The 56,480-nt window shown below is 62.5% G+C and carries 54 protein-coding genes, 1 tRNA gene and 6 pseudogenes (2 of these 61 cut by a window edge); 18 read left to right on the forward strand and 43 right to left on the reverse strand.

The features are described from left to right. A protein-coding gene (locus QZ634_RS08430) for an EAL domain-containing protein (RefSeq protein ID WP_291987206.1) crosses the window boundary here: on the forward strand, positions 1–463 show its 3' portion. The gene continues 1,733 nt to the left of window position 1, outside the view; only the last 463 of its 2,196 coding nucleotides appear in the window; its start codon lies beyond the left edge, outside the window; it ends in the stop codon at positions 461–463. Between the two features lie 27 nt (positions 464–490). Here QZ634_RS08430 and QZ634_RS08435 read toward each other — a convergent pair whose 3' ends face one another. Then, entirely contained in the window at positions 491–2,899 is a 2,409-nt protein-coding gene (locus tag QZ634_RS08435) for a penicillin acylase family protein (protein WP_291987207.1), read from the reverse strand. Positions 2,900–3,817: 918 nt separating this feature from the next. Further along, positions 3,818–5,311 carry an AarF/UbiB family protein gene (locus QZ634_RS08440; protein ID WP_291987208.1) on the reverse strand — a complete coding sequence of 498 codons (1,494 nt, stop codon included), beginning with the start codon at positions 5,309–5,311 and terminating at the stop codon, positions 3,818–3,820. Here QZ634_RS08440 and QZ634_RS08445 point away from each other — a divergent pair. Together QZ634_RS08445 and QZ634_RS08450 are read left to right on the forward strand one after the other, a co-directional pair. Continuing rightward, positions 5,310–5,498: a hypothetical protein gene (locus tag QZ634_RS08445; protein WP_291987209.1), complete on the forward strand. Its 189-nt coding sequence runs from the start codon at positions 5,310–5,312 to the stop codon at positions 5,496–5,498. The two genes, QZ634_RS08440 and QZ634_RS08445, sit on opposite strands and share 2 nt — an antisense overlap. Continuing rightward, positions 5,495–5,866, forward strand: coding sequence for a VOC family protein (locus tag QZ634_RS08450; protein ID WP_291987210.1), 372 nt, complete (start codon positions 5,495–5,497; stop codon positions 5,864–5,866). Before QZ634_RS08445 ends, QZ634_RS08450 begins: the two co-directional genes overlap by 4 nt. A 114-nt stretch (positions 5,867–5,980) precedes the next feature. Here the strand turns inward: QZ634_RS08450 and QZ634_RS08455 are convergent, their stop codons facing one another. The 4 genes from QZ634_RS08455 to QZ634_RS08470 form a co-directional block, all read right to left on the reverse strand. Further along, a complete protein-coding gene (locus QZ634_RS08455) occupies positions 5,981–6,784 on the reverse strand; it encodes a 2OG-Fe(II) oxygenase (protein ID WP_291987211.1) in 804 nt (267 codons plus the stop codon). 206 nt (positions 6,785–6,990) lie between these two features. Beyond that, a complete protein-coding gene (locus QZ634_RS08460) occupies positions 6,991–8,142 on the reverse strand; it encodes a hypothetical protein (RefSeq protein WP_291987212.1) in 1,152 nt (383 codons plus the stop codon). A 108-nt stretch (positions 8,143–8,250) separates the two neighbouring features. Continuing rightward, positions 8,251–9,132 carry a mechanosensitive ion channel domain-containing protein gene (locus QZ634_RS08465; protein WP_291987213.1) on the reverse strand — a complete coding sequence of 294 codons (882 nt, stop codon included), beginning with the start codon at positions 9,130–9,132 and terminating at the stop codon, positions 8,251–8,253. A 148-nt stretch (positions 9,133–9,280) separates the two neighbouring features. Then, positions 9,281–10,411, reverse strand: a complete 1,131-nt coding sequence (locus QZ634_RS08470) for an aminotransferase class V-fold PLP-dependent enzyme (protein WP_291987214.1) — start codon at positions 10,409–10,411, stop codon at positions 9,281–9,283. Positions 10,412–10,760: 349 nt separating this feature from the next. On the opposite strand from QZ634_RS08470, the gene QZ634_RS08475 reads away from it, so the two are divergent. Beyond that, positions 10,761–11,729: a DUF808 domain-containing protein gene (locus tag QZ634_RS08475; protein WP_291987215.1), complete on the forward strand. Its 969-nt coding sequence runs from the start codon at positions 10,761–10,763 to the stop codon at positions 11,727–11,729. Positions 11,730–11,777: 48 nt separating this feature from the next. Here the strand turns inward: QZ634_RS08475 and QZ634_RS08480 are convergent, their stop codons facing one another. The 5 genes and pseudogenes from QZ634_RS08480 to QZ634_RS08500 all read right to left on the reverse strand — a co-directional run. Continuing rightward, entirely contained in the window at positions 11,778–12,221 is a 444-nt protein-coding gene (locus tag QZ634_RS08480; RefSeq protein ID WP_291987216.1) for a helix-turn-helix domain-containing protein, read from the reverse strand. Between the two features lie 10 nt (positions 12,222–12,231). After that, on the reverse strand, positions 12,232–12,585 hold the full coding sequence (locus tag QZ634_RS08485; RefSeq protein WP_291987217.1) for a hypothetical protein: 354 nt from the start codon (positions 12,583–12,585) through the stop codon (positions 12,232–12,234). Continuing rightward, positions 12,582–12,884 carry a hypothetical protein gene (locus QZ634_RS08490; protein ID WP_291987218.1) on the reverse strand — a complete coding sequence of 101 codons (303 nt, stop codon included), beginning with the start codon at positions 12,882–12,884 and terminating at the stop codon, positions 12,582–12,584. The genes QZ634_RS08485 and QZ634_RS08490 overlap by 4 nt, the downstream gene beginning before the upstream one ends. A gap of 127 nt (positions 12,885–13,011) precedes the next feature. Continuing rightward, a complete protein-coding gene (locus QZ634_RS08495) occupies positions 13,012–13,236 on the reverse strand; it encodes an AlpA family phage regulatory protein (protein ID WP_291987219.1) in 225 nt (74 codons plus the stop codon). Beyond that, positions 13,233–13,367 (reverse strand): annotated as a pseudogene (locus QZ634_RS08500) (HU family DNA-binding protein); the annotation flags it as partial. The pseudogene QZ634_RS08500 and the gene QZ634_RS08495, both read right to left, overlap by 4 nt. 636 nt (positions 13,368–14,003) lie before the next feature. Between QZ634_RS08500 and QZ634_RS08505 the strand changes: the two are divergent. The 6 genes from QZ634_RS08505 to QZ634_RS08530 all read left to right on the forward strand — a co-directional run bounded on the left by QZ634_RS08505 (position 14,004) and on the right by QZ634_RS08530 (position 25,412). After that, the gene (locus QZ634_RS08505; protein WP_291987222.1) at positions 14,004–14,480 is read left to right on the forward strand and encodes a hypothetical protein; all 477 of its coding nucleotides are present in this window, start codon (positions 14,004–14,006) and stop codon (positions 14,478–14,480) included. Between the two features lie 573 nt (positions 14,481–15,053). Next, a complete protein-coding gene (locus QZ634_RS08510; protein ID WP_291987223.1) occupies positions 15,054–15,383 on the forward strand; it encodes a hypothetical protein in 330 nt (109 codons plus the stop codon). Further along, on the forward strand, positions 15,376–15,582 hold the full coding sequence (locus QZ634_RS08515) for a hypothetical protein (RefSeq protein ID WP_291987225.1): 207 nt from the start codon (positions 15,376–15,378) through the stop codon (positions 15,580–15,582). The genes QZ634_RS08510 and QZ634_RS08515 overlap by 8 nt, the downstream gene beginning before the upstream one ends. Further along, on the forward strand, positions 15,573–17,717 hold the full coding sequence (locus QZ634_RS08520; protein WP_291987227.1) for a calcium-binding protein: 2,145 nt from the start codon (positions 15,573–15,575) through the stop codon (positions 17,715–17,717). Before QZ634_RS08515 ends, QZ634_RS08520 begins: the two co-directional genes overlap by 10 nt. Positions 17,718–18,247: 530 nt before the next feature. Further along, entirely contained in the window at positions 18,248–18,841 is a 594-nt protein-coding gene (locus QZ634_RS08525; RefSeq protein ID WP_291987229.1) for a DUF5625 family protein, read from the forward strand. 457 nt (positions 18,842–19,298) lie between these two features. Beyond that, positions 19,299–25,412: a calcium-binding protein gene (locus QZ634_RS08530; RefSeq protein ID WP_291987231.1), complete on the forward strand. Its 6,114-nt coding sequence runs from the start codon at positions 19,299–19,301 to the stop codon at positions 25,410–25,412. A 457-nt stretch (positions 25,413–25,869) separates the two neighbouring features. On the opposite strand, the gene QZ634_RS08535 is transcribed toward QZ634_RS08530, so the two are convergent. From QZ634_RS08535 to QZ634_RS08545, 3 genes are read right to left on the reverse strand one after another with little or no spacing between them, the layout of a single operon-like run. After that, positions 25,870–26,883 carry a tyrosine-type recombinase/integrase gene (locus tag QZ634_RS08535; protein WP_291985053.1) on the reverse strand — a complete coding sequence of 338 codons (1,014 nt, stop codon included), beginning with the start codon at positions 26,881–26,883 and terminating at the stop codon, positions 25,870–25,872. Further along, positions 26,876–27,853, reverse strand: coding sequence for a tyrosine-type recombinase/integrase (locus QZ634_RS08540; RefSeq protein ID WP_291985051.1), 978 nt, complete (start codon positions 27,851–27,853; stop codon positions 26,876–26,878). The genes QZ634_RS08535 and QZ634_RS08540 overlap by 8 nt, the downstream gene beginning before the upstream one ends. After that, on the reverse strand, positions 27,850–29,103 hold the full coding sequence (locus tag QZ634_RS08545; protein ID WP_291985049.1) for a site-specific integrase: 1,254 nt from the start codon (positions 29,101–29,103) through the stop codon (positions 27,850–27,852). The genes QZ634_RS08540 and QZ634_RS08545 overlap by 4 nt, the downstream gene beginning before the upstream one ends. Positions 29,104–29,172: 69 nt before the next feature. Here QZ634_RS08545 and QZ634_RS08550 point away from each other — a divergent pair. Further along, positions 29,173–30,335: pseudogene (locus QZ634_RS08550) on the forward strand (IS3 family transposase); the annotation flags it as partial. A 362-nt stretch (positions 30,336–30,697) separates the two neighbouring features. On the opposite strand, the gene QZ634_RS08555 reads toward QZ634_RS08550, so the two are convergent. From QZ634_RS08555 to QZ634_RS08585, 7 genes and pseudogenes are all read right to left on the reverse strand, one after another. Continuing rightward, a complete protein-coding gene (locus QZ634_RS08555; RefSeq protein WP_291987233.1) occupies positions 30,698–31,060 on the reverse strand; it encodes a hypothetical protein in 363 nt (120 codons plus the stop codon). 218 nt (positions 31,061–31,278) lie between these two features. After that, positions 31,279–32,441, reverse strand: a pseudogene (locus QZ634_RS08560) (IS3 family transposase); the annotation flags it as partial. Positions 32,442–32,453: 12 nt separating this feature from the next. Beyond that, positions 32,454–32,765 (reverse strand): DUF6516 family protein, encoded by a 312-nt coding sequence (locus tag QZ634_RS08565; RefSeq protein WP_291987235.1) that lies wholly within the window; start codon positions 32,763–32,765, stop codon positions 32,454–32,456. A gap of 340 nt (positions 32,766–33,105) precedes the next feature. After that, on the reverse strand, positions 33,106–33,501 hold the full coding sequence (locus tag QZ634_RS08570; RefSeq protein ID WP_291987237.1) for a hypothetical protein: 396 nt from the start codon (positions 33,499–33,501) through the stop codon (positions 33,106–33,108). Between the two features lie 33 nt (positions 33,502–33,534). Further along, positions 33,535–34,074, reverse strand: a complete 540-nt coding sequence (locus QZ634_RS08575) for an isochorismatase family protein (RefSeq protein WP_366145369.1) — start codon at positions 34,072–34,074, stop codon at positions 33,535–33,537. Positions 34,075–34,135: 61 nt separating this feature from the next. Next, the gene (locus tag QZ634_RS08580) at positions 34,136–34,615 is read right to left on the reverse strand and encodes a zinc-binding dehydrogenase (RefSeq protein WP_291987241.1); all 480 of its coding nucleotides are present in this window, start codon (positions 34,613–34,615) and stop codon (positions 34,136–34,138) included. Continuing rightward, positions 34,512–34,760: a hypothetical protein gene (locus QZ634_RS08585; RefSeq protein ID WP_291988118.1), complete on the reverse strand. Its 249-nt coding sequence runs from the start codon at positions 34,758–34,760 to the stop codon at positions 34,512–34,514. Before QZ634_RS08585 ends, QZ634_RS08580 begins: the two co-directional genes overlap by 104 nt. A gap of 62 nt (positions 34,761–34,822) precedes the next feature. On the opposite strand from QZ634_RS08585, the gene QZ634_RS08590 reads away from it, so the two are divergent. From QZ634_RS08590 to QZ634_RS08605, 4 genes and pseudogenes are all read left to right on the forward strand, one after another. Next, complete coding sequence (locus QZ634_RS08590) at positions 34,823–35,746, forward strand: LysR family transcriptional regulator (RefSeq protein WP_291987243.1); 924 nt, start codon at positions 34,823–34,825, stop codon at positions 35,744–35,746. Positions 35,747–36,251: 505 nt separating this feature from the next. Next, on the forward strand, positions 36,252–37,511 hold the full coding sequence (egtB, locus tag QZ634_RS08595) for an ergothioneine biosynthesis protein EgtB (protein ID WP_291987244.1): 1,260 nt from the start codon (positions 36,252–36,254) through the stop codon (positions 37,509–37,511). Positions 37,512–37,551: 40 nt separating this feature from the next. Next, a pseudogene (locus tag QZ634_RS08600) lies at positions 37,552–38,177 on the forward strand (glutathione S-transferase family protein). 119 nt (positions 38,178–38,296) lie between these two features. Continuing rightward, positions 38,297–38,587: a DUF1330 domain-containing protein gene (locus QZ634_RS08605; protein WP_291987246.1), complete on the forward strand. Its 291-nt coding sequence runs from the start codon at positions 38,297–38,299 to the stop codon at positions 38,585–38,587. Between the two features lie 34 nt (positions 38,588–38,621). Here QZ634_RS08605 and QZ634_RS08610 read toward each other — a convergent pair whose 3' ends face one another. The 5 genes and pseudogenes from QZ634_RS08610 to QZ634_RS08625 form a co-directional block, all read right to left on the reverse strand. Next, on the reverse strand, positions 38,622–38,984 hold the full coding sequence (locus QZ634_RS08610; protein ID WP_366145370.1) for a transposase: 363 nt from the start codon (positions 38,982–38,984) through the stop codon (positions 38,622–38,624). After that, positions 38,891–39,151 carry a hypothetical protein gene (locus QZ634_RS21535; RefSeq protein WP_366145383.1) on the reverse strand — a complete coding sequence of 87 codons (261 nt, stop codon included), beginning with the start codon at positions 39,149–39,151 and terminating at the stop codon, positions 38,891–38,893. The genes QZ634_RS08610 and QZ634_RS21535 overlap by 94 nt, the downstream gene beginning before the upstream one ends. A 162-nt stretch (positions 39,152–39,313) precedes the next feature. After that, positions 39,314–40,476 (reverse strand): annotated as a pseudogene (locus QZ634_RS08615) (IS3 family transposase); the annotation flags it as partial. A 217-nt stretch (positions 40,477–40,693) separates the two neighbouring features. Beyond that, on the reverse strand, positions 40,694–41,713 hold the full coding sequence (locus QZ634_RS08620; RefSeq protein ID WP_291987248.1) for a hypothetical protein: 1,020 nt from the start codon (positions 41,711–41,713) through the stop codon (positions 40,694–40,696). Further along, complete coding sequence (locus QZ634_RS08625) at positions 41,697–42,137, reverse strand: hypothetical protein (RefSeq protein WP_291987250.1); 441 nt, start codon at positions 42,135–42,137, stop codon at positions 41,697–41,699. The genes QZ634_RS08620 and QZ634_RS08625 overlap by 17 nt, the downstream gene beginning before the upstream one ends. Between QZ634_RS08625 and QZ634_RS08630 the strand changes: the two genes are divergently transcribed. Together QZ634_RS08630 and QZ634_RS08635 are read left to right on the forward strand one after the other, a co-directional pair. Next, positions 42,127–42,717: a hypothetical protein gene (locus QZ634_RS08630; RefSeq protein WP_291987252.1), complete on the forward strand. Its 591-nt coding sequence runs from the start codon at positions 42,127–42,129 to the stop codon at positions 42,715–42,717. The two genes, QZ634_RS08625 and QZ634_RS08630, sit on opposite strands and share 11 nt — an antisense overlap. 56 nt (positions 42,718–42,773) lie before the next feature. Further along, positions 42,774–42,890: pseudogene (locus tag QZ634_RS08635) on the forward strand (helix-turn-helix domain-containing protein); the annotation flags it as partial. Between the two features lie 94 nt (positions 42,891–42,984). Here QZ634_RS08635 and QZ634_RS08640 read toward each other — a convergent pair. The 3 genes from QZ634_RS08640 to QZ634_RS08650 all read right to left on the reverse strand — a co-directional run bounded on the left by QZ634_RS08640 (position 42,985) and on the right by QZ634_RS08650 (position 44,499). After that, on the reverse strand, positions 42,985–43,851 hold the full coding sequence (locus QZ634_RS08640; RefSeq protein ID WP_291987254.1) for a helix-hairpin-helix domain-containing protein: 867 nt from the start codon (positions 43,849–43,851) through the stop codon (positions 42,985–42,987). Further along, positions 43,752–44,312 carry a hypothetical protein gene (locus QZ634_RS08645; protein ID WP_291987256.1) on the reverse strand — a complete coding sequence of 187 codons (561 nt, stop codon included), beginning with the start codon at positions 44,310–44,312 and terminating at the stop codon, positions 43,752–43,754. The genes QZ634_RS08640 and QZ634_RS08645 overlap by 100 nt, the downstream gene beginning before the upstream one ends. A gap of 102 nt (positions 44,313–44,414) precedes the next feature. Further along, positions 44,415–44,499 (reverse strand) — tRNA-Leu (locus QZ634_RS08650). Positions 44,500–44,827: 328 nt separating this feature from the next. On the opposite strand from QZ634_RS08650, the gene QZ634_RS08655 reads away from it, so the two are divergent. Beyond that, positions 44,828–45,727, forward strand: coding sequence for a recombination-associated protein RdgC (locus QZ634_RS08655; RefSeq protein ID WP_291987258.1), 900 nt, complete (start codon positions 44,828–44,830; stop codon positions 45,725–45,727). Positions 45,728–46,064: 337 nt separating this feature from the next. Here QZ634_RS08655 and QZ634_RS08660 read toward each other — a convergent pair whose 3' ends face one another. From QZ634_RS08660 to QZ634_RS08725, 14 genes are all read right to left on the reverse strand, one after another. Next, entirely contained in the window at positions 46,065–46,529 is a 465-nt protein-coding gene (locus tag QZ634_RS08660) for a hypothetical protein (protein WP_291987260.1), read from the reverse strand. 195 nt (positions 46,530–46,724) lie between these two features. Then, positions 46,725–47,534, reverse strand: coding sequence for an endonuclease/exonuclease/phosphatase family protein (locus QZ634_RS08665; protein WP_291987262.1), 810 nt, complete (start codon positions 47,532–47,534; stop codon positions 46,725–46,727). A gap of 233 nt (positions 47,535–47,767) precedes the next feature. After that, positions 47,768–48,157, reverse strand: coding sequence for a DUF2237 domain-containing protein (locus QZ634_RS08670; protein ID WP_291987264.1), 390 nt, complete (start codon positions 48,155–48,157; stop codon positions 47,768–47,770). Next, complete coding sequence (gene iscX, locus QZ634_RS08675; protein WP_291987266.1) at positions 48,154–48,348, reverse strand: Fe-S cluster assembly protein IscX; 195 nt, start codon at positions 48,346–48,348, stop codon at positions 48,154–48,156. Before iscX ends, QZ634_RS08670 begins: the two co-directional genes overlap by 4 nt. Then, the gene (gene fdx, locus QZ634_RS08680) at positions 48,345–48,686 is read right to left on the reverse strand and encodes an ISC system 2Fe-2S type ferredoxin (RefSeq protein WP_043563709.1); all 342 of its coding nucleotides are present in this window, start codon (positions 48,684–48,686) and stop codon (positions 48,345–48,347) included. Before fdx ends, iscX begins: the two co-directional genes overlap by 4 nt. Beyond that, a complete protein-coding gene (gene hscA / locus QZ634_RS08685; RefSeq protein ID WP_291987268.1) occupies positions 48,683–50,584 on the reverse strand; it encodes a Fe-S protein assembly chaperone HscA in 1,902 nt (633 codons plus the stop codon). The genes fdx and hscA overlap by 4 nt, the downstream gene beginning before the upstream one ends. 121 nt (positions 50,585–50,705) lie before the next feature. Further along, positions 50,706–51,233, reverse strand: coding sequence for a Fe-S protein assembly co-chaperone HscB (hscB, locus tag QZ634_RS08690; RefSeq protein WP_291987270.1), 528 nt, complete (start codon positions 51,231–51,233; stop codon positions 50,706–50,708). A gap of 95 nt (positions 51,234–51,328) precedes the next feature. Beyond that, a complete protein-coding gene (gene iscA / locus QZ634_RS08695) occupies positions 51,329–51,652 on the reverse strand; it encodes an iron-sulfur cluster assembly protein IscA (RefSeq protein ID WP_291987271.1) in 324 nt (107 codons plus the stop codon). Positions 51,653–51,704: 52 nt separating this feature from the next. Further along, entirely contained in the window at positions 51,705–52,100 is a 396-nt protein-coding gene (iscU, locus tag QZ634_RS08700; protein WP_043563715.1) for a Fe-S cluster assembly scaffold IscU, read from the reverse strand. Positions 52,101–52,131: 31 nt separating this feature from the next. Then, positions 52,132–53,343, reverse strand: a complete 1,212-nt coding sequence (locus tag QZ634_RS08705) for an IscS subfamily cysteine desulfurase (RefSeq protein WP_291987273.1) — start codon at positions 53,341–53,343, stop codon at positions 52,132–52,134. 113 nt (positions 53,344–53,456) lie between these two features. Continuing rightward, entirely contained in the window at positions 53,457–54,614 is a 1,158-nt protein-coding gene (locus QZ634_RS08710; protein WP_291987275.1) for a cysteine desulfurase family protein, read from the reverse strand. 30 nt (positions 54,615–54,644) lie between these two features. After that, complete coding sequence (iscR, locus tag QZ634_RS08715; protein ID WP_043563721.1) at positions 54,645–55,136, reverse strand: Fe-S cluster assembly transcriptional regulator IscR; 492 nt, start codon at positions 55,134–55,136, stop codon at positions 54,645–54,647. 79 nt (positions 55,137–55,215) lie between these two features. Then, the gene (cysE, locus tag QZ634_RS08720) at positions 55,216–55,968 is read right to left on the reverse strand and encodes a serine O-acetyltransferase (RefSeq protein ID WP_291987277.1); all 753 of its coding nucleotides are present in this window, start codon (positions 55,966–55,968) and stop codon (positions 55,216–55,218) included. 45 nt (positions 55,969–56,013) lie between these two features. Beyond that, positions 56,014–56,480 carry the 3' portion of an RNA methyltransferase gene (locus QZ634_RS08725; protein WP_291987279.1) on the reverse strand. 355 nt of this gene lie beyond the right edge of the window, so the window shows 467 of its 822 coding nt (coding positions 356–822); its start codon lies beyond the right edge, outside the window — the gene reads right to left on this strand; it ends in the stop codon at positions 56,014–56,016.

Genomic DNA, 56,480 nt, shown 5'->3' on the forward strand with positions numbered 1-56,480 from the left:
GCGCCGTCTCGAAGCCCACGCCGTCCCGCCTGATGCGCTCGATGTCGAGATCACCGAGAATCTGTTGATGAAGGACGCCGAGAAAAATATCGACATGGTCAAGCAACTGCGCAACAGTGGCCTGCGAATTTCGATCGACGACTTCGGCACCCGCTATTCCTCACTCAACTACCTGCGCCGCTTCCCGATCAACAGCATCAAGATCGACCAGTCGTTTGTCCGTGACCTGAACGCCGGCAACAGCAACTCGACGTCGATCATTCACGCGATTTCCTGCATCGCCCGCAGCTTCGGCTTGCGCATCCTCGCCGAAGGCGTCGAAACCGAAGCGCAGCGGCAGTTGCTCAGCGGCCTGGCGTGCGACGACATGCAGGGCTACCTCTTCAGCCAGCCGCTGCCGGCCGCCGAATTCGAAGCCTTCCTGACCAGCAGCGCCTTCCCGTCGCGCACGACCGTCAACTAGCCCACCGGCAACCCCCGCGAGCGCAAATCATGGGCTGGCCTGCGGCACGAGTGTCAACTCATGCTGCGTCGCTTGCGGCAGAAACGGCGTCGCTTCGCCTTTCACCCACGCTTCATGCCCGGCCAGGTAGTAGGGAGAAAGCGGGTGCCCACTCTGCCCCCCGGGCATATGAAGGATCGCGCGCTCTTCATGGCCGGGAGAAACGACCATGCGTTCCGAGGATCCGAACGAAGGCGCCGCGACTCGCGGCATGTTGGCGTCGCCATCGATGGCTTGGACCGGCGCGTCGAGGAAACTGCCGACAAACGGGATGAAGCGACTCAGCGGGTGCTCGATAGCCGCCATGTTACGCGCGCCCCAGGTGAGTTCCGCAAGCCGCTCTTTGTTGTCCGCCCCCAGGGAACGCAATGTCGTCTTCAAGACCTCGCGCTCGAAGTCGCTCCACGAAGCGAACGGTGCCGGCAGGAGGTGCGCGGGCTTTTTCTGGATCACCTCCCAGAGCACGCCCTCCCACTGGTTCGAGAGCGAGCCGATCTTGAGGTCGGGCTGTGCTGCATAGGCGGCCGACAGCCAGGCCGTGAACAGCGTGTCACGCAGCATGTAGCGATAGGCCCTGACGACGCGATAGGCCACCGAGTCACGACGCGCACGCAAGGCTTCTTCGGATTTCAATCGAACCAGCAATGCCTTCCCCACGTCGTCCTGCCGAACGCTTTCGTCGGCCAGCAACTGTTCCAGATGAGCCTTCCAGCGTTCCAGAAACAAGCCGCGATCGTCAAGCGCAATGGCCAGTAGATCGTGCTCGTCAAAGGACTCGCGGGCGAACAAGCCGTCGCGAATCTGTCTGGCGCGCGCTCCCAGGTCATAGCCGCCATCACCGATACGCCTGAGCATCTCGCCCGAGGCGACGCGGTTGTTCGCCGTCCATAAGCGGCCGTCAGACGGGTTCAGGAGCAGCGGATATTCATCCTCGGCCAGGTAGCCCTGCCACGAACACGATCCGTCGGCGAAGCTGACCGGCTCGTCGCCGTCACATCCGACGCGCCTGGGAATGGCGCCGATGATCGTCCAGGCCAGATTGCCGCCACTGTCGACGAGCAGGATGTTTTGCGACGGCAGGCGCGCCCTGTTGGCAACGCGTATCGCGTCGGCGACGTTCTCCGTTGTCTCCAGGGCAAGAATTCCGAAGTTGATCGCCTGCGTGACGTCGTGGGCCAGCCATTTGAAAACAAACTTCCGGCCATCAGCGCCGGTCTCGGCGACCGGTCCCCAAATCGTCTTTTCAATGGCCAGACGCCGCGCCGGCGCACCTTTGACGTCGATCGTCTCGACAACCGTTTCCAGCGGGTATTCGCCGTTCGGCGTCAGGTAGCTTCCCGGGCGCGCCTGCTCGAGAATGATCACGTCACTGAAGTCGCCATAGCTGTTGGTGTAACCCCAGGCGACCTTGCCGTTGCTGCCGACGACGACAAGTGGCGCACCAGGCAAGGACACGCCGCTGACCTGATGCCGGTAGCGACCGCCCGATGGCTCGTCTTCACCATAGCGAATCTGCATCCGAAACCAGATGTTTGGCACGCGCAGCTTCAAGTGCATGTCATTCTGCAGAATCGCCGACCCGTTGTCGCTCAGGTCACCCGAGACGGCCCAGCTATTGCTCCCCGGGAATACCGGCTCCAGACGGTCGCTGTTTTTCAGCGGCAGTTCCAGCTTTGCCGACCAGTTCGCCAGGCTCGACTCCTCTGGAATCGCAGGCGGCAACAGCGGCTTGCCCCATAGGGGCGCGTCCCATTCCGAGCCCTTGGCACGCAGGAAGGCGTAGAGCGATTGGGGAACGCGTTCTTTCACGTTCATCCGGGTCAGCTCCTTTTCCGGCGTCGATGGCTGCAGCACCAGATACATCGAGTACGCCACCAGGATGCTGTCCTCGGCCGTCCAGGCGACGGGTTCGGCGTGCAGCAGCCAGTATTCGAAGGGCCTGGCAGCGAGACCGTGCAAGCCCGCGTTTACGCCGTCCACATAGGCGTGCAGAATCGCCGACTGGTCTTCGGCAAGCTGGCCCGCAATGGCGCGGGCACGCGCACGCAACTGGTGAATACGAACGCGCTGGTCGGACTCCAGCGCCGCGCCGCCGAGCAGGGCCGACAACTCGCCGGCCGCCTGACGGCGCATCAAATCCATCTGGAAGAAGCGCTCCTGCGCATGCACGAAACCCATCGCCCTGGCCACGGCCGTGCGACTGATCGCCGAAATGGTCACCATGCCGACTTCGTCCCGCGTGACGCTGACCTCCTCGCCCAACCCGGCAATCGCCACTACGCCATCGAGGGCCGGCAGGCTGGCGCGCAGTTGCCAGTACGCCCAGGACAGCAACACTGCCACCACAAGGGCCGAGAGCACCGCCAGGCGAGCCGCCCACTTCCAGAGTTTTTGCATGGAACGGGGTTCTTGAGTTCGATCGATTGCCCAGTCTAGCGGTGTGCTGCATTCTTGATGAGACTTTTGGCGACTGCTGAAAGCAGGGCGAAAACCCTGTGCTGGCCGAAATTCGCAGGGTCCATGCCGGGGGCGGCTCTCGTCGCCACCCCTGGCGCTCATGCCCCACCACATACCGTCATTGCGAGGAGGCGTAGCCGACGCGGCAATCCAGTTCCATTCTCTGACTACGGGTGCGCCACGTCAGCCCGGCGAAAAACAAGACCTCGGGATTGCCACGTCGGCGACGCCTCCTCGCAATGACGTGCGGGCTACTGTCCCTCGACGCTGCGAACAAGTGTGCCGTCAGGCCTACCTGGCACCCGCCGCAGCAGATTTGCTCCGTGCACCATTCCCGATGTCGTTGAGAGCCAGGCGGCCGGGCGGTTCGACGCCAGCGCGGGAATCCGGCCGCGTGGCGGATGAAACGACCTGCACGCTGCCCGCGTCCGATACCGGCGTCGCACACGGTCCCTGCAGCGACTCACTGGCGGGCGTTCTGCCGTTCCTTTGCGGGCAAACCGCTGTCTGTTTCACCGGTTGGCAGCGCCGATCGGAGAACTCAATCCGGCCATCGACCTCGCACCTGAACAGCGAACCGGCGACAGCCGGCTGGCAGATCTGCAAACCGAGAAGAACCACAAGCATGCTCTGCAATTTCATCGCCAACTCCCTCGTCCGTGTCCGACCAATGCGGCAATCTTTGCACGGCGCAGGTATTGACTTGGTGTCGAAAGTCACAGGCAGGCGGCGATCTCCAGCTGCGGGCGAATCCAGCCTCTGCCAGGACGAGGGAAGCAGCAGCGCACCGGCTTGCTCCACCTTGCACGTCTCGCGGTCTTTGCGCGCCCGCTCGCGGCCCCAATGAAACGATTTCGATCACCGCCCCAGTGCGCCACCACGGCCGCCGCGATCGCCCGCCAGGAAACGTAGCGTGGTCGCCGGCAGGTCGGCCCAGAGACCGACCAGGTCGGCAGTCGACAGATGGGCACCGACAGCACGAGAGTCGGCCCAGGCCCATGGGCGCCACATGAGGCCCCGCAGAAACTGGGCAGCGCCGTGGCGGACGAGCACGCCATCCATCTCCGTCTGCCCGGAAACATCGGCGACCACACCCGACAGCGTCAACAGGGCCTTGCGAAAGAGCGCGATCTCTTCCGGAAAACGAACGGCCGAGGTCGCTGCCAGACTATCCATAAGCGACGTCATCCAGTCGAAGCCGGGAAAGCGGCCACAACGCACCTGCGCAATCGCTGCGTTGACCGCGACCTGCACGCGGGCTTCGTAGCCAGGCTGGCCCAGCGCGGCGATTGCCCTGCACACGCGCGTCTCGTTGAGCGTCACGGCGCCCAGAACGAGTTGCACGACCGCCTCGCACTGTGCCTTGGTCAGCCGTGTGGTGAGTGCCCAGTCGATGATCGCCAGGCGTCCATCTGCGGTGGCCAACAGGTTGCCGGCGTGTGGGTCGGCATGAAACATCGCCCCCGCCTCGCCATTGCCCCAGAAGGGCTGGGCCAGCAAGGCCCTGATGACCCGCTCGGCACGCTGGCTCATTTCCCCGGCGGGCAGGTCCTGGTGGGTCACCTTGCAGCCATCGACCCTTTCCATCGCCGTGACCAGCGGCGTGCAGAAGGGAAACAGCCGCGGGATGAGGATATCCGCTGAACCCGCGTAGAGATCGGCAGCCTGCCGCAGATGTTCCTGTTCCTGGTCCAGGCGAACTTCGTTGGCCAGCAGACGGGCGACCATTTCCAGCGTATTGCCGTAGTCGAGCACCGGCAGTCCGTGGTGAGCGCAGCGTTCTTCCAGAAATGTCCCGAGCAGCGGCCAGATGGCCAGTTCTTCCTCCAGCCTGTCCTGCACCCCGGGGCGCAGAAGCTTGAAGACGCCCCGCTGCGGCGCTTCGCCTTTCGCCTGGCGCCAGACGAAAGGCACGACGACGGCGACACTACCCTCGGCGATCGTCTCCTGCCCCAGCTGCAGACCGGCGACAGTGCCCACCTCGCGATCGAGCAGCGAACGCAGTGCAGCCAGCGAATCGGTCGGCGCCAGTGTTTCGAGTTCCTGCAAACGCGCGCGCAAATCGGCCGACAGGCGCCGGTCATGGGCCACCACCTGCCCCAGCTTGTGCAGGGTCGGGCAGAGACGAAACAGGCTGAGCACGCGCCGCTCGCGGCTGGCGGCAGTCGGCAGCGCAAGCTGTGCGGCAAGAATGGCTTGCTGACGCAGCGGGGAGAGGCGTTGCAGGAAGAACGACAAGCCGTCCGCGACCAATGGACGATACTGCGCGTAGGTCGCCGGCAACAATTCGGTGAGCTGCAGCAGCATTTCCAGCGGGCCGCTGTGCTGCTCGATTTTCGAGTGGAGGATCATGATGAAGATGGCCAGCGCACTGGCGAAACGGGAGGCTGATGAGCAGGGCGATGAGCCCATTGTAGACCGGATGGAGCAGCGCGTAAGCGGGCGCGCCGGCAGCGCGCTGTTCGCTATCATCACCGGGCATTTTCCGCTACTGTATCCAGCTCGTAAAACCAACCCCAGCAAGGAGTTACCAACATGATCGGATACGTGACCGTCGGTGTAAGCAACATGGACAAGGCGAAGGCGTTCTACAGCGAGCTGCTCGCCGACCTGGGCGCCAAGGTGTTGATGGACATGGGCCGCATCGCCTTCATCGGCAGCACGATGGACGCCCCGATGCTGAGCGTCTGCATCCCCTACGATGAAAACGACCCCAGCCCGGGCAACGGCAACATGATCGCCATCAATCCCGGCTCCAAGGAAAAAGTGGACCAGTTGTACCTCAAGGCGATCGCCCTGGGTGCCAGCTCCGAAGGCGAGCCCGGACAGCGCGTTACCGATGTGTTCTACGGCGCCTATATTCGCGACCCGGACGGCAACAAGATCGCTTTCTACGAGTTCGGCTAAGTCCGGGAACGCAGGCCGGTAAACTCCAGTCCTGCTCGATCACTCGTCGCCAAATCCGGGCCACCACTCCCCAGCCACCGTCATTGCGAGGAGCCGGGATACGGCGTCGGATGATCAGCCCTTCTTCCTTGTCCATTTGTCGAGGTAGTACCTGACGCTCAGACGATCCCTCGGCCGTGGCTTGTAATGCGTCTTGTCCCGCTCGATTTCATCGTAGATATTGCTCGACGAGGTGTAGTAGTAGAGAGCGACCGACCTCCTGGTGATGTGTTCGGGCGTGCGCAGCGGCTCCGGATGACCGTGATTGCTGTCCTCGTCGGTGTTGAAGATGACACACCGATTGTAAACAGGCGAGACTCTCTTCAGGCAGGCCGTCATCTTCTGGTCCCAGAGCTCCAGGTTTCCGCCGTACTCCTCGTGCCAGTTCTTGTTCAGATAAATGATGACGTTGATTCGGCGCACCAAATGCAGCTTCTTGTTGATTCTGAAGTCGGCGTGTACGCCGAGCAAGCCGCCGGTCTTGGTTTCGTGCAGCCCGCCACCATCGAAATAGGGGTCAGGGATGAGACCGTCTATGGTGGTCAGGTTTTCGAGGAACTGCAGCATGGCCGCCGAGTTGAAAGCGGCAAATATGTTTCTGAGAGTGGGATTGCACCGATTCGGGTTGATCTGCCGCTTGTGTAATCCCTTGTAGCCCCGCTCATAGAGCTTTTCGTCATTGGTCCGTTCAGCCGGGAAATTGGCGTGAATGCTGTCAATCACGTCGGCCGGCAAGAAATTATCGATCACTACATGGGGAAATGGCCCGGCCGCGGTATAAGTGGCAGTCAGTTGGCGACCGAAGGCGCTCGCTTCGTCAAGGTTGAAATCCAGTTCCCTGCCGAGGGTGATTGGCAGTGCTGCTACTGTAGAACTCATCGCCGCTCCAGAAGTCGATTGCAGATCGCCTGACTGCTCGCCATACGCGTCGTGGCATGCAGGACGAGTGCGTGGCAGCCGTTGACGGCCGAGCCATGCGGGCGCGTGTCGTCACACCAGCGGAAGAAGTATACGTGAGCGGGGGTTCGCCGGCCGCATCGCTTTCCACCCGGACTCCCGACCGCCACCCTCAGCGTGCCGCCCTGCTACGCGCCTTCATTCAGCGCGAGCCTGACCGCAGCGACGATGCGCCGCCGGCCGCGCGCGCGGCTGACGAGATTGGCCTCCTCGCCGGTGGAATCCAGCCATTCGACGAGGCGCGTCAGCGCATGACGCGTCGTCGTTGCGTCGCGGCAGTTGGCCAGGAAGACCATCTGGATCTTCTGCACCTTGTCGGCCACGTAGACGCCAAAGGGCGCGGCGACGATGGTCGCGTCGGGAAAGCCCAGTTGCCGCATGGCCTGCGACTCGCTGACCGTCTTCAGACAGGCGACCAGATGCACGGGGCCGGCCAGCGACGGTGCCTCGCCGCTGGCGTCGTAGCTGTGATCCTTGAGAAAGGGTTGGCCGACCAGTTCGCGCGCGGCGGCGACACCAAAGGCGGCGGGCAGGCCGTGCACGATGGTGAGCAGGGATTCGTCCGCCAGCGGCCAGTCCCAGCCGCCGGCAACGGACGACAGAGGGCTCGCGCCCAGGTCGCGCAGTGCTTCGCCCAGCGCTTCTTCCATGGCCTGCTTGCGGGTGCCGAAATCGAGCCGGCTCCAGTCGAGGGCGGTGCCGTAGGCAAAACGCCCCTTGCGCGCTTCGCGGCCGCCCAGCTTGACCAGGCTGGCGACGGCCTCGCGCAGGGCTTCGAGACTGCGCGCGACGACATCGTCGGCGTTGCGCGCCTCCGGCGAGGTCGGGTTGAGTGTCTGGAAGTAGTCCTGGAAGATCGTGTCGGCCTTCGTCTCGGCGGCCGATTTTCTGGCCGGGAACGTCACCTCGAGCACGCGAACGACCTTCAGCCTGGCCGGGCCGTTGTTCCAGACTTCCTGAAACTCGGCATGGCAGATACCGATCTCGCCACTTTTCGGTGCCCAGCCGGCTTCGCCCGTATATAGGGCCAGGACGATGTCGGCCTTGCGCACTTCTTCGAGCGAGCGGTTCCAGGCGGTATCGAGGTCGCCCTGCGACTGATCGGGCGCGTTGTCCGATATCCAGACCTCGAACAGCGCTTCACCGAGCAGCGGCTCGTCGCGCAGCCTGTCGTGCAGGCGCTTGCGCACGACGGTCATGCTTACTTGCTGCTCGCCGTCGGCGACCAGCGAGGAGCACCGGCTGGAAATCATGATGCGGATTTTCTTGAAATCGGCCATCGCGTTGCCCTCAATAAGCGCTGCACGCTACCTGCCGTGACGGTTGTCGGCCCGCCGGCACGCTGGCGTCGTCAGCAGTGCGGTGCCGCGACCAGCCGCCAACAACGCTCAGTTGGCCGCGCCGTGCTGATGAATGTGCACATCCCGCTGCGGAAAGGGGATGTTCAGCCCGGCGGCGTCAAAGCGTTTCTTGACCTGTTCGTGCAGATGAAAATGAACCGCCCAGTAGTCGCCTGAATTGACCCACGGGCGAACCACGAAATTGACGCTGCTGTCGCCGAGCGCGACGACTTCGATGGTCGGCGCGGGCTCCTTGAGGATGCGCTCGTCGCTGGCGACCAGCTCGTTGAGCACCCTGCGGACCTGGTCGAGATCGTCGCCATAGCTGCAACCGACGATCATGTCCAGCCGCCGGGTATCGTTGGCCGAGTAGTTGATGATCGTTCCGGCCATGATCTGGCTGTTGGGAACGAGGATTTTCTTGTTGTCAGGCGAGTGAATGATGGTCGTCAGAATCTGCACTTCCTTGACGGTCCCGGCGACCCCGGCGGCTTCGATGAAGTCACCGACCTTGTAGGGGCGGAAGGCGACGATCAGGACACCGGATGCGAAGTTGGACAGCGAGCCTTGCAGCGCGAGGCCAACCGCCAGGCCAGCCGCGCCGAGAACGGCGAGCAGCGACGTCGTCTGCACGCCAAGAGCGCCAATGGCGGCGATGATCACCACCACCAGCAACACGGCGCCAAGCATGTTGCAGAGAAACTTCTCGAGCGTATCCTCCATGCCCGTCTTCTGGAAAGCCTTGCGCGCGAAGTTGGTCACCGCCTTGGCCAGCCATCGGCCGACGAGAAAGATCAGAATCGAAGCGATCACTTTCAGGCCGATCGACGTCCCCTGCTCGGTCACCAGAACAATCAGCTGGTCGACGTTGCTGTAATCAATGACTTGCGCAGCGGCTTTCTCGACCGCTGCGACCGCGTTTTTTTCCATGTCCGCTTCCTCCGTTCCTTCGAGTTCAAACGACTGGGTTGGCCATCGCCTGCTGCAGTTCCCCGCCTTGCCACCGGCAACGGGGGAAAAGGGCTGAATCTTGCCCGCCCCTGCGCTCAGCGGCTCAGCGGCTCAGCGGCTCAGCGGCTCAGCGGCTCAGCGCATCGAGCGCGGCGGCCAGGCTGTTCACGGTGCGCTCCGGGTCATGCAATTTATCGAGGCCGAACAGACCGATGCGGAAACTGCGGAAATCGGCCGGCTCGTCGCATTGCATGGGCACACCGGCGGCGGCCTGCACGCCGATGGCGACGAACTTCTTGCCGGACTGGATATCCGCGTCATCGGTGTAGCTGACGACGACGCCTGGCGCCTGGAATCCTTCGCCGGCGACACTCTTGAAGCCCTTGCTGGTGAGCAACTCGCGAACCCGGCGGCCGAGTTCCTGCTGCTCCTTGCAGACAAGCTCGAAGCCGTAGCTTTCGGTTTCCAGCATCACGTCACGCAAGACCGCCAGGGCGTCGGTGGGCATCGTCGCGTGGTAGGCATGAGCGCCTTTCTCGTAGGCCTCCATGATCTGCAGCCATTTCTTGAGGTCGCAGGCAAAGCTGCTGCTGCTGGTTTCGTCGATGCGCGCACGCGCGCGCTCGCCAAGGGCGACCAGCGCGCAGCACGGCGAGCCACTCCAGCCTTTCTGTGGTGCGCTGATCAGCACGTCGACGTCGTTGGCGACCATGTCGACCCAGACGGTCCCGGACGCCACGCAATCGAGGACGAAGAGTCCATCGACGGCGCGGACGGCGGCGCCGACCGCGCGCAGGTAGTCGTCGGGGAGAATCAGGCCCGAGGCGGTTTCGACGTGCGGCGCGAAGACGATCTCCGGCCTTTCGGCGTGGATGCTGGCGACGACGTCTTCGAGCGGCGGCGGGACAAATGCCGCCTGCGGCTGCTCGTCAACCGGGCGGGCGACCATGGCCACGCTCTCCGAGGCGATCCGCCCCATGTCGAGGATTTGCGTCCAGCGGAAGCTGAACCAGCCGTTGCGGATGATCAGGCACTTCCTGTCGGTGGCAAACTGACGGGCGACCGCTTCCATACCGAAGGTACCGCTTCCCGGAACGACGATCGCGGCCTTGGCGTTGTAGACCGTCTTGACGATCCTCGAGATGTCTTTCATCACGCCCTGGAAACGCCGCGACATATGGTTGAGGGCGCGGTCGGTATACACCACCGAGTACTCGAGCAGACCATCGGGATCGGGTTGAGGAAGGAGTGCGGGCACGATTGTCTCCATTGGGTGATTCGGCGAGCCGAGTTCAGCGGGTGCACGGGAAGTCCGTGCGGCACAAGGCGTGCAGGATAACGCCAAGTCCGGACGCTGCGCTAGTCGGGGCGGGCGCAGCACCTGGCTCTGCCGTGCTTGCCGGCGGCGTGTCGAAACGGACAACCGCTGGCCACCGTCGGCCAGGGTTCCGCGGCTCGGGCGACCGCGCCCTGTCGCGCAAGACGCTGGACAGCCGTTACACTTCCACCCCTTGAGCAGAAGGCCGCGTCGCGCGGGCCGGGCATGATGCACGGCACGGCTGGCTGCCAGAGGCGTGCCAGCTCTCACCAGACACTGGAGACCCCCAATGGCCGGAGCCAGCCTGCTTGCCCTGATCGATGACATTGCCACGGTACTCGACGACGTCGCGCTGATGACCAAGGTGGCGGCCAAGAAAACCGCCGGCGTGCTCGGCGACGACCTGGCACTGAACGCGCAGCAGGTGTCCGGCGTACGCGCCGAACGCGAACTGCCGGTGGTCTGGGCGGTCGCCGTCGGCTCGTTCAAGAACAAGCTGATCCTCGTGCCCGCGGCGTTGGCGATCAGCCGCTTCGCGCCGTGGGCGGTGACGCCGCTACTGATGATGGGCGGCCTCTATCTCTGCCTCGAAGGTGTCGAGAAGATTGCGCACAGGTGGCTGCACGGCAAGAGCGACAGCGAGGATGGCGCGCACCACGGCGAAGAGCTGGCGACAGTGGAAGGCGAAAGCGTCGATCTGGCAACCATGGAAGCCGCCAAGATCAAGGGCGCGATCCGCACCGACTTCGTGCTCTCCGCAGAGATCGTCGTCATCGCGCTGGGCACCGTCGCCGGCGCGTCGTTCGCGACGCAGGTGGCCGTTCTTTCGGGAATCGGCGTCCTGATGACGGTCGGCGTCTACGGCATCGTCGCCGGCATCGTCAAGATGGACGACCTCGGGCTGTACCTGCTGAAGAGGAGCGATGCGCTGGCGAAAGCAGTCGGCCAGGGCCTCGTGCTCGCCGCGCCGCGCCTGATGAAGGCGCTGACCGTGATCGGTACGGCGGCAATGTTCATGGTCGGGGGCAGCATCCTCAGCCACGGCATTCCGCCCGTCCATCACTTCATCGAAAATGCAGCTGAAATCGCCGACGCCGTGAGCCGCGTCGGTGGAGTGCTCAAGGCCTTGACCTCACTGTCGCTGGAAATGCTGGTCGGCGCCGCTGGCGGCAGCCTGGCATTGCTCGCCGTACGGGCTTTTGCGGTGATCCGCGGCGCCGTCCGGCGGCCACCGAAGAAACGACAGCCGCTGGAATGACATCGCCAAGGCCGCGGGCAACTGCCGGGAACACGCCCGGCCAGGCGCCTAGGCCGCAATCCGCCAGCCGACTTCGGTTTCTTCGAAGATCTGACGCACTTCGTCCTTCTGACGATCGGTCTCGTTCCACTGGGCAATCAGCTCGGTCACGCGGGTGGTGCCGTGGATATGCTCGAGGTACATCAGCCGCAGCATGCGCTCGGCAGCAATGGTTGGCCGGCGCTTGCCGCGCTCCCAGAGCGACGCACTCTGCTCGTCGACGCCGAGGCAGTCGCCGAGTCGCTTCTGCGACATCCCCATTTCGACGCGCAGGAAGCGGATCTCGACGCCGGTCAGGCGCCGCTTGTAATCGACCAGATGGCGACCGATGGTCCGGTGCAAGCCATCGATGTCGTAAATTTCGAGGCACGGACCCAGCCCGTCGACATTCTCGTAGCTGAAACCGCTCGCCAGCCAGATGTTTTTCAGACCGCAGTCTTCATACTTCAGCATGTCGCCCATCTCAGCCCTCGACAACCGTGGCCACCACGGCCAACTCGCCACCCGCGCCACCATTGCCACCCTCGCCGCCTTCCTGGGCGTCGCCAAGCTTGAAGATCACGCCAACCGTCAAACGAGCACCCGCGTGAAACCAGCTCAGATTACACCGCCAATCGTCCCCCGCATCCTTGTGCAGCGGCTCGCTGACCAGGCCATTCTTCAAGGTTTCCAGCACCTGCCGGCGGCCGATGTAACGATGCTTCATGCGCGCCTCTGCCTGCTCGCTGAACACCAGGCGGCGCTGGCCGTTACCGACTTCCTTGACCCACTCCATGGCCTGCCGGGGGGTTGGTTTGATGCCGGAGAGCTTGCTCATGACGATCCACCGTGGGTCGCAGTTGGCGACGGTATCGAATTCTTGTGGTGCCAGGAAGGGAATCGCACATTGACACCAAGCAACTGTTTTAACTGCACTTTCTCATAGTTGTTCTTGTGCATGACTGCAAACATGCCCCCATCAAACCAACGCTGTCCGCGTCCTGCGGAGGAGGCCGCCTGATCAACGCGAGCAAGTTGCTCTGGGTTGATTTCTGACAGCACGGACTGCCCCGAGTAGGCCACTTCCCTATCCGTGCCGCTGGTGCCGTGCAAACTTGGCCCGGCGTCTTGGTACATGCCCAACTTCTACGCCAGAGCACAGCACACGCGGATCTCGGCACACCGCTGCAGCGGATTATGGTTGGTGGGCAGATCAGCCGCGTTCACCCGAGCCGGCAAGGGCAGCCTCGGCCCAAAGGCGATGCTAGCACATCGCCCGATCGTTCGGGAGACAGGTCACCGACGCCGGCCGACTCACCCGGATCTGTTCGCTGATCCACGTCTGCACCTCAGGCTCGACCCATCCGGACGCACGCCCGAGCCTGATCTGTCTTGAAAATTCGCCCCGCTTGATCTTGTCGTCGATCGACGATCGGCCAAGCCCTACCATGCACTTGACGTGGGGAAGGCGTATCAAGCGTTGATTCATGACATCACCTCACGTTCCGTCTGATAGACCAGACTGAGCTTCTCGCCGGTTTCCGGGTTCTTGCTTTCGCGAGCCGCGCGCGGCGCTGCATTGAAGGTGCCAAAGCCCAGCAGTGTCACCGAATCGCCATTGGTATTGGCGGCGGCGTCGAACCGGATAGATTTGGCGGCAATAGTTGGCGGCGAAATTTGGTCGCGATGAATGTACGCCAACACAGTCGGAGCGACGACAATCAGCGTCCGGTACTTGCGGCGAAGCGGACATTCAGAAAGCGGCGCCCTGCGTCCGGTCGTCGGCCAAAGCGGCCGTTGGCGCCACATGGCGCGGACGGCCGGTATGGATCCTTTATCGGCCGTCGGGAAAGGAATAGCGCCGAGCAACCCTGCCACCCGCGCGGACGGTCGGCGCCACTGACAGAGACGGAAAAGGCCAACCACTGAACGCAGAAGCAGCATCCGCGACAAGAGTCGGGAGCAGTGGGAAAAACGACAACGTTGCCGGTTCTTGCGATGGGTGACCGACAATGGTAGTCCATGCTCGGTTACCCGGGGTGGCCTCAAGGTTCAGCACCTGATCGCCGCCACCTCCGACACCTTCCGAGCGGGCCTTCCAAAAGATCTATGCGATTGCCCTGGCATTGCCACTTCGCCAGAAAAGGAGCTGTCATAATCTTGAAGCTGAGCCCGGATGCGGAATGTACCCCGGGTGCACGACGGCTGCGGGTGAACCGGTAACGCTTGGCGGGACGATAGAGAGAAGCGAATAGCATGGCATTCAAGAACGAGAAGATATCGGAGCAGGACCTGGAGTGGGTGTCGAAGCTGGTCAATTACGAGAGCATCCGTGCGATTTCCCAGTGGGTGCACCAGTTCAGCAATCTGTCTTGGTGGACGGCTGACCGGGAGAACAATGCCTTCTTGCTTCAACTCGGCGGCGGGGGTAATCCCAACGACGTGGGGCGCATGGCCTACGCGGTATTGATTCTCGATGGACAAGTCATCGTGTTCAATCTTGTTGACCGCAGAGGGGGTAACAGTACCGTTGGTATGGAATTGACCATGGAAGTCCATAAGTTAATCGTCCCGCCAGCACTTGAGCAGCGACGCGAGGAAATCAAGCGGCTGTTGCGCGAAGCGCTTAACGAAGACGCCTATTGGAACCCTTTTGCCGACGGCGGCACTGTGGCGAATCCCAACACCGTCGCGCGCAAGAACCTCAAGTACTTCAACGTCGAGTTCAAGTAATCAGGGACGATCATGGCGTTCACCTACGAAGAGGCATCTGCCCTGATCGGTACCGAAGGCTATATCGACGTCGAGGGCCTCCGCCGTCTGGTCAGCAAAACCTCGGCGATTCCGTGACGGATGTGCGAATGCCGTCGTGATGAGGGAGGGCAAGCGAAAGCCTGTTCCCTACTTCCCTCTACCCGGAGGACGAATGGGGTCGACGCACGCGATGTTGGTGGGCACGGAAGTTGACGGTGATCAATATCCTCCGCGCTTTCGTCGAATAGGATCCGGTGGTCGCATGCGAAGTGCGTAAGCACAGGCTCGCTTCTCGGATGCTCCTAATGGCGTGAGTCGCGAGCGGGCTGGCGGTTAAGGGCCGTGCGGCTTGGTGCAGAGTAACCACAAGGATCCACAGGCGGCGAAAGCACCCGTGATGGCGATTCGGGCGATTTGAGTAACAACCGCGGTCAATGTTCCATATGCGATGAATGTCGTCGGCAAGTGTTTCTCCAGAGGAAGGCCGCCTTCCAGAGCGGTTACAGCCGACTTCGTTGGCTTCTCGAAACATGAGGGAAGGAACCTGTTGCAATGTTGGAACTGACACCGGATGTGCTGCTCGACGCCACCTTCGGCGAGGATGCCAACACCATCTGGCACCACAACGATCCACAGGTTCTGTCGATCTTGAAGAAGATCCTTCTCAACCTGATTCGCCAAGATACAACTAACAAAACAACGAGTAGCTTGCGCCTGAAGCGCAAAGGTGCCGAGTGGGATGGCGAAGTGCGTATGGAAATTGGGCCTCATGCCTCGATGACGCCGACGACATTCGAGCTCAGAAGCACCGGAGTCGAGATGCCCAAGGTATTCTATACACATTACTCCGATTATGTCTTTCCTAGAGGGCCTCATGACTGAATATCTTACCTATGTGGGTATTGGTATTGCGGCAAGCCTGATTTGTTTTGCGATTTACATCGCGTTTAAGTATCGCGGTAATGAAGAAAAATTTAATCGGCACAGAGCGCGCAACTTGAGTGCCTGGCGTATTCTACAAATATGTGGAGTGGTCATGATTGTTGTTCTTGGGTTTATGCAGATCAGGGGATGGAAATGACAGATCGCGTAGAAATCACTGTCGCAGTTATTTCTGGTGCGGTTGGCACAACGGATGGCGCCCTCAGTTTAACGAACTCCGATCCATCAAGCCTCACGATAGTCTCAACAACTGGCCAGATTATTGCGAATGTGGCGGGGATTTTCCCTATAGGCGCCTATGTGACCGCCCCAGGTGCTGCACTTGTAACGCTCTACAAGGTAACCGTGGACGTCCAAGAGCAGTACAAAGTGGAGGTTGGCGACTTGCTTAATATCGCTGGCAATGGCCTCTCATTTGCCGGCGGCGCTCTTGCGGTCGCTGGTGTTGGTGCTGCGATCACGTTGCCACTTGCCGCGGGTGGTATCGCAGTGGCTGTATTGGGTATGGTGGCCAATCAGAATGCGTGGGTTGTTAATGACGTTGGCACTGCATGGCATGGATCTACCGCTTTAAGCTATGGAAACGTATCCCCGACCACTAACACCTCCTTCCTCTCCTCCCAAACCGCCGCCCCTCTCCGCGTTGACCCTCTCATCCTCGACCTCGACAACGACGGCCTCGAAACCATCGGCATCAACACCAGCAACCCCATCCTCTTCGATCACAACGGCAACGGTGTCAGGACCGCCACCGGTTGGGTCAAGAGCGACGACGCCTTCCTCGTCCTCGATCGCAACGGCAACGGCAGCATCGACAACGGCCGCGAGCTGTTCGGCGATAGCACCCCGCTGAGCGCCGGCGGCGTTGCCGCCGACGGCTTCGCCGCGCTCGCCCAGGAAGACACGAACGGCGACGGCAAGGTCGACAGCCTCGACGCCCGCTTCGCCAGTCTGCGCCTCTGGCGCGACCTCAACCAAGACGGTGTCAGCCAGGCCGGTGAAGTGTTCACCCTCTCCTCGCAAGGCATCATCGCCCTCAACCTCGCCAAGACCGCCAATAGCCAGATCCTCGCCAACGGCAACCAGATCGCCGACCTCGGCGGCTACGTGCGCAGCGACGGCAGCACCGGCACGCTCGGCGAGGTGACCGCCCAACTGGGCGACATCAATCTCGCCAACAACCCCTTCTACAGCCAGTTCACCGACCCCATCCCGCTCAGCGAACAAGCCCGCAACCTGCCGGACATGCAAGGCGCTGGCCTTGTCCGCAGCCTGCGCGAAGCCGCCAGCCTGCAAACCGCCGCGGGCAGCGCACTCGCCAACCAGCTCGCCGCCTACGCCGCTGAAACCACCCGCAGCGGCCAGCTTGCCCGGCTCGACGCCCTGCTCAAAGCCTGGGCGGATACCAGCAGCATGGCCACCACGGCGACGGGCGCCTTTGCTGGCGTCAACCTCACCGTGAACTTCGCCGGCGTCACCACCGGCAGTCCGGCCTGGCAAGCCTGGCTCGACAAGCTCAGCGTGCTCGAACGCTTCAACGGCCAGACCTTCCTCCCCGTTCCCGCCGCTGGAACCACCCTGACCATCGACGTCTTCAACACCCGCGAAGCGCTGCTTGATGCCTCCTACGCCGCCCTGAAAGCGTCGGTCTATGGCGGGCTGCTCCTGCAGACCCGGCTCAAGCCCTACCTCGACGACATCACGCTAACCGTCGATGAGAATGGTCTCAAAGTCGATTTCAGCACTATGGAAAGCCGGCTCGACGCCGCCTACCAAGCCGACTCGCCGAACGCCTTCATTGATCGGCTCGAATTGATCAAGCACGCGGGGCGAAGTCTGGAGCCGATGGGGTGGCGCGGAGAGCAGAAGCTCGCCACCTGGATTTCGGATGCCGGGGCCACCGGCACCTGGGCAACGATTCGTGGCGCTATGGGTGCCGAATTCACGACGACACCAGCAGCCGGCGACGACATCTATCTCGGTACCAGCGGCAACGATGCCGTCAATGGCTCAGGGGGCAATGATTACCTCCTTGGGGCCGGTGGCAGCGACACCCTGAACGGGGGTGACGGCGCGGACCGCTTGTTCGGCGGTGACGGCAACGATACGCTCTACGGCAACGGCGGCAACGACATCCTGGACGGCGGCAGCGGCAACGATTATCTAAACGGTGGTAGCGGCAACGACAGCTACATCTTCCGGCGTGGCAGCGGTTACGACACGATATTCAACTCTGACGGCCCCACCGGACGCAGTGATACGCTGCTTGTTTGATGGCGCGAGGCTGGCCGATGTCTGGCTGTAGACGAGGTTCCGACTTCGTTTGCTTGGTGCGAATGACGGCGGGCGACGATTCGAGTCGGCGCGGATGCGGGAATTCCCCGAATATAGCGTACGGGCCGCCCTTTTCTCGACCTCGACTTCGAAGCCAGTGTGGCCTTTGCCGTGAACGTCGCGTACGCGGTTCACGAAACTCGCTGCTCCCCGCTGGGGGAGAAGGAGAGGCGATGAGAGAAACGGCTACCTCTGTCATAATTTGGATGTGTCCCGTGCCCTGACCGTTTGGGAGAGGTTCCGTGATCAAGAAGCAGACTCTGCTAATGCCCCTGTTGGCAACAGCAATCAAGGTCGGTGCGCACGCCCAGGAGACGCAGCTGCAAGCGGTGCCAGGCTGGTGCGCGGGGCTGCCAACGCCGGTCAATCGAAGCTCAAGATCGAAGACCTGGATCTGGCTTTTTTGCTACCTGTGCCCGCCATCTTTTGGAGCGTGCGCCACACGGTGACAACTTTTGGAGAGTAGTGGCATGGATAGACAAGGTGCATCCAGATTATCGTCGATTGTCGATATGACGATCACGTTGGTTGGGTCTGTGGCAAAAAAATGGCAAACTATTTCGATGATTGGGATGGTTGCGTTCCTCTCGGCTTGTGTGGACGAGTCATTATTGCCTACTCCGCCACTAACATGGCCTCTTGATATGCAGAAGTCTGGTGACAAGATTGACGCCAAATTTCGGGTGGTGGATCACAGAGAATACTCGTTAGGGCTTGAGTTTGGTTTTATGAATGATAACCAAGAGGATCGAGAACGTGTGAGAAAGCTGGTTGGCGACGATGGTCAATTTATCAACGGTGATCCTGGAGTGCCAACTCCCCTGAGAGTAAAGATACTTGAAATCCGTGAGTCGGGTGACAAGCCGTTCTTTGAACAAGAACTTCAGATTTCGAGGCTCAGGTCATGGACTGGGAACACGTTCGTCAAACATATTGCCTATGTTAGGTTAAATCCTGGTAACTATCGAGTGCGTGTCGAAAGCCTAAAGGATGTCGCCGAACTTGCCGGGATGCCCCTCTTTTTTAGTATAGGGTTCTATCCTAAATCCACTGCTATAAAGTAGCGTTAAATAAGGATTTAACATGCCATCAGTGACTATCAACATTGCGGGGCGAGACACGCCACTGAGCAATGGCGGCGTCTCCGAAGTGGGCCACATGTGGTATTCCTTAACAGATAACAGTGGAACTGCTTCCAGCTATGGGTTCTCGCCTGTCGAAGGCGCGGCCGGACTTGATCGAGTACATGGCCCGGGTCAGGTAAATGCGCATGGAAAGGATGATGACTTTTATATCAGTCGCGATTACACGCGAACGATAGAAATCACTCAGGCGCAGTATGATGCCATGAAGACTTTCGGGGAAAATCCAAGCGAGTTCGGGTTCAGTATTGCCTACGACGGGCTAAATAATAGCTGCATCGACTTTACCTGGAAAGCCATGCAGCGTGGCGGGTTAAATCCCGTAGGTTTTGAGGGGCAACTTTGGCCCACGTGGAATGGCGATAATGTTGCCGATATCGTGGATGCGTCGAATGGGCTGTTTCATGGGTTGGGTTCGCCTTTTGCTCGAAGTCTCTCTTTCGGATACATAGGCGTCGCTGCCAACTCCACCTATCTCGCCTCACGCACCGCCGCCCCGCTCCGCGTCGACCCTCTCATCCTAGACCTTGACAACGACGGCCTCGAAACCATCGGCATCAACACCGGCAACCCCATCCTCTTCGACCACAACGGCAACGGTGTCAGGACCGCCACCGGTTGGGTGAAGGGCGACGATGCCTTCCTCGTCCTCGATCGCAACGGCAACGGCAGCATCGACAACGGCCGCGAACTGTTCGGCGATAGCACCCCGCTGAGCGCCGGCGGCGTTGCCGCCGACGGCTTCGCCGCGCTCGCCCAGGAAGACACGAACGGCGACGGCAAGGTCGACAGCCTCGACGCCCGCTTCGCCAGTCTGCGCCTCTGGCGCGACCTTAACCAAGACGGTGTCAGCCAGGCCGGTGAACTGTTCACCCTCTCCTCGCAAGGCATCATCGCCCTCAACCTCGCCAAGACCGCCAATAGCCAGATCCTCGCCAACGGCAACCAGATCGCCGACCTCGGCGGCTACGTGCGCAGCGACGGCAGCACCGGCACGCTCGGCGAGGTGACCGCCCAACTGGGCGACATCAATCTCGCCAACAACCCCTTCTACAGCCAGTTCACCGACCCCATCCCGCTCAGCGAACAAGCCCGCAACCTGCCGGACATGCAAGGCGCTGGCCTCGTCCGCAGCCTGCGCGAAGCCGCCAGCCTGCAAACCGTTGCGGGCAGCGCACTCGCCAGCCAGCTCGCCGCCTACGCCGCAGAAACCACCCGCAGCGGCCAACTCGCCCGACTCGATGATCTGCTCAAGGCCTGGGGTGACACCAGCAGCATGGCCACCACCGCAACCGGGGCCTTTGCTGGCGTCAACCTCACCGTTAACTTCGCCGGCGTTACCACCGGCAGTCCGGCCTGGCAAGCCTGGCTCGACAAGCTCAGCGTCCTCGAACGCTTCAACGGCCAGACCTTCCTCCCGGTACCCGCCGCCGGAACCACCCTGACCATCGACTTCTTCAACACCCGCGAAGCGCTGCTTGATGCCTCTTACGTCGCCCTGAAAGCGTCGGTCTATGGCGGGCTGCTCCTGCAGACGCGGCTCAAGCCCTACCTCGACGACATCACGCTAACCGTCGATGAGAATGGTCTCAAAGTCGATTTCAGCACTATGGAAAGCCGGCTCGACGCCGCCTACCAAGCCGACTCGCCGAACGCCTTCATTGATCGGCTCGAATTGATCAAGCACGCGGGGCGAAGTCTGGAGCCGATGGGGTGGCGCGGAGAGCAGAAGCTCGCCACCTGGATCTCGGCTGCTGAGGCGAGCGGCACCTGGGCAACGACTCGTGCCGCAATAGGTGCCGAATTCACGACGACACCAGCAGCCGGCGACGACATCTATCTCGGTACCAGCGGCAACGATATCGTCAATGGCTCAGGGGGCAATGATTATCTCCTTGGGGCGGGTGGCAACGACAACCTGAAGGGTGGCACCGGTGACGACACCCTGGACGGGGGCAGCGGCAACGACACCCTCAATGGGGGTTCCGGCAACGCCAACGACGGTCTGGGCAATGACACCTACCTCTTCGGTCGCGGTGACGGCAACGATACCATCTACGACCAGGACGTCACGGCCGGCAACATGGACACCATCCGTTTCAAGGATGGCGTCTTGCCAAGTGACGTCACCCTGAGCCGGCCGGCCTCGGGGTCCGAGGACCTGTTGCTGTCGATCAACGGCACGACCGACAGCCTGCGGGTCTTCGCCTGGTTCGGGAGCGTCAGCAATCGCGTCGAGCGGGTCGAGTTTGCCGACGGCAGCGTGTGGGACACGACTGTCTTGATCAAGGCGCCGATCCAGGGCACCTCCGGTGCGGACTACCTAGTGGGCCGGGACGACCTGGCCGACACCATCATGGGCAACGCGGGCAACGACATCCTGATCGGCGGTGGCGGCAACGACAGGCTCGAGGGCGGAGCCGGCAACGACACCCTGAAAGGGGGCACGGGCAACGACACCCTGGACGGGGGCAGCGGCAACGACACCCTCAATGGGGGTTCCGGCAACGCCAACGACGGTCTGGGCAATGACACCTACCTCTTCGGTCGCGGTGACGGCAACGACACCATCTACGACCAGGACGTCACGGCCGGCAACATGGACACCATCCGTTTCAAGGATGGCGTCTTGCCAAGTGACGTCACCCTGAGCCGGCCGGCCTCGGGGTCCGAGGACCTGTTGCTGTCGATCAACGGCACGACCGACAGCCTGCGGGTCTTCGCCTGGTTCGGGAGCGTCAGCAATCGCGTCGAGCGGGTCGAGTTTGCCGACGGCAGCGTGTGGGACACGACTGTCTTGATCAAGGCGCCGATCCAGGGCACCTCCGGTGCGGACTACCTGGTGGGCCGGGACGACCTGGCCGACACCATCATGGGCAACGCGGGCAACGACATCCTGATCGGCGGTGGCGGCAACGACAGGCTTGAGGGCGGAGCCGGCAACGACACCCTGAAAGGGGGCACGGGCAACGACACCCTGGACGGGGGCAGCGGCAACGACACCCTCAATGGAGGTTCCGGCAACGCCAACGACGGTCTGGGCAACGACACCTACCTCTTCGGTCGCGGTGACGGCAACGACACCATCTACGACCAGGACGTCACGGCCGGCAACATGGACACCATCCGTTTCAAGGATGGCGTCTTGCCAAGTGACGTCACCCTGAGCCGGCCGGCATCGGGGTCCGAAGACCTGTTGCTGTCGATCAACGGCACGACCGACAGCCTGCGGGTCTTCGCCTGGTTCGGGAGCGTCAGCAATCGCGTCGAGCGGGTCGAGTTCGCGGACGGCAGCGTGTGGGACACGACTGTCTTGATCAAGGCGCCGATCCAGGGCACCTCCGGTGCGGACTACCTGGTGGGCCGGGACGACCTGGCCGACACCATCATGGGCAACGCGGGCAACGACATCCTGATCGGCGGTGGCGGCAACGACAGGCTTGAGGGCGGAGCCGGCAACGACACCCTGAAAGGGGGCACGGGCAACGACACCCTGGACGGGGGCAGCGGCAACGACACCCTCAATGGGGGTTCCGGCAACGCCAACGACGGTCTGGGCAACGACACCTACCTCTTCGGTCGCGGTGACGGCAACGACACCATCTACGACCAGGACGTCACGGCCGGCAACATGGACACCATCCGTTTCAAGGATGGCGTCTTGCCAAGTGACGTCACCCTGAGCCGGCCGGCCTCGGGGTCCGAGGACCTGTTGCTGTCGATCAACGGCACGACCGACAGCCTGCGGGTCTTCGCCTGGTTCGGGAGCGTCAGCAATCGCGTCGAGCGGGTCGAGTTTGCCGACGGCAGCGTGTGGGACACGACTGTCTTGATCAAGGCGCCGATCCAGGGCACCTCCGGTGCGGACTACCTGGTGGGCCGGGACGACCTGGCCGACACCATCATGGGCAACGCGGGCAACGACATCCTGATCGGCGGTGGCGGCAACGACAGGCTCGAGGGCGGAGCCGGCAACGACACCCTGAAAGGGGGCACGGGCAACGACACCCTGGACGGGGGCAGCGGCAAGGACACCCTCAATGGAGGTTCCGGCAACGCCAACGACGGTCTGGGCAACGACACCTACCTCTTCGGTCGCGGTGACGGCAACGACACCATCTACGACCAGGACGTCACGGCCGGCAACATGGACACCATCCGTTTCAAGGATGGCGTCTTGCCAAGTGACGTCACCCTGAGCCGGCCGGCCTCGGGGTCCGAGGACCTGTTGCTGTCGATCAACGGCACGACCGACAGCCTGCGGGTCTTCGCCTGGTTCGGGAGCGTCAGCAATCGCGTCGAGCGGGTCGAGTTCGCGGACGGCAGCGTGTGGGACACGACTGTCTTGATCAAGGCGCCGATCCAGGGCACCTCCGGTGCGGACTACCTGGTGGGCCGGGACGACCTGGCCGACACCATCATGGGCAACGCGGGCAACGACATCCTGATCGGCGGTGGCGGCAACGACAGGCTCGAGGGCGGAGCCGGCAACGACACGATCAACGGCGGCAGCGGCGAAGACACCGCCTCCTACATCGATGCCCCTTCCGGAGTAACCGTCAGTCTTGCCACTGGCGCAGCGCAGGCGACCGGCGGTGCCGGCACCGACACCCTGATCGGCATCGAGAACCTCACCGGCAGCAGCCACAACGACAGCCTCACCGGCAACAGCGCCGCCAACCTCCTCGACGGCGGTGCCGGAGCCGATACCCTGATCGGCGGCGACGGCTCCGACACCTACTACGTCGACAACGTCGGCGATCTGGTCATTGAAACCAACGCTGTCCTGGCGACTGGTGGCGACGATACCGTCTACAGCAGCCTCGCCGCCTACACCCTGACCGCCAACGTCGAGACCCTGCGCCTCGTGGCCACCGGCGCTGCCGACGGTAGTGGCAACAGCCTCAACAACACGCTCTACGCGGGGGCGGGCAACAACGTGCTAGACGGCGGAGCGGGTATGGACACGGTTTCCTACTCCCTTGCCGCCGCCGCAGTCACTGTCAGCCTCGCCAGCAGCGCGGCCCAGGCCACCGGCGGTTCCGGGTCCGACACCCTGGTCAACATCGAGAATCTCGTCGGCAGCGCGTATGCCGACCGCCTCACCGGCGATGGCCTCGCCAATCGGTTGAACGGCGGCGCCGGTAACGATACGCTCAACGGTGGTGCCGGTGCCGACACCCTGATTGGCGGCGACGGTTCGGACATCTACTACGTCGATAACGTCGGTGACAGCGTCGTCGAACTCGCCGACGAGGGCAACGACATCATCTACAGCAGCATCGCCTGGACCCTCGGCGAGCACATCGAGCGTCTCTACCTGACCGGGAGCGCCACCACCACGGCCACCGGTAACGCGCTGGCCAACACGCTCTACGGGCACGCCAACAGTGCCGCCAATGTGCTCACCGGGGGCTTGGGTAACGACGTCTATTACCTCGGTGCGGGCGACAGCGCCGTCGAAGACGAGGACGGGGGCACGGATAGCGTCTATACCTACGCCGACTACACTCTGGCCGACAACGTCGAGCATCTGTATCTCAATGTCACCACCGCGGCCACCCTGACCGGCAACACGCTGGCCAACAGCCTGCGCGGCAACGCCGGCGACGATACGCTCGTCGGCCTCAGTGGCAACGACACGCTCAATGGGGGGTTGGGTGCCGACACGATGATCGGGGGGCTGGGCAACGACAGCTACTACGTCGACAACGCCGCCGACAGCGTCGTCGAGGAACTCAACGAGGGCAACGACATCATCTACTGCAGCGTCTCCTGGACCCTCGGCGAGCACGTCGAGCGTCTCTACCTGACCGGGAGCGCCGCCACTACGGCCACCGGTAACGCGCTGGCCAACACGCTCTACGGTCACGCCAACACTGCCGCCAATGTGCTCGCCGGGGGCTTGGGCAACGACGTCTACTACCTTGGTGCAGGGGACAGCGCCGTCGAAGACGAAGGCGGAGGCATCGACAGCGTCTATACCTACGCCGACTACACACTGGCCGCCAATGTCGAGCATCTGTATCTCAATGTCGCCACCGCCGCCACCCTGACCGGCAACACGCTGGCCAACAGCCTGCGCGGCAACGCCGGCGACGACACGCTCATCGGCCTCTCCGGCAACGACACGCTCAATGGCGGCTTGGGCAACGACACGTTGACCGGTGGTGACGGCAAAGACATCATTCGCTTCGATAGCCTGCTCAACGCGCTCACGAATGTCGACACGATCACCGACTACAACGTCGCCGACGACACGATTCACTTGGAAAATGCCATCTTCACCGCACTGACGACGACTGGCATGCTGGCGGCCGAGTCGTTCCGGCGAGGTGCCGTCGCGGTCGATGCGGACGACTACGTGATCTACGACGACGTCACTGGAGCGCTGTACTACGACGCTGATGGCAACGGTGTGGCGGCGGCAGTGCAATTCGCTGCCCTTATTGGTGCGCCAACCTTGACCCATGCAGATTTCCTGGTGACCTGATCCGCAACCTCGCTGGCGTCGCGGACGCTTCTCTCCCCAGAAAGCAAGCCGATCCTAATGGGCCACCAGACAAAATGTCTCTGCCGTCGCGTTGGCACCGGCGACGAACGCTGCCCAGCGTTCTGAGCAATGGCCCGAGCCAAACCTGACCAGAGATGCGGCCAAGAGGTAGGTCCGGTAAAGGATTCATTGCGGCCGTCCAGGCCATGTGCCGTCTACGGCCGCTTTGGCCGAGAACTGGACCGACAGCGAACAGAGCCGGGCGGCGGGTTCCGGATCAGTTAGCCGACGTTCACGCCGGGCGTTTTTTCGCCGCCCTTACGTCTCTTCCTGGCCGTTATGAACATCTATCCATAACGGCCATTATGCATAGTTCCCAGTTATGACCAGTTGCGGTGCGGGCCGCGGCATCGCACGAGCACAGGGTCGGTGTACGATACCTGCGGCCTGCGCATAATTACAGGGTCTTCAGGAACTCGAGCAACGAGTTGGGTGCCTTGTAGCGCCTGATCGCGGCGTCTGGTTCCTGCAGTCTCCCCAGGGCCTGCTCCTTCATCGCGAGGTCAGCTTCGACGTATAGGTGAGTTGTCGTCGGGCTCTCGTGCCCCAGCCACAGCGCGATGACGCTGATGTCTACGCCGGACTGCAAGAGGTGCATTGCCGTCGTGTGGCGGATGAGGTGCGGGGAGACCCGACGCTTGGCAAGCTGCGGCTGCGCTACAGTCGCGGCCTTGACGGCGAGTGTGAGGCGCTGGGTGACGTTGCCACGCGTCATGGCGTGGCCATCGCGGTTGGGCAACAGCGCCGATGTTGGTTGCAGCTGCGGGTTTAGTCGCAGCCACGCCCGAATCTGCTTCACCGTCGATCGCCACAGCGGTACCGTGCGCTGCTTGCGCCCTTTGCCATGCAGTTGCACGCACGCTGCACCGTCAAGCACCACGTCGGCCAGCGTCACGCCGATGATCTCGGAGACCCGGGCGCCGGTGTTGTAGAGCATCCTGATGAGTAGGTGGTCGCGCTGGCTTGTCCAGGACTCGTCCGGCTTGCCGATGATCGCCAGCATCTCCTCGCGCGTCAGGAAGCCCAACATCGGCCGCTCGAAACGCTTCATCGGCACGGCTAGCGCCATCTCGACGGCATGCAAGGCGCTCATGTCGCGCCGACCGGCGAACTTCAGGAACGCGCGCAGCGCCGCCAGCCGGGCATTGCGGCTCCTCACCGCATTGCCGCGCTCGCACTCGAGGTGGTCGAGGAAGGCCAAGATCAGCCCCGGCGTGATCTCCTCGAGCCGGATCTCGGTAGGCTGCTTGCGCAGCCGCACCTGGGCGAAGTTCAGAAACAGCAAGAAGGCATCGCGATACGCGGCAACTGTGCGTGGGCTCATCGCCCGCTGCTGCTGCAAGTGCTCGGCGAAGAACGCCTGTACCAGGGCCGCGAAGCTGGGCGCCTGGACTGAATCGGGCTTAACCATCGTCGTCCTCCTCGGCTTCGTACGGATCGACGAAGTGCTCGAAGCGCCTGCTCACCACTTGCAGGAGTTCGGGCGTGCCCGTGAGGTACCAGTACGTGTTGGAGACCTTGGCGTGGCCCATGTAGGTCGACAACGCCAGCATGTGCTCGTGCACGTTCTCGCCCTGCTCATGCCAGCGCAACAGGCGGCGCACCGCAAAGCTGTGGCGCAGATCGTGGATGCGCGCCGCACCGTGGCCGCCGCGGGAGACCCAGCCCAGTTTCCGGCGCAGCTGATCGAAGATGCGGTGTGCCTGCCGATCACTGAGCGCCCGGCCGAGACGGCGGCCGCGGGTGGCGATGAAGAACCGCCCTTCAGGATCGGCAGGCACATACTTCGTCCGCTCACCGCGGTAAGCGCACAGGGCGGCCACTGCACTGGGGTGCAGCGGCACCAGCCGCGACTTGCCGAACTTGCTGCAGCGGACGGTCAGCAAGCCGACCTTGAGGTCGACATCCGCGTTGACCAGTGCCAGGGCTTCGGAGATGCGCAGACCTGTACAGGCGATCAGCCCGAACAACGTCCGCATGACGGCACTACGCAGTGGCGGCCCGACCTGCCCGGCCGCTTCGAGCAACGCCTCGACCTCCTCGTCGCGGAAGATGTGTGGGGTCAGCCGGCCCGGGACCGGCCCGAAGGTCGCCTCATCGGGCACCTCGGTGGCCGGCTCGAACTGCTGCAGCCAGCGCGTAAACGGCCTGAGCAGACGTAAAGCGCGAGTCGCCGTACCCCGATCACCTTGGCCACCCTTGGCCTGACGCGCCCAGGAAGCCATTAACTCGACGGTGAGCGGCCCGCGGTGACCGGCTGCCTCGGCATAGCGCGCGAACCGGCCGAGCGCTTGACCCATGTAATGAAGTTCGAACCCGAGGCGACGCCGCTCGGCCAGGTACTCCGCGATCCGCTCGGGAAGGGATATGCGCGCGCTCATGCTGCGCTCCCGGGCCAGGGCAACGCCACTTCAGCCAAGGCAACGCGATCGGTCTTCGCGTAGATGAGAGAGGTGTTCAGCGAGCGGTGGCGCAGCACGTCGGCGACTTCCTTGATCGAGCCGCCGCTGTTGACCAGCCGACAGGCCAAGGTGTGGCGCAGCGCGTGTGCCCGGCCATGCGGGATACCGGCACGGCTGAAGGCGTCGCGGATCACCCGCCGGATGGCATGAACGCTCACCGGCGCATCGTGCGGTGCTATGCAGCGTACGAACAGGGATCGGTTGCTGGTAGCCGGTCGCTCATGCCGCAGGTAGGCCTCCAGCGCCTTGCCCGTGAGTACCGGCAGCGGCAGGACATCCTGGCGGCGAGACTTCGTCCGCCTCAGCGTGAGCGTGCCGTGCGGCCAGTCGATGTCGTCCAACTGCAGCCGGTTGATCTCGATACAACGAAGGCCCAGATCAAGCGCCAAGCGGACGACCGCATAGCCGCGCTTGGGCGAGCGCAGCGTCTGGCTGAATGAGCTCAGGACACGGCCGACCTCATCGGGCTGCAGCGCTTGCGGCAGCGACGCATGAGCCCAGTTGGCGGGCGAGGCGATGACGCCCAGCAGCGTTTGCACCGGATCGCCGCAAGTGGAGCGCCAGCGCAGATAGTCACGCACGGCGGCGTTGATGGTCACCGCGTTGCTGATCGTGTTGCGCAGCTCCAACTGCTCGCCGACGAAGCGGCGGATGTCCTCCGGCCGCAGCTTGCGCAGATCCAGAGGGCGGCCTGCGAATTTGTGCACCAGTAGCCGCTCGATGATCCGCAGTCGGACGGAACGGGTGCCGCTCGCCAGCCCGCGGGTATCGAGCATGTAAGCGTCGTAGTGACTCAGTTCTTCGGCGATCGGACCCGACGCCGTCGGCAAGTCAGCGATCACGCCGCGCTGGCGAAGGATGGCCAGCAGGGGCATCAAGGCAGCATGTGCCTCGCGCGGATGCCGCATCACCGGCGCTCTGCAACCACAGTGTGGCAGGTGCTCCTGGAGAAATTGATCGATGCGGCTCTCGTCGAGCTTGGCCACCGGCAATCGGCACAGCGACATCCAGTGAGCGAAGTGTGAGACGGCGTTCAGACATCGCTGGCTTGTGCTGGATGCGTAGCGGCCGCGCTCCAGTCGTTCGCGGTAGGCCGGCACATACGCGGCCAGCGGACCATTGAGCAACCAGCCTCGCAGCGTCAGATGCAAGGAGGGGATCTTGGGCATGGTAATTATAGTGGTCCCTGGAAATCAGACAGTGGTTTAAGCTGTGCTCCATCATAGGAGCGAGAAGCGATGAGTGAAGCCACGACGCGGAAGGTACATACGCCGGAGTTCAAGGCCAAGGTTGGTCTGGAGGCGGTACGCGGGGTAAAGACGATCAACGAGATTGGGCGGGAATACGGCGTGCATCCTGTGCAGGTGGGGCAATGGAAGAAGGCCATCCAGGAGAATGCCAAGACGCTGTTTGAAGGCAAGCGCGGCCCCAAGCCGGCGGCGGCGCACCGGGAGCCGGAGCTGTTGTACAGCGAGATCGGCAAGTTGAAGATGGAACTGGACTGGCTCAAAAAAAAGTCTGGGATCAGCCTGCCGTGATACGGCATGGGTGGATCGACCCAGGCGAGCCCGTCGCGGTGGTGCAGCAATGCGCTCTGGCAGGCTTATGCCGAGCCACGGTCTACGCGCAGCGCCGGCCGCCGGTGGTCGATGCCAACGATCTCGTCCACAGTCGGCTGATTGATGAGGAGTACACCCGGCGCCCGTTTTACGGTACGCGCCGGATGGTGATTTTCCTTGAGAAGGTGGGGCACACGGTCAATCGCAAACGCGTGCAACGGCTGATGCGACTGATGGGGCTGTCGGGCATGGCGCCGGGGCCGAACACCAGCCGTCCGCGCCCTGAGCACGCGGTCTATCCCTATCTGCTGCGCGGCGTTCCCGTGGTCAGACCCAACCAGGTGTGGAGCATTGACATCACCTACATCCGGCTGGCCCACGGCTTCGCCTACCTGGTCGCCGTGATCGACTGGTATAGCCGCAAGGTGCTCAGCTGGCGGATCAGCAACAGCATGGAATCGGTGTTCTGTGTCGATTGCCTGGAGGAGGCCCTGCGTAGCCACGGCAAGCCAGAAATCTTCAACAGCGATCAAGGCGCGCAGTTCACCAGTGAAGCCTTCACCGGGGTGCTGAAACGGGAAGGCGTCGTGATCAGCATGGATGGGCGGGGGCGCGTGTTCGACAACATTTTCGTCGAGCGCCTCTGGCGCAGCGTCAAGTACGAGGACGTGTATCTAAAGGGCTATGCCACGATGGGCGAATTGATGCTTGGCCTGACCGAGTATTTCGCCTTCTACAACGCTGAGCGTCCGCACCAGTCGCTGGGCAACACGGCACCCGCCGTCGTCTATCGGAACGGCATAGGTGGCGGGGCGTTGATCCTCGACAAGTTTGGCGGCGCGGGTGGGGCATCGCCTGTTCCGCTACGCTCCACAGGCGATGCCCCACCCGCAAAAGCAAAGTCAACGACAGCATCAAAAGCAGAGTCAAAGGCAACACCGGGGCAGCGCCGTCCAGCTGCTAGCGAAGTCAAATGCACAACTTAAACTGAGTTGATATTTGTCTTGACTAAGGGGACCACTTTAAATCTCCTATCCGGAAGAGGAGTTACCGTGCTGCTCCTGCGCCGGACTTATGTCCAGCCCAAGGCTCGTCAACGCTTCAGATTAGGAGCAAGGACAGGCCGATTCAGCCATTGCGGTGGGCCAACTGTTCATAACTGGGAACTATGCATAATGGCCGTAACCCGCCCGGCGCCAAATGCTCAGGCTGCCGTAGCCATGTGCATATTGACATGGATGTCACAAAACGGACAGCGCAAGGCGCCGGCCTCGGTGCGCTCGATCAGCCCCAATGTAACGAGTTCTGCTGCATCCTCGTGCACACGTTTCACGTCACGCCCAAGACGGCGTGCAAGTTCGCGAACCCCGACCGTGCCGCCGTCGTGCTGCAAGGCCTGCACGATGGCCCAGCGCCGTTGGGTCAACCTTCCAAAGAAGGCTGCCGGCGTTTCGAAGTTCAGGGTCTCTCCCTGATAGGTCGAGGCTGTCGCTGCCGCCTGTCCAGCCTGGCGCAGGGCCGCTCGCCAGTCTGAACCTAGCGTGATTGCCAGTCTGCGTTTGCTCATCGCGTTCTCCGTTTATCCACTTCCTTGATGAAGTCTAAAGTGGTCCCCTTAGTCAAGACAAATATCAACTCAGTTTAAGTTGTGCATTTGACTTCGCTAGCAGCTGGACGGCGCTGCCCCGGTGTTGCCTTTGACTCTGCTTTTGATGCTGTCGTTGACTTTGCTTTTGCGGGTGGGGCATCGCCTGTGGAGCGTAGCGGAACAGGCGATGCCCCACCCGCGCCGCCAAACTTGTCGAGGATCAACGCCCCGCCACCTATGCCGTTCCGATAGACGACGGCGGGTGCCGTGTTGCCCAGCGACTGGTGCGGACGCTCAGCGTTGTAGAAGGCGAAATACTCGGTCAGGCCAAGCATCAATTCGCCCATCGTGGCATAGCCCTTTAGATACACGTCCTCGTACTTGACGCTGCGCCAGAGGCGCTCGACGAAAATGTTGTCGAACACGCGCCCCCGCCCATCCATGCTGATCACGACGCCTTCCCGTTTCAGCACCCCGGTGAAGGCTTCACTGGTGAACTGCGCGCCTTGATCGCTGTTGAAGATTTCTGGCTTGCCGTGGCTACGCAGGGCCTCCTCCAGGCAATCGACACAGAACACCGATTCCATGCTGTTGCTGATCCGCCAGCTGAGCACCTTGCGGCTATACCAGTCGATCACGGCGACCAGGTAGGCGAAGCCGTGGGCCAGCCGGATGTAGGTGATGTCAATGCTCCACACCTGGTTGGGTCTGACCACGGGAACGCCGCGCAGCAGATAGGGATAGACCGCGTGCTCAGGGCGCGGACGGCTGGTGTTCGGCCCCGGCGCCATGCCCGACAGCCCCATCAGTCGCATCAGCCGTTGCACGCGTTTGCGATTGACCGTGTGCCCCACCTTCTCAAGGAAAATCACCATCCGGCGCGTACCGTAAAACGGGCGCCGGGTGTACTCCTCATCAATCAGCCGACTGTGGACGAGATCGTTGGCATCGACCACCGGCGGCCGGCGCTGCGCGTAGACCGTGGCTCGGCATAAGCCTGCCAGAGCGCATTGCTGCACCACCGCGACGGGCTCGCCTGGGTCGATCCACCCATGCCGTATCACGGCAGGCTGATCCCAGACTTTTTTTTGAGCCAGTCCAGTTCCATCTTCAACTTGCCGATCTCGCTGTACAACAGCTCCGGCTCCCGGTGCGCCGCCGCCGGCTTGGGGCCGCGCTTGCCTTCAAACAGCGTCTTGGCATTCTCCTGGATGGCCTTCTTCCATTGCCCCACCTGCACAGGATGCACGCCGTATTCCCGCCCAATCTCGTTGATCGTCTTTACCCCGCGTACCGCCTCCAGACCAACCTTGGCCTTGAACTCCGGCGTATGTACCTTCCGCGTCGTGGCTTCACTCATCGCTTCTCGCTCCTATGATGGAGCACAGCTTAAACCACTGTCTGATTTCCAGGGACCACTATAGTCCTCGATCAACTGATCGATCGTAGAGAAGCGATAGGGAAACTCATTGCCGTCAAGATGGCAGTGATCGCCCTTGCCTCTCTCGTTGTCAAAGCCGACGACACGGGCTCCATCGACGACATACACGAGCCGGTACTTGAAGCCATGCGCCGTTGGCGGCACGGGTACAGGCAGGCGCCAAACAACCATCTGAATGATGCTATCGTCTTCGGAGACATCCTTGAATTCAGTGATGAGGGTTGCCTTCATGTTGGCGATCATGACATCGCCAAATGTTCGTTGTCAATCTTGACAACATCTAGTCTCCATTACATCTCAGCGTTGAGTGGTGACTATGAGCGAATTGCCGCTAATCAAACGTCCACGTCAGTGGACGGAGGAACGGCAGTTCATGGCCGGGAGGGTTAGTTCGCAGGAGTGCCAGTAGGCGGCCGTTGGCCTCAACAACGTTTTTGGCAACGGCAACTTTGGACCGCAACGCTCACAGGGTGGTCCCGGCCACGAGCTGTCGGCAGAGAAGGTCTGCTTCCTGGCAACTCGCTATTTCTTCAGCGCTTGAGCCGATGCGGCTATCTGAACGAGGGAGAGAAGCGCCAGCCATCTATGCGTTGGGAATCCATCGCCTGACGGCGTCTGCCGAGTCGGTCGGTCCGGTGTTGAAGCACAGCTTGGCTGTACCCGCTCGTTCATGAACGACGTTGATGAGCTTCTCGAACAGCGACGTGTTCTTAGCGATCAGCCTCACTCCCGCGCCGACGAGAACGCAGTCGTAGGACTGGCTTTCGAAGCGCTGGCGCAAGACTGTCTCGGCCGTCTCCCCGAAGTCGACCAGACACAGCTCAGCAGCGTAGCCGAGACCATTCAGCGCGGCGACGTCCTTGTCGAGGCCGGCCTGCACCCTCTCCGCCGTCATGCCGGGAAACGCGGCGTAGGCGGGATCGGAATAGTTGATGAGCGTCGGCTGCAGACCAATCAAGAGGACGGTGGGCTTTGGCATGGCGATCTCCACAGAAGGCGACAGTGAACGGTCTTAGGTTAGCAACGGAAACGCAACCGCACCCGCAGGCGTCGCCCAGTTCTTCACCAGCTCGGCAACAATCGCATTGGTGCTCGTCAGGCGAACGCCGGCGCGCTCCATTCGGCGATAGGACATCTCCTCGGCGATCGCGTTCGAGGATCCGCAGGCATCGCAGACGACCTGGACGTCGAAGCCTTCTTCGACCGCGCTGATGGCCGGCGCAACCATGCAGACGTCGGTGGTCACCCCTGCCATCACCAAATTCCTGCGGCCGGTGGCGCGGCAGGCCTCGGCAAAAGCCGGGTCGTTCCAGGCGTTGACGACGCCGACGCGCTTGATCCGCGCCGCAAATGCTTCAGGGAGAGCCTGCTGCAGCTCGGGCATCAGCGGTCCCTGCACGTCGATGTTCGTCTCCTGGCTTGACGTTAGGACGACTGGCATCTGGGTACCGGCGGCGAAGCGCGCCAGGATCATGACGTTGCGCTGCAGCAGCGCAAGTGGCGTCGAGCTCGCCCAGGTGTTGGTGCCGACCTGATGGTCGATCAGGATCACGGCTGTGTCGTTGAGATTGAAGCGTTGCATGAAGTCTCCTTGAGTTGGACAGGTTGCAGAGTCAGGCCGTACCGATGGCAAGCACGGTCTTGCCGAGGCTCTTGCCGGCTTCGCCTGCGGCGTGTAGCGACGCGATTTCCTCGAGCGGGCGCCATTGCGCCACATCGAGCGGCACGAGGCGGCCGCCCTCGATCAACGCGTCGATCTCGGCCAGCACCGCACCGCGCGGCTTGGTGAAGACAAAGCGGCCTGAAGCGCTCTTCGCGCGCGCCTTCGCTGCGTCGGGCGGTTGGGCAATCGAGACGAGCAAACCGCTGCGGTCCAGAACGGACCAAGATCGCGTCTGTGTCTCACCACCGACCAAGTCGAACACGAGATCGAACGCGCCGGCGTCCTCGAACCGCTCCGCGCGGTAATCAAGCGTACGGTCGGCGCCGTCATCGGTACGGCCGCGGCTTGTTCGAACGACAACGACCCCGGCTTGATGGCGAGCTGGGCGGCATCGATGAGCACGTACTCGGCGTGCGACCCGTCGCGCCACTGCGGATCTTCCATTCGATGGCGTTGACGCCGCTGGCGACCACCCGTACGAGAAGGTCGCAGGGACGGGCGAGCACCGGCATGTCGGTCTCAATGATGCGCAGGGCATCGGCCGGTCCGAACGATTGAATGCGGGCTGCCTTCATGACGTGTCCTTGAAAGAGTAATTATGGTAGGACGTTTCAGTTTATGACACCATAGGTAGTAGATGGAACGACCCGTTGCAATATCCGCAACCCCGGACATCGCCTTGTCCGACCTGCGGCTTCTTCTCCAGGCTGTCGAGCTGGGCAGCCTCGCGGCGCTGGCGCGCGCGTCGGCGCAATCGAAGGCGTCGGTGACGCGCCGGCTTCAGCGGCTCGAATCAGCCATCGGTCAGCGACTGTTGCACCGGGGTGCAGGCCGCTTCGCTCTGACCGAGGAAGGACGCGATCTGCTGTTGAAGGTGTCGGCGCCGGTGGCGACGATCGAGGAAGCGCTCAACGGGCTGGTCGACGTGACCCGGGCGATCGAAGGCAGACTTCGCATCGCCGCGCCGACGACCTTCGGCCGTAGCGTCATCGCACCGATGCTGCCAGAGTTCATGGAGCGTCACCCAGCGGTGACGATCGAGCTGGATCTATCGAGCCGACGCGTCGACCTGCTCGCTGACGAAGCCGACGTCGCAATCCGCGTCGGCGACCCGGGAAGCGACACGCTGGCGGCACGGCGGCTCGCACGCGACCGCGTGCTGTTGTGTGCGTCGCCGAACTACCTCCGCGCACGGGCGCCGCTGCGCACGCTGCATGATCTGGCGCGTCATGACCTTCTCGACTTTCGCCATGCGCTTGTGAACGGTAGCACCGAGCTGTTCGATGCAGCGGGCAAGCGGCAGCGCATCCGTCCCACCAGGCTGGCGCTCTGGTCGAACGATCCCGAGGTGCTCGCAACGGCTGCGCGCCAGGGTGCCGGCGTTGCCTTGGTCCCGGACACATTCGTGCGTGACGACCTCGAGGCTGGCCGATTGGTCGAAGTGGTGCCAGGAGCCGGCCTGCCGGCGCAGGACATCAACGCCCTCTACGTTCCCGGCAGACGCTACTCGCCGAAGATCCGGAATTTTCTTGACTATGTTGTCGAGCGTCTGGGCGTTTGAATCGCGCGCTCGAATCTTTGTCCAGTGATGGCGGCTTGCGCTCGCTGCTTGCGAACAAATCGCTCACCGGCGATACGTTCCAACAGCGCGATCGTTGCCAGTGTCCGCTTGCGGTCGTCTCGACTCGACGTTGCAGTGACCGGTTAGGGTCGAAAGGGTGAGTAGCGTTCTCCAGTAAGCGGTCACCCGGAGTCGCCGGCCCCGATTTTTTCCGCGAGCCCGGTCGAACGGCGGCAATGCGCAGCACAGCCGACGTTCAAGGCGCATGCCCCCAATGACCGCAGTGGCCGACGAGCAGCCCGTCACCCGTGGCCGCCGAATGTCCGCTCGAAGCGACAAAGCGTACGGACGGCGGCCCAGCGACCGGTGACGGCCGTTGTTCGGCACCCCGTGCGGGGCAGGGATTCCGCTTTTGTGCTGTAATGAATCGAGAACCTCCACGTCCGACATGCGAGCAGGCCACGCGCGTTGCGCATGTTGTGGCCATACTTGGGAGACTTGCCCGATGCCCCCGTCAGCGCCATCCACAACGGCAGCATATTCCGCAGGTTATTCGCTGCGCGAGCGCCTCGCGCGGCGCTACCGCGAAGTCCGCGCGCATAGCCTGGCGCTGGCCGCACCGCTGTCACCCGAAGACCAGTGCATTCAGTCGATGCCTGACGCCAGCCCGACGAAGTGGCATCTCGCGCATAGCAGCTGGTTCTTTGAAGCCATCGTCCTGCAGCGATTTGCGGTCGGCTACAGGCCGTTCGACAAGCGCTTCGCGCATCTCTTCAACTCCTACTACGAGTCGCTGGGTCCGCGCCACCCGCGGCCGCAGCGCGGCCTGCTGACCCGCCCTTCGCTTGGCGAAGTACATGCCTTTCGCGAGCACGTCGATGCCGCGGTGCTGTCGCTGATCGCCGACGTCGACGCCGCTGCCTGGGAAGGTGCCGCGCCGCTGCTGGTGCTGGGTCTGAACCACGAGCAGCAGCATCAGGAGCTGATGCTTACCGACATCCTGCACGCGCTGTCGTGCAACCCCCTGCTGCCGGCGTACCGGCGCGCCGTGTCTTCGAGCGTGCCGCCGACGGCAGAGGTGCCCGCGATGCGCTGGTTGCCGATGCCGGGCGGTGTTACGCCGATCGGTCATGCGGGTGAGGGTTTCGCCTTCGACAACGAAACGCCGCGGCATCAGGTATTGCTGCCGCCGTTCCGGATTGCCGATCGCCTGGTGACTTGCGGCGAGTACGCACTGTTCGTCGCCGATGGGGGCTACCAGCGCCCGGCGCTGTGGCTCTCGGATGGCTGGGCGATGGTGCAGGCGCAGGGTTGGCAGGCGCCTGCGTACTGGATCTCGCCCGGTGACACGCGCGCAGCAGCTGCCGAATGGCAGGAATTCAGCCTGCGCGGTGTGCGGTCCCTGGACACCAGCGCGCCGGTGTCCCATCTCAGTTTCTACGAGGCTGCCGCCTACGCCGAGTGGGCCGGCGCGCGTCTGCCCACCGAGTTCGAGTGGGAGGCCGCGTACGGCGCGTCAGCGATCAAGCAGATGATCGGTGAACTGTGGCAGTGGACGCGCTCGTCCTACGACCCCTATCCGGGCTTCCGGCCCTTGTGCGGCGCGGCCAGCGAGTACAACGGCAAGTTCATGGTCGGCCAGCTGGTGCTGCGTGGCGGCAGCAGCGCGACGCCGGCCGGCCATAGCCGCGGGAGCTACCGCAACTTCTTTCCCCCGGCCGCGCGCTGGCAGTTCTCGGGCCTGCGCCTAGCCAAGGACGCCTGAGCCCAGCTCGCGTGCCATCAACCCAAGGAGAAAAGCGAAGATGAGTGATTTGGTTTTCTACACCAATCCGCAATCCCGCGGCCGCATCGCCCACTGGATGCTGGAGGAGATCGGGCAGCCCTATGAAACGGTCTGGCTCGAATTCGGGCCGAGCATGAAGAGCGCCGAATACCTCGCGATCAACCCAATGGGCAAGGTGCCCGCGCTCAGGCACTGCGCCGCGCTGGTCACCGAAGCAGCGGCTATCTGTTCCTACCTCGCCGATCGTTTCCCCGAGAAGGCGCTGAGTCCTGCAACGCAGGACCCAGCGCGTGCCGCCTATTTTCGCTGGCTGTTCTTCGCCGCGGGACCGCTCGAACTCGCGGTGACCGCCCGCACACTCGACTGGCAAGTGCCTGAAGGGAAGAGCGGTTCGTCGGTTTCGGCAGCTACGGCGAGACGCTTGATGCCCTTGAGCAGGCGCTGCTGCCCGGACCCTACTTGTGTGGCGAGCAGTTCACCGCCGCCGATGTGTATGCCGCGTCGCAGCTTGGCTGGGGCATGATGTTCGGCACGATCGAGAAGCGCCCGGTATTCGAAGACTATGTCGAACGGCTGGGAGCGCGCCCTGCCGTCCGACAGGCCAATCGCCTGAACGAAGATCACATGAAAAACGGCAAGGCCTGATCCGCCTGCCGAGAGCGGGGCGCGGAGGCAAGCGCGGCAAGCCCTCTCGTTTCCGCCAGCGCCCTGCCCGGCAGGATTTCCGTAGTGCTGGCGAGACATCACTTCTGATGGGAGAAAGCATGGCTGCATATCTGGTAGTTGATACGGAGCTCACCAATCCGGAGATGTACGAAATCTACAAGTTGAAGGCCAAGCCACTGGTGGAGAAATATGGCGGCGAATACATTGCCCGAGGTGGGCAGTTGACGGTCAAGGAGAGCAAGCTCTGGGCGCCGACACGCATGGTGTTGATCCGATTCCCCTCGGCCGCCGACGCGGAAAGCTTCTACCATTCCGACGAATACCAGGAGGTTCTGCAGATCAGCCTGCAGTCGGCCAACAGGACGCTGTTCATCCTGGAAGGGCTGTGACTCGGGTACTCGCCGGGGCCTCCGAACTCGGATGTCATCGCTTCGAGAGCCGCAGCATGTTCATCCGGAGATCGTCATCCCAAGCAGCCGCTTTGCGCTTCAGGCGTAAGCTGGCTTTGGTCTTGTTGGTCGTATCCAGGCGGACCATGTTGAGAACGATCTTCTTCAGGCGCCAGAGATTCTGCGGCGCGTTGTCCTTGCGGATGGTGTTTCCGTCCTCGCCGAAGCTGACGTCGAGGATCCAGTGAAGCTGGTTTTCCACGCCCCAGTGGGCGCGGGCGGCTACAGCCCGTTGTTCAGCGATCAATCGCGCGAGCTGATGTAGTAACGCCGCTCCCGTCCCGACTCTTTGTCGCCGACCTTGCGCAGTGAGTCGATACGGCCGATGGTCTTGCACTGGGGCCAATCGGCAAGGTCGACGGTCCCTTTTGCGGACTGGTCCGAGGCGATTTGGCCGGCGATTCGACCACCGGACTTGTGGGCCTGGCGGTGGCAGTCGACGGCTTCCGGCTGGTATTGATCAATGAAATCAGTCTGGATAGCTAAAGTGGTCCCCTTAGTCAAGACAAATATCAACTCAGTTTAAGTTGTGCATTTGACTTCGCTAGCAGCTGGACGGCGCTGCCCCGGTGTTGCCTTTGACTCTGCTTTTGATGCTGTCGTTGACTTTGCTTTTGCGGGTGGGGCATCGCCTGTGGAGCGTAGCGGAACAGGCGATGCCCCACCCGCGCCGCCAAACTTGTCGAGGATCAACGCCCCGCCACCGATGCCGTTCCGATAGACGACGGCGGGTGCCGTGTTGCCCAGCGACTGGTGCGGACGCTCAGCGTTGTAGAAGGCGAAATACTCGGTCAGGCCAAGCATCAATTCGCCCATCGTGGCATAGCCCTTTAGATACACGTCCTCGTACTTGACGCTGCGCCAGAGGCGCTCGACGAAAATGTTGTCGAACACGCGCCCCCGCCCATCCATGCTGATCACGACGCCTTCCCGTTTCAGCACCCCGGTGAAGGCTTCACTGGTGAACTGCGCGCCTTGATCGCTGTTGAAGATTTCTGGCTTGCCGTGGCTACGCAGGGCCTCCTCCAGGCAATCGACACAGAACACCGATTCCATGCTGTTGCTGATCCGCCAGCTGAGCACCTTGCGGCTATACCAGTCGATCACGGCGACCAGGTAGGCGAAGCCGTGGGCCAGCCGGATGTAGGTGATGTCAATGCTCCACACCTGGTTGGGTCTGACCACGGGAACGCCGCGCAGCAGATAGGGATAGACCGCGTGCTCAGGGCGCGGACGGCTGGTGTTCGGCCCCGGCGCCATGCCCGACAGCCCCATCAGTCGCATCAGCCGTTGCACGCGTTTGCGATTGACCGTGTGCCCCACCTTCTCAAGGAAAATCACCATCCGGCGCGTACCGTAAAACGGGCGCCGGGTGTACTCCTCATCAATCAGCCGACTGTGGACGAGATCGTTGGCATCGACCACCGGCGGCCGGCGCTGCGCGTAGACCGTGGCTCGGCATAAGCCTGCCAGAGCGCATTGCTGCACCACCGCGACGGGCTCGCCTGGGTCGATCCACCCATGCCGTATCACGGCAGGCTGATCCCAGACTTTTTTTTGAGCCAGTCCAGTTCCATCTTCAACTTGCCGATCTCGCTGTACAACAGCTCCGGCTCCCGGTGCGCCGCCGCCGGCTTGGGGCCGCGCTTGCCTTCAAACAGCGTCTTGGCATTCTCCTGGATGGCCTTCTTCCATTGCCCCACCTGCACAGGATGCACGCCGTATTCCCGCCCAATCTCGTTGATCGTCTTTACCCCGCGTACCGCCTCCAGACCAACCTTGGCCTTGAACTCCGGCGTATGTACCTTCCGCGTCGTGGCTTCACTCATCGCTTCTCGCTCCTATGATGGAGCACAGCTTAAACCACTGTCTGATTTCCAGGGACCACTATAAGCTTCCAGCAGCGCCGCTTGCTTGCCTTTGACCGCAAGCAGGTAGCCTCACAACCCGGATCACCTGCGTCACTCCATCCGTCCCAGCAATCCAGATAGCTTTCCGCGACCGATGGCAGGATGGCGTAGTCCAGTAGTTGTTTGATCGCGGGCGTCATTTCTTTGGTTCCTTGGAAACCGGCTTGTATTTGTCGGTGGTCACGAATTCTCGGAAGAAGCGCTGGTTCAGGTCGGGAACGGGCTTGAGCACTTCTCGGACGAGGTAGCGGTATTCCCATTCCTTGCCCTTACACCACAGGGCGTTCCCCCACCAGATGCCAGACTTTGTGTCCTTGACCTTGCCACTGATCTTGAAGGCCCGCTTGACGGCCAGCACTTCGTTGGTATCGAGGTCGACGATCAGCTGCTCACCCGCGCCGATCGAATAGCGTCGGTCGTTTGCTCGCTTGATGCCGCGCCAGGTAAAGCCGTAGCGGGCGCGGCGTTGGCGGTGCTCCTCCCGGACGACGACGAAAGGGATGTCGCGCAGGCCGTACTCCTTGTTGTAAGCGTCAACCCCGTTCCTGTAGCGGTCGGGCGGGTGATCGTTGCGCCCCCTGACGTAGCGGACCACCGCACCCTCGTGCTCATAAGATGGTTGTTCCAGAAACTCGTACACGCCGATAGGGGGTTGAACGAGGCTTTCTGCGGCTTTCCAGCCCCGCGTATTCGTATCCCCGGCCCCGACCCCCGTCGGCTCCTCCATGCGGTAGCGGTCATAGTCGATCGGCATTCCGTAGATCGCCTCCCGGGGGCGCAACTGGAACACGCCTTCAACATCTTCCACTCGCTTGAACACATAGTCCCCGGCCTCGTATTCGCAGAGGTGGCGGAAATAGGCCTCGTCCACCGAAGGTGCGCCGGGAATCAGAGCCACGATGCGCGCCCACCAGAACGGGAAATACGGGGCTTCCTGCGGCACGCTATCCGGCAGCTTCAGGCTGTGCGCGTAGTCGTAGGCGGCCTTTTCCACCGGGTCGCCGGGAATATCCCACCCGCGGTTTTCGTAGAAGAAGCCGGGGATGTCGAAAAAGGCATGGAAGAGAATCACGCCGCCGATGGCGAGTGCGCTGCGCTTCCAGAAGCTTCTGCTGCTGGTGGAGGTTTCAGGGGTCGTTTCAAGCGGCGCAGTCATGCGCTGTCCTCCATCGTGCTTCAAGACCGGGGAATCCGGCTGAGCCGTTCGTGATTGTGCTGTTCGAAGCAGGCGTCTTGCAACTGCGTCGGGTGTCGGTGTTTCCACCCGCGCCCGTGCCGACGGCAGGGCTGGCCGCAGAGTCCTCCTCTATGGCGGCGATTAGCGCGTCGCCGCGCAATTGCAGTTCGGTTCTCGGTCGCGCTTCCAGAATCCCTGGGCTCTCATCGACGAGGGTCCAGCCGAGCGTGCTGTCGGTCGGTGCGCCGCCATTGGCCGCCATCGCTGCGTTAATGGCGCGGTAGGCTGTCAGGGCTTCGGTGGTGGTGAAATGACCTTCCAGATTGCTTACCGCTGCGGCCTGCTCCCGCAGTTCCTGGAACCGCGCGACCACCAACGAAAACTTCTCGTAGGTGTCCTCCATCCAGCCTGCCGTCGCCGATCTTGCCGCTACCGGCACCGTTGAAGGTGACCACCTGCTCGCCGCCGCCGCGGTGGATGAGGTTGACGGTGGTGGCGAGGTGGCCACCGAGGCTGTAGCCGGTGACGGAGACGTTCTTGCCCGGAAGCAGGAGGGATCACTTTTCAGTTTGGCGTTCCACGTATCCCTGTCGGCCAGCTGCCCGAAGGCAAAGCCGAAGTCGTTGATCTCCAGCTTGTTCGTCGCTTCGTTGTCGCGCGCGGCGTCGTCGATGAATTCGGTGGAGCGGAAGGCGAGAACGAGTTCGCTCGGATCTGCCTTGTTGCGGACGAGGGTGCCGCTGAAGCCGGTTGCGGTGTTGGTCAGCCGCGCAGGTGGCAGGGTTGCTCGGCGTTATTCCCTTCCCTACGGCCGGTCACGGATCCATACCGGCCGTCCGCGCCATACGCCGCCAACCACCGCTCAGGCCGACGTCCAGATGGAGTGCGCCTCGTTTCGAACGCCCTCTTGGAAGCAAATACCGGACGCTGATTGTTATCGTTCACGCTGGCGCTCATCCCTGCCAGATTTCGCCGCCATTTAATGCCGCCAGATCTCTGCGGATCTACTCAGCCGGCAACAATTTGCAACAGGTGCTGGATGCTGGCTGAGAACGGCGGCAATATCCCGCGCACCGCGCGCCAACTGGGCATGCTTCGCCGCACCCTGCGAAGGAAACGACAGAAAAGACCTGTTGCGGGCACGCACGAAGGCTAGCTTCGACCGCTGCATCTTGGGTCGAACAAAACCGCCGGCCCGCTGAAACAGGACATCCTGCGCATGCCAAGGGTCGCTGAGCATCCGTTCCTGTTCAGGAAATGAGAGCTTTTGCCTGATCCACCCACTGTTCCCGCTTGATGCGCCCTGAGAACCGGATGACCTGGTCCTCGAGGCGCGCGATATCCTCGTCACTGAGTTCCGCTATCGCTTTCAGGGTGGCAATACCGGCACCCTTGAGTTTCCTTTCCAGGCCCGGACCGATCCCGGAGATCTTTTTGAGGTCATCCTCCGACGCGACCGGTTCTGCCGCGGCCTGTTTGGCCCTGGCGCCCATTTTTGTCTGCTCTTTGCCGGTCTGCGTGTCAACCGCCTCCTGCTCGACCGTCCCTGTTTCCCCCAGGGCGCCGAGTTCGAACCAATGACTCCACAGCCGTTGCTGGGTCTCGATCGACTTCAGCATGGACTTTTGGATCTGAGTGGACAGTTTCGTCGCTTCCCCGATGGAAAGCTTCTTGAAGTCCGCCATTTCGGACCAATCATTCAACAGGGCCATTTGCTGCTCGATAGACGCCCGGACGGCTTTTTCCCAATCTCCGAAATCCGGCACATTGGCTGATCCGCCGCCGCCCCTGAGAACGCGGAGCCACTGGTCCCACAGCCGATTCTGGTTGTCGAGCCAGCTCTGCATGGAATTTCTCGCGTCTCCACTCAGTTCGGCGAACATCTTGGGCTTGAGTTTTCGATCCCCGGCGCGCTCCGACCACTGACCCAGCCATTCCCGCTGGAGATCCAGCGACTGCCTGACCGCCTGTTCCAACAGTTTGTTCACATTCTCCAGGGTCTGTTGCTGCCACTCGTTCATATCAGGTGGAAACACGAAACCCGGGGAGTTCTCCCGCCACATCCTGTCCTGCATATCGCGCAGGTCCTTGAAGATCCCCTTGTAGTACTTGAACATCTCGTTTTCTCCGGCAGTTGGCCATGGTTCGCTCGGAGAGTATAGGCAGGATAAAAGAGCCTTGTCCACCGCATGATCAGCAGATCGCCGCGGCTCATTCCTCGCAACTCCTTTCGCAGCATTTCCAGGTTGGCGGCTTCATCGATGAACAGAGTGACCGGCGTCAGCGAGTCGATGGCGTAGTTGTAGCGATCGCCCGCGACGGCGGCGAGATCGGCCAGCAGAATCGAGCCGATGGCGCTGCCCACCGTCGAGTCAGCCAGCGCTGCCAGACCGATGGAGACCACCTTATTTCCGTGGATGATCTTCGACATATCGGTCACCAGCCGCTCGTGGCCCGGCTCGGAGTCGGGTGACAGGAGTGCGTGCAGGGGGTCACTGGTGAGCATCGAAAGAATCGGAATCAGCGACGCCACCATATTCTGGAAGTGCTCGCGATTGTGCTCGCTGGTCGAGATCAAGCCATCGAGGTCCACGGACTGCGTTTCATGGACAAAAAAAGGCCAAAACCCTTTTAAATAAAGGCTTATTTTTCATATCCTGGATTGCTTCGGACTGTGATTTGGTGCCCAGGAAGGGAATCGAACCCCCACACCTTGCGGCGGCAGGACCTAAACCTGCTGCGTCTACCAATTTCGCCACCTGGGCACAGCCAGCCGCCAAGTCAAGCACATGCCCGAACACGAAGCACCCACATGGCGACCCGGCAAGCACGCCGGCCCAACCGCGCCGACGCCAGTGCGGCATTCTAACCGCGACACGCCGGCGCTGTCAGCATCTCCGCGCCGCAGCGACCGCCAGGCGACGCCCGGTCTGCCCTTGCCTTCTGCTCGCCCCCTCGCCCATCGTCGGCCCCCGTCGCCACAGCAATGACCCGCCGACAGGCCGGAAAGCCGCAGGCGTGCCGAGTCGAGCCGGCAATTGGGCGCCGATTCCGGCCTATAATTGCCGCCTTTTCCCAATTGCGAGTCCGTCAATGTGGTTCAAGAACCTTTATCTGTACCGCCTCCCCAAGCAGTGGGCCGTCGATCCTGCAGCGCTGGAAGAACAGCTCGCCCGGCTGACCCTGCAAGGGTGCAGCGCGACCGATCCACGCAGCATCGGCTGGGTGGCGCCACGTGACGGCGGCGCTCTGATCCACTCGGTCAACCAGCAATGGCTGCTCTCCCTCGGCGTCGAGGAGAAGCTGCTGCCGGCGTCGATCGTCAAGCGTTTTGCCAGCGACAAGGCAAAAGCCATCGAGGATGCTGAAGGGCGCCGCATCGGGCGCAAGGAAATGCGCGAAATCCAGGACGAGATGACCCTCGAACTGCTGCCGCGTGCCTTCGTGCGCCGGCGCAGCACGTTCGCCTGGATAGACCGCGGCAACGGCTGGCTGGTGATCGACTCGGCGTCGCCGGCAAAAGCCGAGGAGTTCCTCGAACATCTGCGCAAGTCGGTCGACGGCGTGCCGGCCAAGAGTCTCAAGGTCATCCAGTCACCATCGGCGGCAATGACCGGCTGGGTCGCTGGCGGCGAAGCGCCGACGGGCTTCACGCTCGACCAGGATCTCGAACTGCGCTCGGCCGAAAAAGCGACCGTTCGTTACGTCAAGCACAGCCTGGAAGGCGAGGAAATCCGCCAGCACATCGAAGCCGGCAAGGTCGTCACTCGTCTGGCCATGACCTGGAATGACCGCATCTCCTTCGTTCTCGACGACAACCTGCAGATCAAGCGGCTGGCCTTCCTCGACATCCTCAAGGAGCAGGCCGACGGCCAGGCGGACAACGAAGACGAACGCTTCGACATCGACTTCACCCTGATGAGCGGTGAAGTCGCGCAACTGCTCGACGATCTGCTCGCCGCCCTCGGTGGCGAGGCGGCAGCCGCGGTCTAGCCTAGTGTTGCACGCAGTGTGGAACCTAAGAATTCCAGCGGCGACATGGTTTCAAGCGGCTGTCCAGCTTGCTGAAAACATCGTCGAAAATGCGCCGCCACAGCAGCCCGCACGTCATTGCGAGGAAGCGTTGCGCGGACTTGGCGACCAGGGCAGCGGTGTGGAGCGGGTGGAATTCAGCCACCTCACGGGTTTCACGCTGCTGTCAGGGTCGCTGAAAGTCTGATCAAGAATGCAGCGCTGCACTGGTATCGGAACAAGGAAATAGGCGGGAGCTTCTGGCTCGACCGCGCTGCACGTCGAGCGACCTCCGCCAGCGTCGCCGCGCAGGTCGTGGTCAGCCGGCGAACAAGGCGGTCACGGACCCGGATTTCAGGGGCACGTGGCAGCGCGTCACTTTCAGCCAGCTCTTGTGCGTATTCAACAGCGCCAGGCTCATTTCCACATACTCAGGCGAGGAGAGCTCGTCGGCGGCGTAGCGCTCAAGGAGCTTCAGCCAGCGGCGATGGATGGCGCAAGGCTTTTCCTGGCTCCCGCCGGCCAGCGGGCAATCGGGACAGCGTCTACGGGCCAGCGTGCTGATCGCCGTCTGCTTCTGCCACTGCTGGCGATAGTGCATGGCGTTGGTCTCGATCCACTCCAGGGCTCGCGCGTCGCGCTGGTCCTCGGGGAAACGCTCGACGTAGGCTTCGATGGCACTGAACTGGCGACGGAAAAACTCTTCATCCGCGCGGCCTTCAGGCGCAACGTCGCCCAGGAAACGAGCAATCAATGCCAGGGTGGGATCATCTACGATATACATGGAGCTTCTGGGAAGCCGTGGTCAGGCAATCAATAGATTCCACTATAGCACCATTTTTGGTGCGGTGCACAATCGCACAGCCCGCCGCTTCTCGAAGGCGCCGATTTCCAGTCAATGACCGTTCAGTACTCCTGCACGGCGACGTCGCCGGCCAGCGCAGCGGCGTTCACCAGGACGCACGCACCAGCAGACTGATCAGAGTTTCAGTTCGGCAATCAGCGGCGCATGATCCGAGCAGCGCGCCCACGCCAGACCGTTGGGGACGTGCATGTCGAGCACCTCGAAACCGCGCACGTAGATCCGGTCGAGCGTCAGCCAGGGAGCGAAACTGGGGAAAGTGCGCGAGACGCCGGCGCTCGGATGCTTTCCGCTGCGCCAGGTGAGCAGCCAGTTGAGGACGGTCTTGGCAGGTGATGCGGCCCGGGCCGCGACGGCGACTTCCTGGACACCGAGGCGGGCGCGCAGCAGGCCATCGACACGCTGCTGCCAGTCGTTGAAATCGCCGGCAATGATCAGCGGCGCATCCGGCGGGACTTCGCGCTGCACCAGATCAGCCAGAAAAGTCGCCTGGCGAACACGGCTGCGCTTGATCAGCCCGAGGTGCAGGCAGATGAGGTGCACTTCGGTGCCCTGGCCACGGCCCACGCGCATGACTGCGTGCAGCAGGCCGCGCTTTTCGAGCACGTGGTCGGAGATGTCGTGGTTGACGAAGTTGACGATGCGGTGGCGCGAAAGAATGGCGTTGCCGTGATGCCCGTGCGGGTAGACGGCGTTCATGCCGTAGGCGCGATGCGCGTAGGCACCGAATGACAGGAACTCGAGCTGGGTTCCCAGCGGCTGGTCGGGGTGGTGTGCCAGGCGCTCGTTACAGTCCTGGACTTCCTGCAGGAAAACGATGTCTGCGTCGATTGCCTGCAGAGCCTGGCGTACGTCGTGAATGCGTGGCCGACCGCGAATGCCGGTGACGCCTTTGTGGATGTTGTAGGTGGCCACTCTGATATTCATGACTGGGCACGGCAGATGCCGGTTGGCAAGGTCGTCAAGGCAGGCGCTCGAAATAGCGATCGATGAGTGGCAGGTCGTCCGAATCTTGGCGCCCGACAGCGCGCTTTGCGCGGCGGGCGCATTGTCGCATCCGGCCCGCGCTGGCGGTAGCCATTTGTCCGCAGCGGACACGCTCGTGCCGCGCTGCGCTGTCCGCGACACGGGTCATTGACGTTGGCAGAGTCTGCCCGGCTTCAGTTCAGGTCGATGGCGTGCGCCTTGAGGTCGTCGAGGCTGACAACCAGCAGGGCGGCCTCGTTGGTCGCGTTGAGGACGACGTGCGGTGCCTTGCCGGCGAGCAGGGCTTCGCGCCAGCGCGCAGCACAGAGGCACCAGCGATCGGCGGGCTGCAGACCGGCAAATCCGAATTCCGGTCGCGGCGTCGACAAATCGTTTCCGCTGGCCTTGGAAAAAGCCAGAAACTCGGCGGTCGCGACGACGCAAATGGTATGACTGCCGAAATCCTCGTCGCTGGTATTGCAGCAACCATCGCGAAAGAAACCGGTTATTGGCGTTTCGCTGCACGAGCCAAGGATGCCGCCGAGGACATTGCGCTGCTGGCCACCGCTGTCGTCAGGCTTCATGCCAGCTCGTCGATCCAGGCCTGCTGGATGGCCTCGAGAATTTTCTCGCCACAGTGGCGGCGATCGTCTTCGAAACCCGGCAAGGCGACGACCCAGTTCATCAGGTCAACGAAGTTGACCTTCAAGGGGTCAACCTCCGGATGGGCTTCGACGAGCTCGATGGCCAGCTCGTTGATATCGGTCCATTTCATCGTTTGCCTTCCTTGGTCATGTTGATCGAGTAACGCGGGATCTCGATGGTCAGCGGTGTTTCACTGACTATCGTCTGACACGACAGGCGTGAATTCGGCTCCAGACCCCAGGCCTTGTCAAGCAGATCGTCTTCGACTTCGTCGGAAGGCTCGAGGGCGTCGAAACCTTCACGGACGACGACGTGACAGGTGGTACAGGCGCAGGACATCTCGCAGGCGTGTTCGATGGCAATGCTGTTTTCGAGCAGGTTCTGGCACAGCGACTCACCAGGCCTGGCATCGAACACGGCGCCGTCCGGGCACAGTTCGAGGTGGGGCAGAACGATGATCTGGGTCATGCGGTTTCTCCCGTCTTGCTGGTCGTGGACTCGACGTCGAGATCGTTGATATTGCGGCCGGCAAACGCCCGCCGGATCGACTTGTCCATTCGCCGTGCCGCAAAATCCTTGGTGTCGGCTTCGAGATCATCCATCGCCAGCATGATCTGGCGGCGATTGTCGGCCAGCGCTGCGTTCTCGAGCTTGACGATGTCGTCCTCGACGCGTGCCAGTTCGTCGCTGGCGAGCAGTTCGCGGTCGACGGCGAGCGCCGCGCGCACCGCTTCCAGCAAGCGCTGTGCGTCGACCTGCGATTCCTTGAGTGCGCGCAGCTGTGCGTCGCCCTTGACGTGGGCCACCGAGTCCTTGAGCATGCCGGCGATTTCGTCGTCGGAAAGGCCGTACGAGGGTTTGACGACGATGCTCGCTTCGACTCCGGAAGCCTGTTCGCGGGCGGTAACCGCCAGCAGACCGTCGGCGTCGACCTGGAAAGCGACGCGGATGCGCGCCGAACCGGCGACCATCGGCGGGATGCCACGCAACTCGAAACGCGCCAGCGAACGACAATCGCTGACCAGCTCGCGCTCACCCTGGACGACATGAATGGCCAGCGCCGTCTGACCGTCGCGGAAGGTCGTGAACTCCTGCGCGCGCGCCGTCGGAATCGTCGAATTGCGCGGAATGATCTTCTCCACCAGGCCACCCATCGTTTCCAGGCCGAGCGACAGCGGAATCACGTCGAGCAGCAGCCAGTCGTCACCTGCCGCACGGTTACCGGCCAGGAGATTGGCCTGCGTCGCCGCACCGATGGCCACGACCTTGTCGGGGTCGAGATTGTTGAGCGGGTCCTGCCGGAAGAACTCGCCAACCGCACGCTGTACCTGCGGCATGCGCGTCGCGCCACCGACCATGACCACGCCCTTGACGTCGCTGACCGACAGGCCGGCGTCGCGTAGCGCCTTCTTGACCGGCTGGATGGTCTTGGCCACCAGCGTCTGGCTGATCGCGGCAAAGATTTCGGTGGTCAGTTGCAGGTCCACCCGCTCGCCGCTGGTCAACCGAGCACCGATGGGCGCCGCACCGTGTACGGTCAGGTACTCCTTGGCTTCGCGTGCCCGCGCCAGCAACATGCTGGCGTCCTCGACCGAGAGCGGCTTGAGGTCGGCAGCTTCGATAATCCAGCAAAAGATGCGATGGTCGAAATCGTCGCCACCCAGCGCCGAGTCACCGCCCGTCGCCAGGACCTCGAAGATTCCCCGCGACAGTCGGAGAATCGAGATATCGAAGGTACCCCCACCGAGGTCGTAAACCGCGTAGACGCCCTCGGCGGCATTGTCCAGACCGTAGGCAATGGCTGCCGCGGTCGGCTCGTTGAGCAGGCGCAGAACCGGGAGGCCGGCGAGTTTCGCCGAGTCCTTGGTCGCTTGCCGCTGCGCCTCGTCGAAGTACGCCGGAACGGTGATCACCGCGCCAACCAGCGCGCCGCCCAGCGCGGCCTCGGCACGCAGGCGCAGCACGCGGAGAATGTCGGCGGAGACTTCCACCGGACTCTTCAGCCCGGCTGCGGTATGCAGGCGCAGCATTCCTGGACTGTCTTCGAAAACGTAAGGCATGGCTTCACGATTGGCGATATCGGCAATCCCACGGCCCATGAAGCGCTTGACCGAGGCAACGGTGTTGCGCGGATCGAGCGCTTGCTGCGCCTGCGCCTCGTAGCCGACTTCGCTGTGACCGTCGCTTCGATAACGAACGACCGAGGGCAGCAAGGGACGGCCGAGTTCGTCGCGAAGAACGACCGCCAGACCGCTGCGCACGGTCGCCACCAGTGAATTGGTCGTCCCCAGGTCGATGCCGACCGCCAGCCGATGCTCGTGCGGCGCAGCTGACTCGCCGGGTTCCGCAATCTGTAGTAGCGCCATGAGGGAATTGTGGTCCTGAGATTTGTTGCCGGTGTGAGGATAGGTTTTACGACGCGACGCAAGTTAACGCCAGGCGACGCGACTGCCTTGCACTTGCTGCCTGCTGTTCAGGGGCAGCGATTCACTCTTCGCAGGCGATCATTGCCTCGTCGAGTTCGACGAGCAGCTTCTCGATGAACATCAGGCGCCGGACGCGATCCGCCGCCTGATCGAGGTCGTGAGCATCGTCGAGCAACGCGGCAAGTTCTTCATAACGTTTGCCGATGTCGTGCTGCAGGCGATGGTGCAGATGCTCGAGTTCGTGGTGCTCGCCCGCCGCCCGCGCTTCGGCCACTGCCTCGCGCCATTCCATCTGTTCGACCAGAAAATCGGTCGGCATCAAGACGTTGTTCTCGCTGCCGACGTCGTGATCAGCCAAATGCAGCAGGTATCTGGCGCGCGGCAGCGGCTTCTTGAGCGTCTGATAGGCTTCATTGACCCGCGTCGCCCACTGCAGCGAAAGGCGCCGCTCGGCGTCGCCAGCGCCGGTGAAGCGATCGGGGTGGACCCTCGACTGCATCTCCAGATAGCGGCCATCGAGCAACGGCGCGTCAAGCCGGAATCTGGCCGGAAGCTCGAACAGCGAGAAATGATCGGTGTTGAAATCCATGCTTTTCGATCGCGGTGCGCGTCGGGGCAGGCAGCGAGCGGTCGACGGCTAGGCCACCACCGTCAAACCACCGCCCGCTCAGCGCCCGGGCAAGGTCAAACGTTGAAACTTTCGCCGCAGCCGCAGGCGTCCTTGACGTTCGGATTGTTGAACTTGAAGCCTTCGTTGAGGCCCTCGCGCGCGTAGTCAAGCTCGGTGCCGTCGAGATAAGGCATGCTTTTCGGATCGACGAGCACCCTGACGCCGTGCGATTCGAACTCGACATCGTCCGGGTGCGCGCTATCGGCGAACTCGAGCTTGTAGGCCATGCCCGAGCAGCCACTGGTGCGTACACCAAGGCGCAGGCCGATGCCTTTGCCGCGCTTGACCATGTAATTGGCGACGTGGCTGGCGGCTCTTTCGGAAAGCGTCACTGCCATGGAAACCTCCTGCTGTAATTGCGTTTGCGGTTCTGTGATTACTGCCGCTCGCTCAGCCGGCAGCCTGATCAACGTGCTTTTTCTTGTAGTCGGCGACCGCCGCCTTGATCGCGTCCTCGGCGAGAATCGAGCAGTGGATTTTCACTGGCGGCAAAGCCAGTTCTTCCGCGATCTGCGTGTTCTTGATATCCAGAGCCTGATCCACGGTCTTGCCCTTGACCCACTCGGTGACCAGCGACGACGAGGCGATCGCCGAACCGCAGCCATAGGTCTTGAACTTGGCGTCTTCGATGACGCCGCCCTTGCCGACCTTGATCTGCAGCTTCATGACGTCGCCACACGCCGGCGCACCGACCATGCCGGTGGCGACGCCCTCGTCTTCCTTGCCAAACGAGCCGACGTTGCGTGGATTCTCATAGTGATCCAGAACTTTTACGCTGTATGCCATGATGATTCTCCTTGATTCCTTGTATACCTTGTCAATGGGCGGCCCACTGGACCGTACTCAAATCGACGCCTTCCTGGACCATTTCCCACAGCGGCGAAAGCTCGCGCAGCCGGCTGATCTTCTCGTGCAGCAGCTTGATCGCGTAGTCGACCTCGTCCTCGCTGGTGAAACGACCAAGGGTGAAACGAATCGAGCTGTGCGCCAGTTCGTCCTCGCGGCCGAGGGCGCGCAGCACGTACGAAGGTTCGAGCGATGCCGAGGTGCACGCCGATCCCGACGACACAGCCAGGTCCTTGACCGCCATGAGCAGCGACTCGCCTTCGACGTAGGCAAAACTGATGTTCAGATTGTGGGGAACACGCTGCTCCATGTCACCGTTGACATAGACCTCGTCGATGTCCGACAGGCCCTTGTACAGGCGGTCGCGGAGCATGCGGATACGCTCGTTCTCGGCGCCCATCTCCAGACGTGCGAGACGAAAAGCCTCACCCATGCCAACGATCTGATGCGTCGCCAGCGTGCCGGAACGGAAGCCACGTTCGTGACCGCCGCCATGCATCTGTGCGGTCAGGCGAATGCGCGGCTTGCGGCGCACGTAGAGCGCACCAATGCCTTTCGGGCCGTAGGTCTTGTGCGCCGAAAAACTCATCAGATCGACTTTCAGCGTCGCCAGATCGATGACCACCTTGCCGGTCGCCTGTGCCGCATCAACGTGGAAAATGATTCCCCGGGCGCGGCAGATTTCGCCGATCTCGGCGATCGGCTGGATGACACCGATCTCGTTGTTGACCATCATCACCGACACCAGAATGGTGTCCGGGCGCAAGGCCGCCTTGAAGACTTCGAGATCAATCAGTCCGTTGTCCTGAACATCGAGGTAGCTCACTTCGAAACCGAGACGTTCGAGGTCGCGGCAGGTATCGAGAACGGCCTTGTGCTCGGTCTTGAGCGTCACCAGGTGCTTTCCCTTGCCGGCGTAGAACTGTGCCGCTCCCTTGAGCGCCAGATTGTTCGACTCGGTGGCACCAGAGGTCCAGACGATTTCCTTGGCGTCGGCATTGACCAGCCTGGCCACTTCTTCGCGCGCTTCTTCGACCGCCGCCTCGGTTTCCCAGCCGAAGGCGTGCGACCGCGAGGCCGGGTTGCCGAATTTCTCGACCAGGTAGGGAATCATCTTTTCGGCGACGCGCGGATCGACCGGCGTGGTCGCCGAATAATCAAGATAGATGGGCAGTTTCAGCATTGCTCTTGCTCCGATGTGTACAGGTTGCGTGCTACGCGTGACTCTTGACTCGTTATCCTGCTGGTTTGTTCCACTTCTTTGTCCCGCTTTCCAGCCCCATTTACGCTGACTGTTCAGACGACCATTGCGGTCAGCTGCTGCAATCTGAGCATCGTGGCCTGCAACGCCGCCAGAAACCCATCGACGTCTGCGGCGCTATTGCCAACCCCCAGGCTGACTCGCACGGCACCGCGTGCCAGCTCTGCTTCGACACCCATCGCCCGCAGCACATGCGATGGCTCCGGGTTGGCACTCGAACAGGCGGCACCGCTGGCCAGCGCATAGCCGGCCCGGTCGAGCTGGCCGACGAGCGTCTCGCCGTCGATGTCGCGAAAAGCGAAATAGACGGTGTTCGGCAAGCGCTCGGCAGCCCGACCAAAAAGCGTCGCGCCGAGGGCGACAAGGCCACGCTCGAGTTTCTCGCGGAGTACCAGCAGGCGCGGCGCCAGGTCGGCGAGACGTGCTGCCGCCAATTCACAGGCAACGCCAAAACCGACGATTGCCGCCACATTCTCGGTACCCGAACGCAAGCCGCGCTCATGACCGCCACCCGCGATCAGCGGCTCGATGTCGAGTCGCTTGTCGAGGACCAGCGCGGCCGCACCCTTGGGGCCGCCGAGCTTGTGCGCCGACACGCTGATGGCATTGACGCCGGCGGCGTTGAGGCGGCGAAAATCGACGGGCATCTTGCCCACCGCCTGCACTGCGTCGCTATGAAACCAGGCCCCCGCCGCTCGCGCCTGCGTGGCCAGCGATTCGATGTCCTGCACGACGCCGGTCTCGTTGTTGGCCAGCATCACCGAGACGATGCTCGGTCGCTCGGCGATCAGCGCCTGGAAGCTCGCCCCATCGACCCGCCCGGCGGCATCCACCGCCAGCTTGTGCAGCGTCCAGCCACGCTTGCGCAGTTGCTCGGCCGGCCTGATCACGCACGGGTGCTCGATCGCGCTGACCACCAGCACGCCGGGTTTCAGACACGCGGCCGCGCCCTTGATCAGCAGGTTGTTGGCTTCCGAACCGCCACTGGTAAACACCACCTCGCTGGCATGCGCACCGACCGCTGCCGCCACCTTGCTGCGCGCCTCGTCGATCGCTCGCCGGGCCGCCCGGCCGTACTCATGGCGACTCGAGGCATTGCCGCAGAGGCCGGCAAGGTACGGCAGCATTGCTTCAACCACCGCCGGATCGGCGGGAGTCGTTGCGTTGTGATCGAGATAGACGGGAGCGAACACGGCGGCGGGCGAAGTCTTCCAGTTCCGGATCTAGCGGCCGAAAGCGACGACTTTGGCGCGCTGCCGAGCACTCGTTCGCCGTTCGTCATGCAGGACAGCGACGTCGCCGCCACCCTTGCTGACCTGCTGCGCGACGAGGTCGGCCAGGGTCACCGAAGTCAGATAGTCGAACATCTTGACGTTCAGCGTCGCCCACAGGTCGTGAGTCATGCAGCGCTCTTCGTCGTGGCAGTTCTCGCGACCACCGCACTGGGTGGCGTCCAGCGGCTCGTCGACGGCGCGAATGATGTCGGCAACGGTCATCGCGCTGGTGGGTCGCGCCAGGCAATAGCCCCCACCCGGGCCACGCACGCTGCCGACCAGCTGATGGCGACGCAACTTGCCGAACAACTGCTCCAGGTACGACAGCGAAATCTTTTGACGCTCGCTGATGCCAGCCAGAGATACCGGCCCTTCGCTACAGCGCAGGGCCAGGTCGATCATCGCCGTCACTGCGAAACGTCCTTTTGTCGTCAGTCTCATGCTTCCTCCTCCAACGCCACGATTACTAATAATTGTTGATTAAATTACTACACTATCCACTCTAGTGACCGACCGCTTATTAGTCAACTATTTTACTCAGGTATTGCGGATCGAACCGATCCGCCGTTGCCAGGTCGCCATTGACGTACACGCCGGCGTCTTCGAGTTTCTTGAGCAGCAGTTCAAAGCGCCGATCGGCGTCTGCCGCGTGATCGAGCAAACCGTGAATCGCCTTGGCCAGCGGATCATCCTGATTGGTGGCCAGCGCATACGCCGAGAAGCCGAGCTGCCCGGCCATCTGCTCGCGCTTCTGATCCTGCTCGTTGTCGATGATCCGCGCCGGATTGCCGACCGCCGTCGCCCCGCTCGGGACGTTCTTGACGACTACCGCATTGGAACCGACCTTGGCCGACGCGCCGACCGTAATCGGCCCGAGCACCTGCGCCCCGGCGCCGATGACCACACCATCCTCCAGCGTTGGATGGCGCTTGCCCTTGTTCCACGAGGTGCCGCCCAGGGTGACGCCATGGTAGAGCGTCACATCGTTGCCGATGACCGCCGTTTCGCCGATCACCACTCCCATCCCGTGATCGATGAACAGGCGCCGACCGATGGTCGCGCCAGGATGAATTTCGATACCGGTGAAGAAGCGTCCGAGATGCGAGACCAGCCGGCCCGGCCAGCGCAGACCGCGCGCCCACAGCCAGTGCGCAAGGCGATGCAGGGCGATGGCATGCACGCCGGGATAACAGGTCAGCACCTCCCAGAAGGTGCGCGCGGCGGGATCACGATTGAAAACTGACTGGATGTCTTCGCGAAGACGGCTGAACATGGAAAGAAAGTCCTTGAACGATGAGCGCGATTATACAATACCGCACTATTTTAGTACACTACTTCCGGCACTGGTTCCGACACTTCCGCCCGGCGCCGGCCCCGCTCCCGCCGTGCGTTCAACCGCATCGAGCAGCCCACGCAAGATGTTTATCTCGTCGCGCTCGAGCTCGGCGCGCCCGAACAGTCGGCGCAGCTTGGGCAGCAGCCGTCGCGGTCGCTGCGGATCGAGAAAACCACTGCTCACCATTACCCGTTCGAGGTGCCGATAGAAGCGCTCGACGTCCTCGTGCGGCGCCGGCGGCGAGGCGAAGGGCACGGCGCGGGCAAGCACCGGCGGGCGACCATCGAAAGCGGCCAGGCGCAGTTCATAGCACAGCAGCTGCACCGCAGAAGCCAGATTCAGCGAGCTGTAGTCGGGATTCGCGGGGATGAACACCGTCCGCTGGCAGCGCTGCACCTCGCTATTCGACAGGCCAGCGGTCTCGTTACCGAAGAGCAGCGCCACCTCGC

Source organism: Candidatus Accumulibacter sp. ACC007 (assembly GCF_907163205.1).
GTDB classification, from domain to species: Bacteria; Pseudomonadota; Gammaproteobacteria; order Burkholderiales; family Rhodocyclaceae; genus Accumulibacter; species Accumulibacter regalis.

Bases quoted from the DNA above. Each gene is read 5' to 3' on its own strand.
- QZ634_RS08525 (WP_291987229.1), top strand. From the start codon at position 18,248: ATGGATAGACAAGGTGCATCCAGATTATCGTCGATTGTCGATATGACG.
- QZ634_RS08480 (WP_291987216.1), bottom strand. From the start codon at position 12,221: ATGCTGAAGTATGAAGACTGCGGTCTGAAAAACATCTGGCTGGCGAGC.
- QZ634_RS08660 (WP_291987260.1), bottom strand. From the start codon at position 46,529: ATGTATATCGTAGATGATCCCACCCTGGCATTGATTGCTCGTTTCCTG.
- QZ634_RS08625 (WP_291987250.1), bottom strand. From the start codon at position 42,137: ATGGAGGACACCTACGAGAAGTTTTCGTTGGTGGTCGCGCGGTTCCAG.
- egtB (WP_291987244.1), top strand. From the start codon at position 36,252: ATGCCCCCGTCAGCGCCATCCACAACGGCAGCATATTCCGCAGGTTAT.
- QZ634_RS08670 (WP_291987264.1), bottom strand. From the start codon at position 48,157: ATGAAGCCTGACGACAGCGGTGGCCAGCAGCGCAATGTCCTCGGCGGC.
- hscB (WP_291987270.1), bottom strand. From the start codon at position 51,233: ATGGATTTCAACACCGATCATTTCTCGCTGTTCGAGCTTCCGGCCAGA.
- QZ634_RS08515 (WP_291987225.1), top strand. From the start codon at position 15,376: ATGACTGAATATCTTACCTATGTGGGTATTGGTATTGCGGCAAGCCTG.
- QZ634_RS08510 (WP_291987223.1), top strand. From the start codon at position 15,054: ATGTTGGAACTGACACCGGATGTGCTGCTCGACGCCACCTTCGGCGAG.
- QZ634_RS08505 (WP_291987222.1), top strand. From the start codon at position 14,004: ATGGCATTCAAGAACGAGAAGATATCGGAGCAGGACCTGGAGTGGGTG.
- QZ634_RS08440 (WP_291987208.1), bottom strand. From the start codon at position 5,311: ATGATCCTCCACTCGAAAATCGAGCAGCACAGCGGCCCGCTGGAAATG.
- QZ634_RS08620 (WP_291987248.1), bottom strand. From the start codon at position 41,713: ATGACTGCGCCGCTTGAAACGACCCCTGAAACCTCCACCAGCAGCAGA.
- QZ634_RS08590 (WP_291987243.1), top strand. From the start codon at position 34,823: ATGGAACGACCCGTTGCAATATCCGCAACCCCGGACATCGCCTTGTCC.
- iscR (WP_043563721.1), bottom strand. From the start codon at position 55,136: ATGAGACTGACGACAAAAGGACGTTTCGCAGTGACGGCGATGATCGAC.
- cysE (WP_291987277.1), bottom strand. From the start codon at position 55,968: ATGTTCAGCCGTCTTCGCGAAGACATCCAGTCAGTTTTCAATCGTGAT.
- iscX (WP_291987266.1), bottom strand. From the start codon at position 48,348: ATGAAATGGACCGATATCAACGAGCTGGCCATCGAGCTCGTCGAAGCC.
- QZ634_RS08455 (WP_291987211.1), bottom strand. From the start codon at position 6,784: ATGAGTTCTACAGTAGCAGCACTGCCAATCACCCTCGGCAGGGAACTG.
- QZ634_RS08460 (WP_291987212.1), bottom strand. From the start codon at position 8,142: ATGGCCGATTTCAAGAAAATCCGCATCATGATTTCCAGCCGGTGCTCC.
- QZ634_RS08465 (WP_291987213.1), bottom strand. From the start codon at position 9,132: ATGGAAAAAAACGCGGTCGCAGCGGTCGAGAAAGCCGCTGCGCAAGTC.
- QZ634_RS08485 (WP_291987217.1), bottom strand. From the start codon at position 12,585: ATGAGCAAGCTCTCCGGCATCAAACCAACCCCCCGGCAGGCCATGGAG.
- QZ634_RS08640 (WP_291987254.1), bottom strand. From the start codon at position 43,851: ATGTTCAAGTACTACAAGGGGATCTTCAAGGACCTGCGCGATATGCAG.
- QZ634_RS08435 (WP_291987207.1), bottom strand. From the start codon at position 2,899: ATGCAAAAACTCTGGAAGTGGGCGGCTCGCCTGGCGGTGCTCTCGGCC.
- QZ634_RS08475 (WP_291987215.1), top strand. From the start codon at position 10,761: ATGGCCGGAGCCAGCCTGCTTGCCCTGATCGATGACATTGCCACGGTA.
- QZ634_RS08565 (WP_291987235.1), bottom strand. From the start codon at position 32,765: ATGATCGCCAACATGAAGGCAACCCTCATCACTGAATTCAAGGATGTC.
- QZ634_RS08445 (WP_291987209.1), top strand. From the start codon at position 5,310: ATGATGAAGATGGCCAGCGCACTGGCGAAACGGGAGGCTGATGAGCAG.
- iscA (WP_291987271.1), bottom strand. From the start codon at position 51,652: ATGGCAGTGACGCTTTCCGAAAGAGCCGCCAGCCACGTCGCCAATTAC.
- QZ634_RS08655 (WP_291987258.1), top strand. From the start codon at position 44,828: ATGTGGTTCAAGAACCTTTATCTGTACCGCCTCCCCAAGCAGTGGGCC.
- fdx (WP_043563709.1), bottom strand. From the start codon at position 48,686: ATGACCCAGATCATCGTTCTGCCCCACCTCGAACTGTGCCCGGACGGC.
- QZ634_RS08495 (WP_291987219.1), bottom strand. From the start codon at position 13,236: ATGAATCAACGCTTGATACGCCTTCCCCACGTCAAGTGCATGGTAGGG.
- hscA (WP_291987268.1), bottom strand. From the start codon at position 50,584: ATGGCGCTACTACAGATTGCGGAACCCGGCGAGTCAGCTGCGCCGCAC.
- QZ634_RS08705 (WP_291987273.1), bottom strand. From the start codon at position 53,343: ATGCTGAAACTGCCCATCTATCTTGATTATTCGGCGACCACGCCGGTC.
- QZ634_RS08540 (WP_291985051.1), bottom strand. From the start codon at position 27,853: ATGAGCGCGCGCATATCCCTTCCCGAGCGGATCGCGGAGTACCTGGCC.
- QZ634_RS08450 (WP_291987210.1), top strand. From the start codon at position 5,495: ATGATCGGATACGTGACCGTCGGTGTAAGCAACATGGACAAGGCGAAG.
- QZ634_RS08605 (WP_291987246.1), top strand. From the start codon at position 38,297: ATGGCTGCATATCTGGTAGTTGATACGGAGCTCACCAATCCGGAGATG.
- QZ634_RS08585 (WP_291988118.1), bottom strand. From the start codon at position 34,760: ATGAAGGCAGCCCGCATTCAATCGTTCGGACCGGCCGATGCCCTGCGC.
- QZ634_RS08545 (WP_291985049.1), bottom strand. From the start codon at position 29,103: ATGCCCAAGATCCCCTCCTTGCATCTGACGCTGCGAGGCTGGTTGCTC.
- QZ634_RS08520 (WP_291987227.1), top strand. From the start codon at position 15,573: ATGGAAATGACAGATCGCGTAGAAATCACTGTCGCAGTTATTTCTGGT.
- QZ634_RS08555 (WP_291987233.1), bottom strand. From the start codon at position 31,060: ATGAGCAAACGCAGACTGGCAATCACGCTAGGTTCAGACTGGCGAGCG.
- QZ634_RS08490 (WP_291987218.1), bottom strand. From the start codon at position 12,884: ATGTACCAAGACGCCGGGCCAAGTTTGCACGGCACCAGCGGCACGGAT.
- QZ634_RS08570 (WP_291987237.1), bottom strand. From the start codon at position 33,501: ATGCCAAAGCCCACCGTCCTCTTGATTGGTCTGCAGCCGACGCTCATC.
- iscU (WP_043563715.1), bottom strand. From the start codon at position 52,100: ATGGCATACAGCGTAAAAGTTCTGGATCACTATGAGAATCCACGCAAC.
- QZ634_RS08535 (WP_291985053.1), bottom strand. From the start codon at position 26,883: ATGGTTAAGCCCGATTCAGTCCAGGCGCCCAGCTTCGCGGCCCTGGTA.
- QZ634_RS08665 (WP_291987262.1), bottom strand. From the start codon at position 47,534: ATGAATATCAGAGTGGCCACCTACAACATCCACAAAGGCGTCACCGGC.